Source organism: Phycicoccus avicenniae (assembly GCF_050496545.1).
In the GTDB taxonomy this organism is placed as follows: domain Bacteria; phylum Actinomycetota; class Actinomycetes; order Actinomycetales; family Dermatophilaceae; genus Phycicoccus; species Phycicoccus avicenniae_A.
In genome coordinates this window covers 163,752-221,021 of sequence record NZ_JBNVZV010000002.1, presented here as the reverse complement: position 1 = coordinate 221,021, position 57,270 = coordinate 163,752, and the positions used below count along the sequence as shown (strand labels likewise).

Here is a 57,270-nt window from a genome sequence, read left to right as displayed (position 1 = left end):
ATCACGTCGATCAGCGGCTCGCTGGACATGATGACGCCGGCGGCGTGCACGCCCCACTGGCGCTTGAGGCCCTCGAGGCCCTTGGCGGTCTCGACGACCTCCTGGAGGTGCTGCTCCTGGGCGACGAGGTCGCGGAACTCCTTGCCCTCGCCGTAGCGCGGGTGGTTCGGGTCGTAGATGCCCGAGAGCGGCACGCCCTTGCCCATGACGTCCGGGGGCATCGCCTTGGTCAGCTGCTCACCGACGGCGAAGGGGTGGCCCATCACGCGGGCGGAGTCCTTGACGGCCTGCTTGGCCTTGATCGTGCCGTAGGTGACGATCTGGGCGACCCGCTCGCTGCCGTACTTCTCGGTGACGTAGCGGATGACCTCACCGCGCCGGCGCTCGTCGAAGTCGACGTCGAAGTCGGGCATCGAGGCGCGCTCGGGGTTGAGGAAGCGCTCGAAGATCAGGCCGTGCGGCACGGGGTCGAGGTCGGTGATCTTCATCGCGTAGGCGCACATCGAGCCGGCACCCGAGCCACGGCCCGGACCGACGCGGATGCCGTTCTCCTTGGCCCAGGTGATGAAGTCGGCGACGACGAGGAAGTATCCCGGGTACCCCTTCGAGACGATGACCTCGGCCTCGTAGTCGGCCTGCTTCTGGGCGTACTCGGGGATGCCGCCGGGGAAGCGCTCGTGCAGGCCCTTCTGGACCTCCTTGACGAACCAGCTCGTCTCGTTCTCGCCGGGCGGGCAGGGAAAGCGCGGCATGAACCGGCCCTCGCCCTCGGTGAACGAGATGTCGCACATCTCGGCGATGAGGAGGGTGTTGTCGCAGGCCTCGGGCAGCTCGCGCCAGGTGTGGCGCATCTCGGCGGGGCTCTTGAGGTAGAAGTCGTCGGCGTCGAACTTGAAGCGGCCCGGGTCCATCATCGTCGAGCCGGACTGGACGCAGAGGAGCGCGCCGTGGGCCTTAGCGTCCTCGGGGCTCGTGTAGTGCAGGTCGTTGGTGGCCACGAGCGGCAGCCCGAGCTCGCGGGCGATGCGCAGGAGGTCCTGCTGGACGCGGCGCTCGATGTCGAGGCCGTGGTCCATCAGCTCGCAGAAGTAGTTCTCGGCGCCGAAGATGTCGCGGAAGTCCGAGGCCGCCTGCTTGGCGAGGTCGTACTGGCCGAGCCGGATGCGGGTCTGGATCTCGCCCGACGGGCACCCGGTGGTGGCGATCAGGCCCTGGCCGTACTGGTCGAGCAGCTCGCGGTCGACGCGCGGCCACTTGGCGTAGACCTGGTCGAGGGAGGCCTGGCTGTCCATCCGGAAGAGGTTGTGCAGGCCGGTGTTGTCGCGGGCCAGCAGCGTCATGTGCGTGTAGGCGCCCGAGCCCGAGACGTCGTCGCCGGGGCGGGTGCGCTCGTCGCCCCACTTGACGCGGGTCTTGTCGGTGCGGTGGGTGCCCGGCGTGACGTAGGCCTCGACGCCGATGATGGGCTTGACGCCCGTGCCCTGGGCCTTCTTCCAGAACTCGTAGGCGCCGAAGACGTAGCCGTGGTCGGTGGTCGCGAGGGCCGGCATCCCCATCTCGGCGGCGCGGGTGAAGAGGTCGCCGATGCGGGCCGCGCCGTCGAGCATCGAGTACTCGGTGTGCACGTGCAGGTGCACGAACGAGTCGCCCTTCGGGGAGGACGCGGGGCTCGGGGTCGGGGCGGCGGGGGTGGACATCGCGGACCATCCTAGGTCGCCCCGGGGACACCCTCGGCGTGTCGCCCGCCGTGTCGCGCGAGCGGCGCGAACGGGTCGCTCAGAGGCGGTCGAGGGCGTCCTGGAGGTCCTGCGGGTAGCCGCTCTCGAAGGTGACCCACTCCCCCGAGCCGGGGTGCTCGAAGCCGAGCCCGACGGCGTGCAGCCACTGCCGCTCCAGGCCCAGCCGCTTCGCGAGCGTGGGGTCGGCGCCATAGGTCGGGTCGCCGACGCAGGGGTGGCGCACGGCGGCCATGTGGACGCGGATCTGGTGGGTGCGACCGGTCTCGAGGTGGATCTCGAGCAGGCTCGCGTGCCGGAAGGCCTCGAGCAGCTCGTAGTGGGTGACGGCGTGCTTGCCGGAGTCCATCACCGCGAACTTGTAGTCGTGGCCGGGGTGGCGGCCGATGGGCGCGTCGATGGTGCCGACGAGCGGGTCCGGGAGGCCCTGGACGAGCGTGTGGTAGGTCTTCTCGACCCGGCGCTCCTTGAACGCGCGCTTCAGGACGCTGTAGCCGCGCTCGCTCTTGCAGACGACCATCAGGCCGCTGGTGCCGACGTCGAGGCGCGAGACGATGCCCTGCCGCTCGCTGGCCCCGCTGGTGGAGATGCGGTAGCCGGCGGCCTTGAGCCCGGCGAGCACGTTGGGACCGGTCCACCCGACGCTCGGGTGGGCCGCGACGCCGACCGGCTTGTCGACCACCACGATGTCGTCGTCGTCGTGGACGACCTTCATGCCCGGCACGGGCTCGGCCACGACCTCGAGGGTCGGGCTGGCCGGGCCGCTGGGGATGGCCACCTCGAGCATGTCGCCGGCGCTGACCCGGTGGCTCTTGCCGACGGTGCTGGCGTTGACGGCGACGTCGCCGGCGGCGGCGAGGTCGGCGGCGCGGGTGCGGGAGAGCCCGAAGAGACGGGCGATCGCGGCGTCGACCCGCTCGCCCTCGAGGCCGTCGGGCACGAGGACCGTGCGCTGCTCAGTCATCGGCGTGCTCCGCCCGGTGCCGCGACCCCAGGGGCACGCCCCGGTACGCGAGGACCATGATGATGCCCGCCGCGACGACGATCGCGATGTCCGCGACGTTGCCGATGAACCAGCCGAAGTAGTCGATGAAGTCGACGACGTGGCCGCGGCCCGGGCCGGGCTCGCGCACCAGGCGGTCGACGAGGTTGCCGACGGCCCCGCCGAGCAGCAGCCCGAGCGGCACCGCCCAGGCCCGGTTGTCGACCCGGCGGGCCCCGACGACGACCCACCCGAGGATGACGAGCGAGACGAGGGTGAGCACCCACGTCGAGCCGTCGCCCAGGGAGAAGGCGGCACCCGGGTTGCGGATGAGGTTGAGGCGGATCGCCGAGCCCACGAGGTCGACCGGCTGCCCGGGCGTCAGGCCCGCGAGGGCCCAGGCCTTGGTGCCCTGGTCGAGGACGAGGGTGACCACCGCGAGGGTGAGCAGCAGGGCGCGGAGGCGTCCGCGTCCCTGCGGCGAGGGGTCGGGGGTGGGCGTCGGGGTGGGGTCGGCGCCCGTCAGCGGCGCTCCTGCTTCGTCTTGCATGGCATGCACAGGGTCGCACGAGGAGCGGCCTGGAGCCGCATCTTGCCGATCGGGTTGCCGCAGGACTCGCAGGTGCCGTAGCTGCCGTCGTCGAGGCGGGCGAGGGCGTGCTCGGTCTGCTCGAGCATCTCGCGGGCGTTGTTGGCCAGCGAGATCTCCTGCTCGCGCTCGTAGGTCTTGGCGCCGGCGTCGGCCTGGTCGTCGCCCGCGCCGTCTCCGGAGTCGCGCATCAGGTCGACGAGGTCGGAGCGGGCGTGCTCGAGCTCGTCGCGCAGCTGGGCGACGTCGCGCTCGAGCTCGCCGCGCACCTCGCGCAGCTCGGCCGCGGTCCACGGCGACTCGTCCTCGCGCACCGGGAGGGAGCGCGCGGTGGTCTTCTTGGCGGGAGCGGCCTTCGTGGCGGGAGCGGTCTTCTTGGCCGGTGCCGCCTTCGTGGCCGCCTTCTTGGCCGGCGCGGCCCTGGTGGCGGCCTTCTTCGCGGGTGCGGCCTTCGTAGCGGCCTTCTTGGCCGGTGCGGCCTTCTTCGCGGGCGCCGCCTGGGTGGCCGCCTTCTTCGCGGGCGCCGCCTTCTTGGCCGGCGCCGCCTTGGTGGCCACCTTCTTGGCCGGTGCAGCCTTCGTGGCGGGAGCGGCCTTGGTGGCCGCCTTCTTCGCCGGAGCCGCCTTCTTGGCCGGCGCGGCCTTGGTGGCCGCCTTCTTCGCCGGAGCCGCCTTCTTGGCCGGCGCGGCCTTGGTGGCCGCCTTCTTCGCAGGAGCCGCCTTCTTGGCCGGAGCCGCCTTGGTGGCCGCCTTCGTGGCGGGGGCCTTCGTGGCCGGCGCGGCCTTCGTCGCGCCCCCCGTGCCCGACCCGCCACGCCCGACCGCGGCGCGGGCCTTGGCCGCGGCGCTCGAGGTGGTCTTCTTCGCGGCCGACAGCGCCCGCTTCACAACCATGTCGGGGACCCTTTCCGGGGCTGGTCGGACCCGTGCGGCCCGGCCGGTGCGAGTGAGGATACGGCCAGCGGATGCGGTGGCGCCCGCGCGAAACGCCGCGGGGACCTGTGCTCTTGCCCTGAGCACGACCGAGGGGCCCGGAACGTTCCCGGGCCCCTCGATGTGCTGCAGGTCAGCTCTGCGGCTCGCGCTGCGGCTGCGCCGCCTCCGCGGGTGCCGCCTCACCGTCGCCGCCGCCCATGTTCTTCAGGTCGGCGAGCTGGCCCTGGATCCACTCGTGCAGGCGGGCCCGGTAGTCCCGCTCGTACCCGCGCAGCTCCTCGATCTTGCGCTCGAGCAGGCTGCGCTCGCGGCCCAGCTCCTCGAGGATCGAGGCCTTCTTCTGCTGCGCCTCGGCCACCATCCCGGTGGAGCGCTCGCGGGCCTCGGTGAGCATCTCGTCGCGCTGGGTCGTCGCGGTGCCGATCATCTCGTCCCGCTGCGCCGTCGCCGTCGAGACCAGCTCGTCGTGCTGCGCCTGGCCGGTGGACACGAGCTCGTCGTGGCGCGACTGGCCGGAGGTGACGAGCTCCTCGTGCTTGCGCTGGGCGGTGCCGAGCAGCTCGTCGTGCTTGCGCTGGCCCTCGGAGACCAGCTCGTCGCGCTTGGACTCACCCGCGGCGACGTGCTCGTCGTGCAGGCGCTGCGCGAGGGCGATGACGCCCGCGGCGCTCGCACCGCCACCGGCGCCGGCCAGGGCCGCGGCACCGAGGCCGCCGTCGCCCTGCGCCTGCGCCTGGGCGGCCGACGCGTGCTGCTCGGCCTCCTGGAGCTTGCCCTCGAGCTCGCGGACCCGCTGCTCGGCGGCGCTCACGCGCTCGTCGGCGTCGCGGCGCGCCTCCTCGAGACGGGTCTCGAGGAGGGAGACCTGCTCGTCGACGGCCGCTCCCTGCTGGGCGCGGGCGTCGGCCAGGTCCGCGGCGTGCTGGTCGCGCTCGCCGGTCGCGGCGGCCACCTGCTGGCGCGCCTCCTCGGCCTGGGCCTCCAGCTCGCGGATGCGGTCCTCGAGGCCGGCGGCGTGCCGCTCGACCTGCGAGGCGTGGTTCTCGAACTCCCCGGCGCGACGCTCGGCGTCGGCGACGCGCGCGTCGACGTCGCCGCTGGCCCCGCGCAGGGCCTCGATCTCGGTGTCGCGCTGCTGGAGCAGCTGCTCGAGCTCGGCGGTGCGGTTCTGGAGCTGGGTCACGCTGCCCTGGAGCTCGGCCGCGCGGGCCTCGCCGTCACCGCTGCGGTTCTCGAACTCGCCGAGCTTGGCGGTGAGCTCGCTGCGCGAGCCCTCGAGCTCGGAGACGCGCGCGGCGAGGGTGGCGTTCTTGGAGCGCAGCTCCTCGAGCTCGCGGGCGGCGCCGGCGTCCGGGCGGGCCAGCGCCGCGGTCGGCGCCATCCCCTTGCCCTCGCGCGCGGAGGAGAGCTCGCCGCGCAGGTCGTCGCTCTCCTTGGTGATCCGGCGCATCTCGGCGACGATGTCGTCGAGGAAGTCGTCGACCTCGCGCTCGTCGTAGCCACGACGGAACTGGGTCTGGGTGAACGTCTTGTTCAGGACGTCCTCGGGCGAGAGAGCCATCTGCAACTCCTGGTGGCCGGTCGGGTCACGGGACCGGATCCGGGCTCGCGTCACCGCGAACCGGAGGATCCGTCCGGCCAGACTAGACGATGACGGGGCTGGCGTGACAGGTGTGGTCGGAAGTGACGGCTCAGCGGGCCGGCGGGGCGGGCCTCAGCGGGCCAGGCCGGAGAGCACCGACTCGAGGATGATCACGCCGATGAAGAGGACCATGAAGGACAGGTCCACCGACACCGCGCCGAGGCGCAGCGGGGGGATCACCTTGCGCAGCGCGCGCAGCGGCGGCTCGGTGAGGGTGTAGACGGGCTCGGCGACGAGCAGCACCGGGCCGCGGGGCCGCCACTCGCGCGCGAAGATGCGGATCCAGTCGAAGACCACGCGCCCGATCAGCACGACGAGGTACAGGAAGACCACGAAGGCGAGGACGGCGAAGACGGCGCGCATGGGGACGAGTGTGACCCATCGACCTCGGAGGACTTCGTGCGGGGTCCGGCGTCAGCTCTGGTTGAAGACGCCTCGTCCGGTGAGGGCCGCCGGGCCCTCCTCCGCGTGGACCTCGACGGTCTCCGGGGAGAGGAGGAAGACCTTGGAGGTGACCCGCTCGATGGAGCCGTGCAGGCCGAAGACCAGGCCGGCCGCGAAGTCGACGAGCCGCTTGGCGTCGGCGTCGTTCATGTCGGTGAGGTTCATGATGACCGGGACGCCGTCGCGGAAGTTCTCGCCGATCGTCTTGGCCTCGTTGTACGTGCGCGGGTGGATCGTCGTGATCCGCGAGACGCTCGCGGCGTCGTGGGTGCGGACCACCTCGGCGACCGGGCGGCGCGTCGGGAGCGGGGTGACCTCGGCGCCCCGGTGCTCGGTGCGCTCGCGCTCCTCGACCTCGGGCTCGTCGTAGCCGTCGTAGTACTCGTCGTAGTGGCCCTGGTCCTCGGCGAGGCCCAGGTAGACCATCGTCTTGCGCAGCGCGCCAGCCATCACGTGCTCCTCGGTCGTCGACCCCTCCGGTCAGGATCGTTCGTCGTGAGTGAAGTTACCGGTGTGACTCACGAGAACCGAGGATTGCCGACCCGACACGCAGGTGTGTCGCCCCCTCGGCGACCGCGTCCTCGAGGTCACCGCTCATCCCGGCCGAGATCCACCCGGCGTCCGGGTGCTCGGCCCGCAGCGTCCCGGAGAGCTCGCGGAGGCGGGCGAAGGCCGGCCGGGCCGGCCGCCCGAGGGGGGCGACGGCCATCAGCCCGCGCAGCCGGAGGTGCCCGGCGGCGGCGACGGCCTCGGCGAGGGCGGGCAGGTCGCCCGGTGCCGCTCCCCCACGTCCTTCGCCGTCGTCGAGGGCGACCTGGACGAGGACGTCGAGGGTGCGGTCGTGCCGCTCGGCACCCCGGTCCAGCGCCCCGACGAGCTTGGCGCGGTCGAGGGAGTGGACGACGTCGGCGTAGGCGGCGACCGAGGAGGCCTTGTTGCTCTGGAGCTGACCGACGAAGTGCACGGTGAGCGCCTCGCGCTGCGCGATGGCCGCCATCTTCTCGGAGGCCTCCTGGTCCCGGTTCTCGCCGACGTCGGTGACCCCGAGGTCGGCGAGCAGGTCGACGTCGCTCGCGGGGAAGAACTTCGTCACGGCCACGAGCGTGGGGAGGTCGGTGCGACCGGCGGCGGCGCACGCGGCGGTGACGCGCTCCCGGACCGCGTCGAGCCGCTCGGCGAGCTCGTCTCGCCGGTCGGTCACGATGCCCTCGCGACGACGCCGGCGAAGCGCCCGGTAATGCCCGAGCCGCGGTACGAGTAGAGGTCCGGCCGCTCCCGCGTGCATCCGGCCACCCAGGTGACCGGCACGTCGAGGGCGCGCAGCTGGGCGACGACCCCGGCCGCGACGTCGATCGCCGGGGTGCCGGTCCACGACACCGTGGCGCTTACCGGCTGCACCGCGGCGGCGCCCTCGCGCATCGCTGCCGGTACCTCGTAGCAGCGGCCGCACACCGACGGCCCGACGACGGCGTCGATCTCGCGCGCCCCGAGCTCGCGCATCGCCGTGACGGCGGCCGGCACCACCCCGGCGACCATCCCTGGGCGCCCGGCGTGCACCGCGGCGACGACACCGGACGGGCTGGCCAGGAGCACGGGGACGCAGTCCGCGACGAGCACCGCGAGGGCGAGGTCGGGGGCGGTCGTCACGACGGCGTCGCAGCGCGGCGCGACCTCGGGGACGGCGTCGACCACGGCCACCTCGGCGCCGTGGCACTGGTCCATCCAGACGACGGGGTGCCCGACGGCGGCCCCGAGCCGGCGGCGGTTCTCGGCGACGTCGGCCGGGTCGTCCTCGACGTGCAGGCCGAGGTTGAGGCCCTCCCAGGGCCCGCGGCTGACGCCGCCGGGCCGACCGGTGAGGACCCGACGGGCGCCGCCGGCGGTCTCGTCCCAGATGAACACCGGACCACCGTAGACGCGGGGAGGGGCGGACCGGTGACCGGCCCGCCCCTCCCGCTCCCCGCGACTGCTACTTGAGGAAGTCCGGGACGTCGAGGTCGTCGTTCTCGTCGAAGGTCACCGTGCGCGGCGGCTGGGTGCGCGCCGGCTCGGTGGGGGTGGACTCGCGCTCGGTGCGCACGGCCGGCTCCTCGCTGACCTGCTCCTCGCGCCGCGGCGCCGGGGTGGGCTCGTGGGACGGGGCGGGCGCCGGCGGGACCGGTGCCGGGGACGCGGCCGGCGCGTAGGACGGGGCCAGGCCCGGGCTCGGCGGGGCCGCCGGGGTGGACGGGGCCGCCGGCGGCGCGGAGGGCGGCGGGGTCGCGGGACGGCCCTGGATGGTGCCGAGCGCCCGGTCGTCGGCGCGCCGGATGGGGGCGCCGCCGTCGAAGCCGGCCGCGATGACGGTGACCCGCACCTCGTCGCCGAGGGCGTCGTCGATGACCGCACCGAAGATGATGTTGGCCTCCGGGTGCGCGGCCTCCTGGACCAGGCGCGCGGCCTCGTTGATCTCGAAGAGGCCGAGGTCGCTGCCGCCCTGGATGGAGAGCAGCACGCCGTGGGCGCCGTCGATGCTGGCCTCGAGGAGCGGGCTGGAGATGGCGAGCTCGGCGGCCTGGACGGCGCGGTCCTCGCCGCGGGCCGACCCGATGCCCATCAGGGCCGAGCCGGCGCCCTGCATGACCGACTTCACGTCGGCGAAGTCGAGGTTGATCAGGCCCGGGGTGGTGATGAGGTCGGTGATGCCCTGGACACCGGAGAGCAGGACCTGGTCGGCGCTGCGGAAGGCGTCGAGCATCGAGACGCCGCGGTCGCTGATCGAGAGCAGGCGGTCGTTCGGGATGACGATGAGGGTGTCGACCTCCTCGCGCAGCGCGGCGATGCCGGACTCGGCCTGGTTCGCGCGCCGGCGACCCTCGAACGTGAAGGGGCGGGTGACGACACCGATGGTCAGGGCGCCGAGGCCCTTGGCGATGCGAGCCACGACCGGCGCACCGCCGGTGCCGGTGCCGCCGCCCTCGCCGGCGGTGACGAAGACCATGTCGGCCCCCTTTAGGACCTCCTCGATCTCCTCGGCGTGGTCCTCGGCGGCCTTCTTGCCGACCTCGGGGTCGGCGCCGGCACCGAGGCCACGGGTCAGCTCGCGGCCGACGTCGAGCTTGACGTCGGCGTCGCTCATGAGCAGGGCCTGCGCATCGGTGTTGACCGCGATGAACTCGACGCCCTTGAGGCCGACCTCGATCATCCGGTTGATGGCGTTGACGCCGCCGCCGCCGATGCCGACGACCTTGATCACGGCGAGGTAGTTCTGGGGTGCTGCCACGGGATTGGGCCTTCCACTGTCGGTCACGGCGTGCAGGAGACCGGGGCAACCCTCGACGTGAGGTACAGGGTTACGGTTCGGTCACGGTTCTCGATGGGGTGACGCTACGTCCCGCTGGGGGCTCCTGCACCCTCCCGCGTGGCGTGTCGCGACATCCCGCGCGGCAAATCCTGTCACGTCCCTCAGGGACGGTCACACCCGCCCCGGCAGCCCCACCCGTCCCACGGGTCCGGGGGCTCTCAGCGGGTGACCGGGGTGTCCGGGGCGCTGACGTCGATGACCTTGCCCTTGGTCGTCAGGAGGGCACGCAGGACGCGGATCTTCAGCTCGGCCTCGTCCTCCCCGCCCCAGACGACGCTGTGGCCGCGCATCGTGAAGGTCACGAGGTTGGCGCTGCTCACGGTGACCGCCGAGACGTCGGCAGCGAGGTCCTGGGGCAGGTCCCGCAGCAGCGCGAGGGCGGCCTGCCGGGCCTCCGGGGTGGTGGCCCGGCTGCCCGTCGCGGTGACGACCGGCACGCCCGCGGGCGCCTTCTTCACCCGGCCGAAGGGGACCCCCGTGGCGTCGACCAGGTCGAGCCGCCCACCCGGTCCCTTGACGACGATGGCCGCCACCCGCGGGACGACGTCGACGACGAGCGTGCGCGGCCACGACCGCTGCACCGAGACCTCGGCGACGGTGACCCGGCTGCGGACCGAGCGCTCGACCGCCGCGGTGTCCACGAGCACGAGCGGTGTCCCCTCGTCGACGCCGACGAGCGACTCGACCGCCGCGGCCTCGGCGCCCGTGACGCCGACGACCTCGACCCGGTGGACGCCGAGCAGCGGCGTCCACCCGACCACCCAGCCGACGCCGGCCAGCAGGGCGAGCACGACGAGGCCGGAGAGGGCACGGCGCCACGGACGGCGGCGGCGGGCGATCGCCCGCTCCCGGAAGCGGGTGGCCGAGGACTCCAGGCCGCGGGGTCGGGGGCCGCGGGTTGCGGTGTGGCTCATCGGGTCTCCTCCTCGCGGGCGGCCAGGGCACGCAGGATCGGCTCGCCGAGGGCGGTGACGTCGCCGGCTCCGACGGTGAGCACGACGTCGCCGGGGGCGGCGACCGCGACGAGCGTGGCCACGGCGGCGTCCCGGCCGAGGCCGACGTCGACGCGCCGGCGCCCGGGCAGCAGGGCGAGCGGGTCGCCGACGAGCACGGAGCTCACGCCGGGGACCGGGGCCTCCCGCGCGCCGTAGACGTCGAGGAGGACGACGTGGTCGGCCGGGGCGAGGGCCGCGGCGAACTCGTCGGCGAAGTCGCGGGTGCGGCTGTACAGGTGCGGCTGGAAGACCACGAGCACCCGGCCCCGGCCGGCGCGCTGCACCACCCCCGCGGCGGTGCCGACGACGGCCGCCACCTTGGCCGGGTTGTGGGCGTAGTCGTCGACGACGATGACACCGCCGACCTCGCCGCGGACCTCGAACCGGCGGCGGGCGCCGGTGAACCCGGCGAGCCCGCGCAGCACCGCACCGGGGTCGGCACCCAGGCCGTCGACGGCGGCGAGGAAGGCGGCTGCGGCGTTCGCGACGTTGTGGGCGCCCGGAACGGCGAGGACGAGCTCGTGGCGCGTGCCGTGGTGCTCGACCGTGGTCCGCGTGCCCAGGCCCTCGGCGGTGCCGTCGAGGATCCGCAGGTCGCAGCCCTCGGCGGTCCCGAAGGTCACGACCCGTCGCCCGCGGGCGGTCTCGGCCTCGGCGAGGGCCCGGGCGCCGGGGTCGTCGTGGCTGACGACGAGCAGGCCGCCGACGGTGGCGGCGAACTCGGTGTAGGCCTCGGCCACCGCGTCGGCGGTGCCGTAGAAGTCGAGGTGGTCGGGCTGGACGGTGGTGACGACGCCGACCTCGGGCCGGTAGACGACGAAGGTGCCGTCGCTCTCGTCGGCCTCGACGACGAACGCCTCGCCCTCTCCGAGAGCGGCGTTGGTGCCGAGCTGGGCCACTTCTCCCCCGCACGCGTAGGAGGGGTCGGCGCCGGCCTCGGTGAGCGCGACGACGAGCATGGCGGTGGTCGACGTCTTGCCGTTGGCGCCCGCGACGGCGACCGCGCGCGATCCGGCGAGGAGGGCCGCCAGCGCCTGGGAGCGGTGCAGCACACGCAGGCCGGCGGCCCAGGCGGCCGCGAGCTCGGGGTTGTCCTCGCGGACGGCCGAGGAGACGACGACGGTGTCGACGCCCTCGAGGTGGGCGGCGTCGTGGCCGACCCACACCGTGGCCCCGGCCTCGCGCAGCGACGCGAGGACCGGGCCGTCGGCGGCGTCGGACCCGCTGACCCGCACGCCGCGGGCGAGCAGCAGCCGGGCGACGGCGGACATCCCCGCGCCGCCGATGGCGACGAGGTGGACGGCGCCGAGCTCGGACCACGCCGGGACCGGCGCGGCGAGGTCGAAGCGCGGGTTGGTGACGGCCACGGCTCAGCGCCCCCCGGCCGCGCGGGCCACGAGGTCGGCGAGCTTCTCGTCGCCGTCGCGCTCCCCCACCGAGGCCGCGGCGGCGGACATCGCCCCGAGCCGCGTGGCGTCGAGGGCGAGGGGGACGACGGCGTCGCGCACCCAGGCCGCGTCGACGGCGGCGTCGTCGACGAGCACGCCACCGCCGGCCTCGACCACGTGGGCGGCGTTCAGCCGCTGCTCGCCGTTCCCGACGGGCAGCGGGACGTACACGGCCGGCAGGCCCACGGCCGAGAGCTCGCACACCGTGCCCGCCCCCGCGCGGCAGACGACGAGGTCGGCGGCGGCGTAGGCGAGGTCCATCCGGTCGCAGTAGGGCAGGACGACGTAGGGCGCGCCGGGGACCGGGCCCGGGTCGAACTCCTTGCCGGTACCCGCGACGTGCAGCACCTGCACCCCGGCGGCCGAGAGGTCGGCGACCGCCGCGGCGAAGGCGCCGTTGAGCCGGGCCGCGCCGAGCGAGCCGCCGGTGACGAGCAGCGTCGGGGCGTCGGTGAGCCCAAACCGTTCCCGCGCCTCCGCCCGGTGCGCGGCGCGGTCGAGGGTGGCGATCTCGTGGCGCAGCGGCATGCCCGTGACGGTGCCGCCCCGCAGCGGGGTGCCGGGGAAGGTGACGGCCACCTCGGCCGCGAAGCGCGCGCCGAGCCGGTTGGCCAGGCCCGGGCGGGCGTTCTGCTCGTGGACGACGACGGGCACGCGGCGGCGGCGGGCGGCGAGGTAGGCCGGCGAGGAGACGAAGCCGCCGAAGCCCACGACGACCTCGGCGCCCGTGGTCTCGAGGGCCGACTCGGCCGCGGCGACCGCGCGCCGCAGGTTGCCGGGCAGCCGCAGTGCGGCGGCGGACGGCCTGCGCGGGAACGGTACTCGCGGCACGTCGAGCAACGGGTACCCGCGCTCGGGCACGAGCCGGGACTCGAGGCCCTCGACGGTCCCGAGCGCGGCGACGGCCACGGACGGGTCGCGGCGGCGCAGGCAGTCGGCGAGCGCGAGCAGGGGCGAGACGTGCCCGGCCGTGCCCCCACCCGCGAGCAGGACCGACCTCGGGGCGGCTGGGCTCACGAGCCGCTCCGGCGGCCACGCACCGCGCCGGAGACCACCGCCAGCGAGCGCCGCAGCGACGACGGGCGCGCGGACAGCGCCTCGCGACACCCCGGTTCGTTGCGGGCGAAGGACAGCAGGATGCCGAGCGCGCCCAGCGTCGTGATGAGCGAGGAGCCACCCGAGGAGACGAGCGGAAGCGGGACGCCGATGACCGGCAGCAGCCCGATGACCGCCCCGATGTTGATCAGGGCCTGCGCGACGATCCAGGTCATGACGCCGGCGGTGACGACCCGGACGAAGAAGTCGTCGGAGCGGCTGACGAGGCGGTAGCAGGCGAAGGCGAACGCGGCGAAGAGGAGGAGGACCGCGAGCGTGCCGGGCAGCCCGAGCTCCTCGCCGATGATCGCGAAGATGAAGTCGTTGTGGGCCTCCGAGAGCCGCCCCCACTTCTCCCGGCTCTGCCCGAGCCCGAGACCCAGCCACCCGCCGTCGGCGAGGGCGTACCGGCCGTGGATGGACTGGCGCGCCGCGCCGTAGGGGTCGGTGTCGCGCCCGAGCCAGACGTCGAAGCGGCCGAGGCGGTTCGAGCTCGTGAGGACGAAGGCGAGGACGGCCCCGACGAACGGCACACCGGCGATGGCGAACCAGCGCAGCGGGATCCCTGCGGCGAAGAGCACCCCGGCCACGATCGCGCCGAGGATGAGCACGGTCCCGAGGTCGTGGCCGAGGGCGACGGTGCCGACACTGACGGCCACGAGGGGGACGAGGTAGGGCACGACGACGTGCCCCAGCGAGCGCAGGTGGCGACGCTTCTTGGCGAGCACGGCGCCGCCGGCCAGCGCCAGCCCGACCTTGATCGCCTCCGAGGGCTGCACGCTGACCGGCCCGAGGTACAGCCAGTTGCGGTTGCCCTGGAACCCGTCTTTGCCCAGGGGCGTGAAGACGAGCAGCTGGAGGAGGGTGCCCATGACCAGGACCGGCACCCCGAGCCGCTTCCAGGCGCCGGGTCGCACGCGTGAGGTGACCGCGAGGGCCAGGGCGCCGATCACCGCGTAGACGGCCTGCGTCGTGAAGATCGTGTACGCGGAGCGGCTGCGGTCGAGGGAGGTGATCGCGCTGGCCGACAGCACCATGATGAGGCCGAAGACGACGAGCGCGACGGTGAGCGCGAGCAGGACGTAGTACGTGGTCACCGGCGAGTCGAAGCGGGCGGCCCACGCGTGCAGGCGCGAGGCCTCGCGGCCGGTCCTGCGGGCCGGGGCGGTCGTGGACGTCACGCCTACCCCTGCCCGGTGAGCCGCCGCACCGCCGCAGAGAAGGCGTCGCCGCGCGCACCGTAGTTCGCGAACATGTCCATCGACGCGGCGGCGGGAGCCAGCAGCACGACGTCACCCTCGTGGGCGAGGTCGAGGGCGTGCGCCACCACAGCGTCCATGGCCCCAGTGTCCGTTCGGGCGACGTCGACGACGGGGACATCCGGCGCGTGTCGGGCCAGCGCCTCGGAAATGGCCGAACGGTCACGTCCGAGGAGGACGACGCCCCGGAGCCGGTCCGCCGCACCGGCCACGAGCTCGTCGACGTCGGCGCCCTTGAGCAGGCCGCCCGCGACCCACACGACACGCTCGAACGCGGCCAGGCTGGCCTGTGCCGCATGCGGGTTCGTGGCCTTGGAGTCGTCGACCCAGCGCAGACCGCGCACGGTGCCGAGGTCGGTGATGCGGTGCGGCTCGGGGACGAAGTCGCGCATCCCCTGCCGCACGGCGGCCGGCGGCACGCCGTGCGCCCGGGCGAGCGCCGCGGCCGCGAGGGCGTTGGCCACGAGGTGCGGAGCGGGCGCCGGCGCGTCGGGGCCGCTGCGCAGGTCCTCGAGGGTGCCGAGCTCGGCGGCCGAGGTGCGTCGCTCGGGCACGAAGGCGCGGTCGGCGAGGACGTCCTCGACGAGCCCGAGCTCGGAGAGCCCCGGCACGCCGAGGGTGAACCCGACGGCGCGGCAGCCCTCCTGCACGTCGGCGTCCTCGACGAGGCGCAGCGTCCGCTCGTCCTGCACGTTGTAGACGCAGGCCACCTCGGTGTTCTCGTAGACACGGCCCTTGGCGCGGGCGTACTCGTCGAGGGACCCGTGCCAGTCGACGTGGTCGGGAGCGATGTTGAGGCACACCGATGCCCGCGGCGCGAGCGAGTGCGACCAGTGCAGCTGGAAGCTCGAGAGCTCGACGGCGATGACGTCGAAGGGCTGGGGGTCCATCACGGCCTCGAGGATGGGCGTGCCGACGTTGCCGGCGCTGCAGGCCCGCAGACCGGCGGCGCGCAGCATGGCGGTGAGCAGCTGCACGGTGGTCGTCTTGCCGTTGGTGCCGGTGACCGCGAGCCACGGCGCGGCGCCCTCGCGCGGGCGCATCCGCCAGGCGAGCTCGACCTCGCCCCAGACCGGGATGCCGGCCGCCGCGGCCGCCGCCAGCAGCGGCTGGTCCGGGCGCCAGCCGGGCGAGGTGACGACGAGGTCGAGCGGCTCGTCCGGCAGCGCCGCGACGGCGTCCTCGCCGTACCGCAGCACCGCCCCGAGGATGTCGAGGATGCGCGCGCGCTCGGACATCGGCGAGCCGTCGGCCGGCTCGGCACCGTCGACGACGACCACCTGCGCCCCGCGCTCGAGCAGCGCGTCGGCGGCGGCGAACCCGGAGACCCCGAGCCCGGCGACGAGCACGCGCAGCCCGGCCCATTCGGCGTCGCGGTGGGTCAGCGCGTCGGTGCGGGCGGACCCGGCGCTCATCCGGCGCCCACCACCCACTCGGCGTAGAACAGCCCGAGACCGAGGGCGACGAACAGGCCCGCGACGATCCAGAACCGGATGACGATGGTGACCTCCTGCCACCCCAGCAGCTCGAAGTGGTGCTGCAGGGGCGCCATCTTGAACACCCGTTTCCCGGTGGTCTTGAACGAGGCGACCTGGATGATCACCGAGAGGGTGATCGTGACGAACAGGCCGCCGAGGACGACCACGAGCAGCTCGGTGCGGGTGAGGATGGCCAGCCCGGCGAGCCCGCCTCCGAGGGCGAGCGAGCCGGTGTCGCCCATGAAGATCTTGGCCGGCGAGGCGTTCCACCAGAGGAAGCCGAAGCAGGCCCCCATCCCGCAGGCGGCGACGATGGCCAGGTCGTGCGGGTCGCGGACCTCGTAGCACTTGGTGCCGGGGTTCCACTGGCAGTTCTGGTTGAACTGCCAGATCCCGATGAGCACGTAGGACGCGAAGACCATCACCGAGGCGCCGGTGGCCAGGCCGTCGAGGCCGTCGGTGAGGTTCACGCCGTTCGAGGTCCCGGCCACGATGATGTTGGCCCAGAGGACGAACAGGATGACCCCGAGGACCGTGCCGGCGAAGGCCAGGTTCACGGGGGTGTCGCGCACGAACGAGATGGCGGTCGAGGCCGGCGTGCGGAACGAGTCGTTGGGGAACTGCAGGGCCGCGATCGCGAAGATCACCGCGACGGCCGTCTGCCCGGCGAGCTTCTGGCCCGAGCGCAGGCCGAGGCTGCGCTGCTTGCTGATCTTGATGTAGTCGTCGAGGAACCCGACGAGCCCCATCCCGGCCATGAGGAACAGGACGAGCAGGCCGCTGACGGACGGCAGCTGGCCGGTCACGAGGTGCGCCACGGCGTACGCGGCGAGCGAGGACAGGACGATGACCGCCCCGCCCATCGTCGGCGTGCCGCGCTTCGTGTGGTGCGACGTGGGCCCGTCGTCGCGGATGAACTGGCCGTAGCCCTTCTTCACGAGGAAGCGGATGAAGGTGGGGGTACCGAAGAGCGCCAGGACGAGCGAGACGACGGCGGCGATGAGCACGGCCTTCACGTCTGCTGCTCCTCGGGGGTCGTCGCCAGTCGGTCTCCGAGCAACCGTAGTCCGGCGTCGCGGCTGGACTTGAACAGGACCACGTCGCCGCGCCGCAGCTCCTCGCGCAGCAGCGCCTCCGCGGCGTCGGCGTCGGTGACCGACCTCACGTGCGTGGCGCCGTCCCCCGCCCCGGTGGCGATCGGCGCGGCGGCCGGTCCGACGACGACGAGCTCGTCGACCCCCCGGGCCTCGACCTCGGCGCCGACCTCGGCGTGCAGGGCGTGGGACTCCTCGCCGAGCTCGAGCATCGTGCCGAGGACGGCCCAGGTGCGCCGGCCCTCCCCCATCCGCTCCAGCGCCGAGAGCGCGGCGCGCATCGAGTCGGGGTTGGCGTTGTAGGCGTCGTTGACCAGCGTGACGCCGTCGGCGCGCTCGGTGACCTCCATCCGCCAGCGGCTCACCGGTCGGGCCTCGGCCAGCGCGGCCGCGACGGCCGGCAGCTCGAGGCCGAGCTCGAGCGCCACGGCCGCCGTGGCCAGCGCGTTGCCGACGTGGTGCCGACCGACGAGCCCGAGGGTCACCGGGACCGCGCCGACCGGGGTGGTCATCGTGAACGACGGACGCCCCTGCCGGTCGAGCACGACGTCGGTGGCGCGCACCTGCGCGTCCTCGGCCTCCCCGACGAGCACGACGCGGGCGGCGGTGACGGCGGCCATCGCCCGCACCGCGGGGTCGTCGGCGTTGAGGACGGCGACACCGCTCTCCGGGACCGCGGCCGGCAGCTCGGACTTGGCCCGGGCGATCGCCTCGCGGGACCCGAACTCGCCGACGTGCGCGGTGCCGACGTTGAGCACCACCCCGATCCGCGGCGGCGCCATGGAGGCGAGGTAGGCGATGTGCCCGATGCCGCGCGCGCCCATCTCGACGACGAGGAACCGCGTGTCCGGGGTGACGCGGCAGACCGTGAGCGGCACACCGACCTCGGAGTTGTACGAGCCGACCGGCGCCACCGTGGGCCCGGCCGTGGCCAGCACCGACCCCAGGAGGTCCTTGGTGCTCGTCTTGCCCGAGGACCCGGTGATGCCCACCACCGCGAGGTCCGGCAGGGCGTCGACCACCGCGCGGGTGAGGCGGGCGAAGCCCTCCTGCGTGTCGTTGACGACGACGCAGGGCAGGCCGTCCAGCGGGCGCGAGGTCAGCGCGGCGACACAGCCCGCGGCCACGGCCGAGGCGGCGAAGTCGTGGCCGTCGGCGTGCTCGCCGACCCGCGCCACGTAGAGCCCGCCGGGGCCGGCCTCGCGGGAGTCGGTGACGACCGGCCCGTCGACCACGACGCGCGTGGCGCCGTCGCCGCCCACACCGGCGAGCGTGCCGCCGGTGGCCGCGGCCACCTCGGCGAGGGTCATCGGGATCACCGGGCCACCGCCCCGGCGAGGCGCAGCGCCTCGAGCAGCTCGTCGCGGTCGTCGAAGGGGTGCACCACTCCCCCGACGTCCTGCCCGCGCTCGTGGCCCTTGCCGACGACGGCGACGGTGGCGTCGGCACCCTCGGCCACGACGGCGGCCACGGCCTCGCGGATGGCGCGGCGGCGGTCGCCGACCTCGACGACCCGCAGCTCGCGGCCCGCGCTCCGGACCTGCTCGACGCCCTCGAGCACGGCGGCCCGGATGGCGGCGGGGTCCTCGGAGCGCGGGTTGTCGTCGGTGACGACGACGAGGTCGGCGACCTGCGCGGCCGCGGCGCCCATCGCGTGGCGCTTGTCGCGGTCGCGGTCGCCGCCGGCCCCGGTGACGCAGACGAGCGTGCCGGGCGTCGTGGGCCGCAGGGCGCGCAGCGCGGCGGCGATGGCGTCCGGGGTGTGGGCGTAGTCGACGACCGCCAGCGGATGGGCGCCGCCGTCCTCGAGCGCGACCCGCTCCATCCGGCCGGGGACGTGCGGGTCGGCGAGCACCGCCGCCCCCGTGCGTGCGGGGTCCTCGCCGGCGAGGACGAGAGCGGCGGCGGCCATCGCCGTGTTCGTGACGTTGAAGTCGCCCGGCAGGCTCGACCTCAGGTGGAGGTCGACCCCTGCGGGGCCGGTGAGCCGGAAGGCCGCGGGGTCGCTGCCGTCGGCAGCCACCCGCCAGTCGGCCTCCTCGGCGTGGCCGATCGACTCGACGGGGACCCCGGCCTCCCCGACCAGCCGGCGCCCCCACGCGTCGTCGACGCAGACGAGGCCGCGCCGGGCGCGCTCCGGGGTGAACAACGAGGCCTTGGCGGCGAAGTAGTCGTCCATGTCGGCGTGGAAGTCGAGGTGGTCCTGGCTGAGGTTGGTGAAGAGCGCGACGTCGTAGACGACGCCGTCGACCCGGTGCTGGGCCAGGGCGTGGCTCGAGACCTCCATGACGCAGGTGTCCAGGCCGCGCTCGGCCATCACCGCGAGGAGGGCGTGCAGCTCGGGGGCCTCCGGCGTCGTGCGCACGCTGCCGACCCGCTCGTCGCCGATCCGGGTCTCGACGGTGCCGATGAGGCCGACGTCGTGGCCGAGGGCCGTGAGCGCGGAGTGCACGAGGTAGGCGGTGGTCGTCTTGCCGTTGGTGCCCGTGATGCCGACCATCCGCACCGGCAGGTCCTCGGTGCCGTAGACGCGCGCCGCGACGGCCCCGAGCACGGTGCGCGGTGCCTCGACGACGACGGCCGGGAGGTCCACCCCGGCGGCGGCCATCCGCTCGGCCCCCGCCGCGTCGGTGAGGACGGCGACGGCCCCGGCCTGCACGACCTGGGCGGCGAAGTCGGCGCCGTGCGCGCGGGCCCCGGGCAGGGCCGCGTAGAGGTCGCCGGGGCGCACCGCGCGCGAGTCGAGGGTGACACCGGTGAGGTCGACGTCGGTGCCCGGGTCGGGGGCGCCGAGGAGGGTCGCGACCTCACGCAGCGGGGTGCGCCGGGGGGTGGTGGGCCGGGGGGAGAGCATCCGGCCGAGCCTATCGCCTGGGCTGCTTCTTGCCGTCACGCAGCACGTCGGGGTCGGCCAGCGCCTCCTTCGGGTCGACCTCGAGGGTGAGGTGCTGCGCCTTCTTGCCCGTCGGCGGGATCTTCAGCTCCTGGAGCGCGTAGGTCATGACGTCCTTGAACACCGGGCCCGCGACGTAGCCGCCGAAGAACGGGTAGGTCGGCTTCTGCACGATGACGGCGACGACGACCTGCGGGTCGTCGGCCGGCGCGTAGCCGATGAAGCTCGCCGTCTTGCCGCGGTACTTGCCGACCTTGTCGTCGTAGAACTCGGCGGTGCCGGTCTTGCCGGCGATGCGGTAGCCGGGGATCTGCGCCTCCTCGGCCGTGCCGTCGGGGCTCACGACGCCCTCGAGCATCTTCCCCACGTCGGCCGCCGTCTGCTCCGAGACGATGCGGGTGCCCTTGGAGGCCGGCATGACCTTCTCGGTGCCGTCGGCCTCGGTGGTGCTGTCGACCAGCCGGGGCGCCACGCGCACACCGCCGTTGGCGATGGTCTGGAAGACCGACGCGGCCTGGATGGCCGTGACCGAGATGCCCTGGCCGAAGGCGACCGTGGCGCGCTGGGTGCCGCTCCACGTCGACGACTTCGGCAGCAGGCCGCCGGACTCGCCGGGGTACCCGACGCCGGACTTGCTGCCGAGCCCGAACTTGCGGAAGTAGCGCTCGAGGGTGGCCGGCTTGAGCGTCTCGGAGACGAGGATCGTCCCGATGTTGCTGGACTCGGCGAGCGTGCCCGCGACCGTGCGGTACTGCGTCGGGTGCTCGTGGCTGTCCTTGAAGCGCTGGTCGTAGCGCGGCAGGCGGTTGGGGATGACCACGGGCGTCGACGGCGTGACCGTCTTCTCCTCGAGGGCGGCGGCCATCGTCATGATCTTGGCCGTCGAGCCCGGCTCGAAGACGTCCGAGAACGCCTTGTTGTCCAGCTGGGCGCCCTTCTTGCCCACGTCGGTGTCGGGGTCGAAGGTCGGGTAGGACGCCACGCTCAGGAGGTCGCCGGTCTTGGCGTTCATGATGACGACGGTGCCCGCCGTGGCCTTGGTCTCCTTGATCCGCTGCGCGAGGGCGTTCTGCGCGTACCACTGGAGCGAGGAGTTGACCGTCAGGTGCACGTCCCGGCCGTCGACGGCCGGGGTGGTCGTGCTCTGCCCGGACGGGATGGCGGTGCCGTCCTGGCCCTGCTCGAAGGTCAGCTTGCCGGGCGTGCCCTGCAGCTGCTTGTCCACCATCAGCTCGACCCCACCGCCGGGCCGCCCGTCGTCGGTGACGTACCCGACGAGCGCGGCCGACGTCGTGCCCTGCGGGTAGGTGCGCTCGGAGCGGGTCTCGCGGCGGTCGCGGTCGATCCCCGGGATGCCGAGCTTGGCGATCTTGTTCCAGGTCAGCGGTGTGACGTCCTTGCTGAGGATGCGGTACTTCGAGGTGCCGGTCAGCTGCGTCACCAGCTGGTCCTCGGGCGTGCCGAGCAGGGGCGAGAGCTTCTCGGCGGCCTGCCGGACGGCCGCGGCCGAGGTCTCGGGCGCGCAGGTGGACTTCTTCGTGCGGAAGGTGCAGACCGCCTGCTGGTTCGCGACGACGACCTCGCGCACCACGCTCGAGGCGAGGACGGTGCCGTCGGCCGAGACGATCTGGCCCCGCATCGCCGGGAGGATCTGGGCGGTCACCCGGTCGCTCTCGGCCTCGGCGGCCACCGCGCTGGCGTCGAAGCCCTGGATGCGCACCAGCTGGGCACCGAAGATGCTGAGGACGAAGACCGTGGCGACGGTGAGGGCCCGCATCCGGCGCCGCGGGCTGGGCCCGGGTTGGTCACGGGCGGTGCGCGCGGCCGGGCGGCGGGGACCGCCGGAGCCGGTGGCCCGGGTGGTGCTCGGGCGACGACGGGGCGCGGGCCCCTGGCCGGAGCGCGGGGTCGGACGGGCGGATGCCTTCTGCGCCACCGGCTTCCGCTGCGGCGCGCCGGCACCGGCGGGGCGTCGGGACGCCGCCGGACGCTCGGCGGGACGGGCAGGACGCGCGCGGGTGCCCTGCGGGGGCTTCTTCGGTGCGGTCACGGGTGCGGCGTCCTCGCGGGTCGTCAGCGGCTGGTGGCGGTCGGCGGCGTCGACGGGGTGGCGCGCGCGGTGGACGAGGACTCGGTGACCACGCTAAACGTCTCGTCCTTGCGGGCCTTCTTCGCCACGCCGACGACCTTGCCGTCGGAGAGGCGCAGGAAGGCCGGCGTCTCGGCGGGCACCATCCCGAGCGAGCGCGCCTCGCTGGCGAGCGGGCCGGGGCCGGAGACGGCGTCGAGGGCGTGGCGCAGGTCGTCCTGGGTGTCGGAGAGCTCGTCGGACCGGTGCTGGAGGTCGCGCATCGTGAACGACCCCTTGGCCATCGCGGTGTTGAGCAGCAGCACCCCGACGAACCCGGCGAGGACGAGGGCGACGCACAGCGCGAGGAACCACCCGTTCCCCTGGGCGGGGGCGGGGGCGACCACGCGCAGCGAGCGCGGCGTGGGGGCGGTGGCGCGGCGCGAGGACGGGCGGACCTGGGGCCGTGCCGTCGCGTGCTGGCTCATGCGGGGACTCCGTTCGGCGAGAGGCGTTCTGCGGCCCGCAGGCGGACCGAGGCGGATCGGGGGTTGGTGTGCTGCTCGGACTCGGAGGGGACCTCCGCGCCGCGGGTCAGGAGCCGCAGGTACGCGGCGTGCTCGGGCAGCTCGACGGGCATGCCCGCCGGGGTGCGGCTGCGCGCGCCCTCGGCGAGCGCGTGCTTGGTGATGCGGTCCTCGAGCGAGTGGTAGGACTCGACGACGATGCGGCCGCCCGGCGCGAGGCAGCCGATCGCCGCGTGCACGGCCCGCTCCCACACCTCCAGCTCGGCGTTGACCTCGATGCGCAGCGCCTGGAAGGTGCGCTTGGCGGGGTGTCCCCCGCTGCGCTGCGAGGCCGCGGGGACGGTGGCGCGGAGCAGCTCGACGAGCCGGGCCGAGGTGGTGAACGGCTCCTTCTCGCGCTCGCGCAGGACCGCCGAGGCGATGCGGCCGGCGAACCGCTCCTCGCCGTAGGTCTTCAGCACCCGGGCCAGGTCGCCGTGGGAGTAGGTGTTGAGGACGTCGGCGGCGGTCATCCCCCGCGTCTGGTCCATCCGCATGTCCAGCGGGGCGTCCTGGGCGTAGGCGAAGCCGCGGTCGGCCTCGTCGAGCTGGAAGGAGGAGACGCCCAGGTCGAAGAGGATGCCCGCCGCGGTGCCGTCGGCCTGCTCGCGCAGCACGTCGGCGACCTCGTCGTAGACGGCGTGCACGGCGGTGAACCGGTCGCCGAAGCGGGTGAGGCGCTCCTGCGCGAGGGCGATCGCCTCGGGGTCGCGGTCGAGGCCGACGACGCGCGCCTGCGGGCAGCGCTCGAGGATCGCCTCGGTGTGGCCGCCCATCCCGAGGGTGGCGTCGACGCAGACGCTGCCCGGGGCCTGCAGCGCGGGCTCGAGGAGGTCGACGCAGCGCTCGAGGAGCACCGGGACGTGGCGGGAGCCGGCGTCGCCTCGGCTGCTGGTCATCTCACTCCTTCGCGGGTCTCGGGTGGTGCGCGGTGGTGCGGGTGCGGGTCGACCCGGCGGCTGGTCCCCATCCGATCCGCGCCCGGCGCGGGGGAAGACGCGTCGGGTGTCGGGTCGGCTGGAGGCCGGCGGTCGGGTCGGTCGTGCTCGGTGGGCTGCTGGGACGGCGGTGTGGGTCAGAGGCCGGGGACCACCTCCTCGGTGCCGGCCGAGTAGGCGGAGTAGGCGGGCATGACGGCGTCGAGGTACTCGCTCCAGCGCGCGGTGTCCCACACCTCGAGGCGCGAGCCGTTGCCGATGACCGTGCAGTCCTTGTCGAGGCCGGCGTAGGCGCGCAGCGCGGCGGGGACGGTGACCCGGCCCTGCTTGTCCGGGGAGTCCGGGTGGGCGCTGGCGCGGAAGACGCGGATGAAGTCGCGCACGCCCTTGGTCGAGCCGGAGACGGACTGCATCTCCTGGGAGATGCGGTGGAACTCCGAGGTGGGGAAGACGTAGAGGCAGCCCTCCTGGCCGCGGGTGACGACGAGGCCGTCGGCGAGCGCGCCCCGGAAGCGGGCCGGGAGGAAGAGGCGGCCCTTGTCGTCGAGCCGGGGCGTGTGGGTGCCGAGGAACTCGTCCACGACGCCACCTCCTCGACCCGTCCGGCGGCTCCCTCTGCCTCCGGTCTTCCCCACTTTACTCCACCAGCGCCCCTCTTCGGGAGCGTTCGGGTCGATCGGCTCGTCCGAACGGCTGAATCTGCAGGTCAGCGCCGGTGGAGCGAAGTGGGGCGGATTCTCGGCACCCGGGCCACGAGGCGCCCGTCGGCCGCGCAGTGCCGGACGACGAGGAGGCTGAGGGCCACCCGTCGGGCCGGGTGGGGCGCGGTGGAGGGCCCCGGTGGAGCGGGGTGGGGAGCCATCCCGCGTGCGCGAAGCCGTTCCGCGGGGCCCGAGGCTGATGCACGATGAGGGCACCACCTCGCCCCCTCGCTCGTTGGGGGGGGACGAGCCGACGAAGGGACCCCCGTGAGCGACCTCGAGCACGACCCCCGCACGACGACCGACCCGAGCCTGCGCGGCTCCTCCCTCGACCAGGTGCTGCAGGTGTCCAGCCGGCTGGCCACGGCGATGAACTCGGTCATCGAGGGCAAGCAGCCGGTCGTGCGCACGGCCATCACCGTGCTGCTCGCCGAGGGCCACCTCCTCCTCGAGGACGTCCCCGGGGTCGGCAAGACGCTCCTCGCCAAGACCCTGGCGCGGTGCGTCGACGCCTCGGTGCGCCGGGTGCAGTTCACCCCCGACCTGCTGCCCAGCGACATCACCGGCGTGTCCGTGTTCAACCAGGACGTGCGCGACTTCGAGTTCCGCCCCGGCGCGATCTTCGCCAACGTCGTCGTCGGTGACGAGATCAACCGGGCCTCGCCGAAGACCCAGTCCGCGCTCCTGGAGTCGATGGAGGAGGGTCAGGTCACCGTCGACGGCACCACCTACACGCTGCCCCGGCCGTTCATCGTCATGGCGACGCAGAACCCCATCGAGATGGAGGGCACCTACCCCCTCCCGGAGGCCCAGCGCGACCGGTTCATGGCGCGGATCTCGATGGGCTACCCCTCGGCGCGCTCCGAGCTCGACATGCTCGAGCTGCACGGCGGCGGCTCGCCCCTGGAGTCGCTGCAGCCGGTCACCGACGCCGCCACGGTGCAGGCGATGGTCGAGGCGGTGCGGACCGTCCACGCCTCGCAGGCGGTGCGGCAGTACATCGTCGACCTCGTCGGCTCGACCCGTTCCAGCTCGGCGCTCCGGCTCGGCGCCTCCCCCCGCGCAACCCTGCACCTGTTGCGTGCGGCGCGGGCGCACGCCGCCCTCGCCGGTCGCGACCACGTCCTGCCCGACGACGTCCAGCAGATCGCGGTCCCGGTCCTGGCCCACCGCCTCATCCCGACCGGCGAGACGCAGATGGCCCGGCGCAGCACCGCCGACGTGCTGACCGACCTGCTCCAGCGGGTCCGCGTCCCGGCCCCCACGCGCTGAGCCGCTCGTGCACGCACTGCGCCGCACGCTGACCACCCGCGGAGCCTCGTTCGCGGGGAGCGGTCTGGTGCTCGTGCTCGCCGGGATCCTCCTCGGGCAGCACGACGTCACCCGCATCGGCGTGCTGCTGCTCGCCCTCACCGGGGTCTCGCTGCTCCTCGTGCGGCGCCACGGCCTGCACCTCGAGGTGACCCGCGAGGTGCGCCCGGGACGGGTCGCCATCGACCAGCGGTCGGTGGTCACCGTGCGGGTCCGCAACTCCGAGGGGATGCCCACCCCGGTCCTCATGGCCGAGGACGCCATCGACTACGCGCTCGGCGACCGGCCCCGCTTCGTCCTCCCCGCGCTGCGCGGTGGGCTCACCCAGGAGGTCCAGTACACGGTGCGCTCGCACACCCGCGGCGTGCACCACGTGGGGCCGCTGCAGGTCCGGGTCCGGGACCCGTTCGGCCTGACCCTGCGCACCGCGGCGGTCAGCGGCCGGTCCGAGGTGGTCGTCCTCCCCCGCGTCGTCCCGCTCTCCGCGGGCCGCTCGCTCGGGAGCGGCATCGGCAGCGAGGGCTCGATCCCGCACATGGTCGCGCTGCACGGCGAGGACGACCAGACGGTGCGCGAGTACCGCGACGGTGACGACCTGCGCCGCATCCACTGGCCGGCGACGGCCCGCACCGGCGACCTGATGGTCCGCCAGGAGGACCGGCCGGCCAAGCGCCGCGCCGTCGTGCTCCTCGACTCGCGCGCGGCGGGCCACGGCGGGTCCGGGCGCTCCGGCTCCTTCGAGTGGTGCGTCACGACGGCCGCCTCGGTCGTCGCGCACCTGGTGGCCGGCGCGCACGCCGTGCACCTGCTGAGCGCCGACGCCGCCGAGGACACCGGCACCCGGCACGACGACAGCCTCGAGAGGGCCCTGGACTCCCTCGCCCGGGTGCGCCTCGGGGGCGACGAGGCGATGAGCTCGGTGCTGCACGACGCGAGCGGCCTCACTGGCCAGGGTGGCCTCGTCGTCTACGTCGGCGGGCCGCTCGGCGACGACGACGCCCACACCCTGGCGGCGCTGCGCCAGCCCGGGTCCACGGGCGTCGCGCTCGTGGTCGAGCCCGGCACCTTCGGCGGGCGCGGGTCGCGCCGCCGGGACCCCGGAGCCACGGACGCCGCCGAGGCCAGCGCCGCGACGCTGCGCGCCTCCGGCTGGCTGGCCACGGTCGTCGACGCCGCCACCGAGCCGGCCCAGGCCTGGAGCACCGCCGTCTCGAGCACCCTGGCGGGTGCCCGGTGAGCCGCAGCCGGGGCGCCGACGCCGCCCTCGCCGCGCTCGCGACCGTCGCGGTGACGCTCCCTCTCACCGACCTCTTCACGCCGACCTCGGCCTGGGTGCGCCCGAGCCTCGTCCTCGTCATCGTCGTGGCCCTGGCCGGCGTGGGGCTGCGCGCGCTGACGACCGTGCGGCCGCTGGTCGTCGCGGGCCAGGCGGTGGTCCTCGCCGAGGGGGTCGCCCTCATCCACGGCGGCGGGCACCTCTGGGCCGGTGTGGTGCCGACGCCGGAGACCGCCCGGGCCCTCGGGGTGCTCCTCGGCGACGCCTACGCCACGGTGACGCAGTTCTCCGCCCCGGCGCCGGCCGACCGTGGCACGACGCTCGCGATCAGCCTCCTCGTCGCCGCGACGGCACTGGCCACCGACGCCATCGCCGTCACGTACCGCAGCCCGGCGCTGGCCGGCATCCCGCTGCTCGCCGCGTTCCTCGCGGCCGCCACGAACACCTACACCGGGCTGGCCGCCTGGCTCGTCGTGCCCCCCGCGGTGGTCTGGCTGGCGATGGTCGGCCGGCAGGGCGTGCGCTCGCTGCGCACCTGGGGTGGCACCGCCGCCCCCGGGGGCCGGCCCGCGGCCGACCCGTCCGCGGCCTTCGCCGGGCTCGGCCGGGTCGTCGGCGGCACGGCGCTGGCGGCGGCCGTGGTGCTGCCCGGCATCGTTCCGCACCTCTCCCCCACGTTCATCGCCGACGGCCTGGCCCGGGGCGACGGTGGTGGGGGTGGCGGCGGCACGGTGCGGCTCTCGACCAGCATCGACATCGCCCGCGACCTCGCCGACCGCTCCTCGGACCCGGTCCTCGTCTACCGGACGACGTCCAAGGACCCGGAGCCGCTGCGGGTCGGGCTGCTCGACAGCTACCGGCGCGGACGCTGGCAGGCCTCCTCCGACATCAGCTTCGTCCCGCTCGACGGCCGGCTGCCCGGCGCCTCGGCGCTGCCGTCGGTGAAGCGCACCACGGAGAAGATCACCGTCTCCTCCTCCTCGATCGGGGTGCCGCAGGTGGCGATGCCCGCCAACCCGCTCGGCGCGCCGTTCCCGGTCAACAGCTGGCAGGTCACCGGTGACGGGCTCGTCGAGCTGACCCAGCCGGTCGGTGAGTACACGGTCGAGTACGAGCAGCTGGCCCCGACCGCCGACCAGTTCGGCGCCACCCCCGAGGGGAACGCACCCAACCCCGAGGACCTCGCCCTCGAGCCGCGCTCCGAGGAGCGCGTGCGCACCTTGCTCGACGAGATCACCGACGACGGCGACACCCCGCTCGAGACCGCCGTCGCCATCCAGGACTACCTGCGCAGTCCCACCTTCACCTACTCCGAGGACCTCGCCGACCAGACCGCGCAGGGCGCGCGCCGCGAGGAGCCGCTCGTCAGCTTCCTCGACAACCGCCGCGGCTACTGCGTGCAGTTCTCCAGCGCGATGATCATGCTCGCGCGGGCCGGCGGCATCCCCGCCCGGATGGCCGTCGGCTTCCTCCCCGGCGCCATCGACGGCGACGACCGGGTGGTGCGGGTCAGCGACGCCCACGCCTGGCCCGAGCTCTGGTTCCCCGACCTCGGGTGGATGCGCTTCGAGCCGACCCCCGGAGTCCGCAGCGGCGTCGCCCCCGGGTACACGCGGGAGGCCAGCTCCCCCGGGAGCAGCGCGGCCCCCTCCGCCTCGGCCTCCACGTCGCCCTCGGCCTCGGCCGCGCCGCGACCGACCGGCGACGTCACCGCCGAGGACCCCACCGACCCCGGGTCGACCACCACCGACACCGGTGTCCTCGACGTCGTGCGCGACAACGCCACGAGCATCGGGGTGGGGCTGCTCGTCCTCCTGGTCCTCGCGCTGACCCCGGTCGGGGCCTGGCTGGCGCGGCGCCGCGCCCGGGCCCGGGCCCGCGACGACGCCGAGCGCACCGAGGCCGAGTGGCAGTCGCTGCTCTCGCGGCTCGGGGACATCGGCCTCGTGCCGCACGACGGCGCGACACCCCGGCGGGCCTCCCAGGAGCTGGGCCGGGCCGCCTACCTCACCCCGGACGAGGACGCCGCCCTCGGGCGGGTGGTCGCCACCCTCGAACGGGCCCGCTACGCCCGGCCGGGCACCGAGCTGCCCGACGTCCAGGACGACGTGCGCACCGTGTGGCGGGCCGCGCTCGGGCGGCGCCAGCGGCTCGACCGCGTGCGCGCCCTGCTGCTCCCCGAGGAGGGGCGCCGGCACTGGCTCTCGATGCTCCGGTTGCCGGCCCGGTTCCGGCGCGGCGGCGCCCCGGCCCCCGACGACGAGGACTGAGCCTGCGGCAATCGGGCACGACGAGGGGCCCCGGGCGGTTCGCCCGGGGCCCCTCGTCGTGTGCTCGCGACCTCAGTCGAGGTAGTCGCGCAGCGCCTGGCTGCGGCTGGGGTGGCGCAGCTTGGACATCGTCTTGGACTCGATCTGGCGGATCCGCTCACGGGTGACCCCGTAGACCTTGCCGATCTCGTCGAGGGTCTTCGGCTGGCCGTCGGTGAGCCCGAAGCGCATCGAGACCACGCCGGCCTCGCGCTCGGACAGCGTGTCGAGGACGCTGTGCAGCTGCTCCTGGAGGAGCGTGAAGCTCACGGCGTCGGCCGGGACGACGGCCTCGGAGTCCTCGATGAGGTCACCGAACTCGCTGTCGCCGTCCTCGCCGAGCGGGGTGTGCAGCGAGATGGGCTCGCGGCCGTACTTCTGGACCTCGACGACCTTCTCGGGCGTCATGTCCAGCTCCTTGGCCAGCTCCTCCGGGGTGGGCTCGCGGCCCAGGTCCTGGAGCATCTGGCGCTGGACGCGGGCCAGCTTGTTGATGACCTCGACCATGTGCACCGGGATGCGGATGGTGCGCGCCTGGTCGGCCATCGCGCGGGTGATGGCCTGGCGGATCCACCACGTGGCGTACGTCGAGAACTTGTAGCCCTTGGTGTAGTCGAACTTCTCGACCGCACGGATGAGGCCGAGGTTGCCCTCCTGGATCAGGTCGAGGAAGAGCATGCCGCGCCCGGTGTAGCGCTTGGCGAGGCTGACGACGAGGCGCAGGTTGGCCTCGAGGAGGTGGTTCTTGGCCTTCTTGCCGTCCTGGGCGATCCACCAGAGCTCGCGCTTTAGCTTCATGTCGAGCTTGTCGCCGGAGTTGAGCTTCTCCTCGGCGAACAGGCCGGCCTCGATGCGCTTGGCGAGCTCGACCTCCTGCTCGGCGTTGAGGAGGGCGACCTTGCCGATCTGCTTGAGGTAGTCCTTGACCGGGTCGGCGGTGGCGCCGGCGGTGACGACCTGCTGGGCGGGTGCGTCCTCGTCGTCGTTGCTCATGACGAAGCCGGTGTCCTCGCCCTCGCCCTCCTTGCCGGTCTTGGCCGGGGTGGCCTCGTCCTCGCCGGCGTCCTCGAGCTCGACGTCCTCGACGGTCTCGGCGGCGTCCTCGTCGGTCGCGGCCTTGGCGGCGGCCTTCTTGGCGGCGGCCTTGGTCGGGGCGGCCTTCTGGGGGGCCGCGGGAGCGGCGGCGGCCGAGGCGGCCTTCTTCGTCGTGGTGGCCTTCTTCACCGGGGCCGCGCTCTTGGCGGCCGCCTTCTTGGCCGGGGCCTTCTTCGCCGTCGCCGAGGCGGTGGCCGCGCTCTTCTTCGCCGTCCGGGTGGCGGCGGCGGCGACACCGGCGTGCTCGTCGTGCCGGACCTCGATGCCCTGGTCCCCGAGGGCGCGCAGGACGATGCGGCCGCGGCTGGGCCGCACGTCGGCGGCCAGCAGTGCAGCGGCGACCTGCTCGCCGGTCACCGACCCGGTGGTCCGCCCCTGGCGCACGAGCGTCTGGAGGGCCTGGTGGGCGAACTCCGGGGGGAGAGCGCTCGGATCGGGGGAGGTCGTGGACACAGGCGACACGGCTACCTTTCGTCGCGGAGGACCGCGGCGCCGGGGACACGGGGGTCCGACGACGTGCGGTGAGGAGGGTCCGGGGTGGCGCTCCGGCTGATCGGTTCGACCCCGTCCGGCCAGGTGCGCTCTACCATTATAACTTTCCCCGGCGCGAAGCGGCACATCCTGGGGCCCGGCCGCCCACCGGACAGGCCGGAGGACGCCGTCCCGTGCCGGTGTGGCAGAGCCCGGTCGGCCGGGTCAGCCCTTGACGGCGAGCACGGCGCAGGGCGCGTCGAGCAGGATCCGCTGCGCGTTCGAGCCGAGGATCAGCTTCCCGACCGGTGTGCGGCGCCGCAGCCCGATGACGATGAGGTCGGCGTCGGTCTCGTTCGCGACGGCGATGAGGTCCTCGGCGGGCTCGTTGCCCCGGACCAGCTGGCGGACCTCGACCTCGGTCCCGCTCGCGTTCATCTCGTCGGTGACGCGCTGCAGCTCCTCCTCGCCGGCCCGGGCCTGCTCGTCGTCGAGCCCGCCTCGGTGGGAGTTGATGACGACGAGCCGGCTGCCCCGCCCCTTCGCCTCCTCGACGGCGCGGGCGAGCGCTGCCCGCCCCTCCTTCGTCGGGACGAAGCCAACGACGATCGTCACGGTGTCCTCCTCGGCCGGGGTCTCGGTCTGCTCGACCGTACCGCAGAGAGGCGCCTCGTCACGGCGCGGCGAGCACCTCGGCGATCACGCCCCCGACCTGCCCGGTCTCGACGAGGAAGCCGTCGTGCCCGTGGGTGGACCCGATGACGGTCAGCGCGGTGCCGGGACGGGCCCGCACGACCTCCTCGGAGAGGCGCAGCGGGTACAGCCGGTCGGTCGTCACCCCGGCGACGTGCAGGTGCCCGCGGTAGGCCTGCAGGGCGGCGGCCACACCACCGCGGTCGCGGCCGACGTCGTGGCTGTTCATCGCCTCGGAGAGGACGACGTAGCTGTTGGGGTCGAAGCGCCGGGCCAGCTTGGTCGCGTGGTGGTCGAGGTAGCTCTCGACGTCGTAGCGGCCCCCGCCGCCCAGCGGGTCCTCCCCCGCGCGCGGCCGGCGTCCGAAGCGGTCGTCGAGCTCGCCCTCGTGCCGGTAGGTGGTGTGCGCGATGCGCCGGGCGATCCCCAGCCCGGTCAGCGGGGAACGCCCGGTGTCGTAGTAGTCGCCGCCCTGGAAGTCGGGGTCGTGCCGGATGGCGAGCAGCTGCGGCTGGCACCACGCCACCTGGTCGGCGGTGGCCGCGGCCGTGGAGGCCAGGACGAGCGCGCGCTCCACCCGGTCCGGGTGCGTGGCGGCCCACTCGAGGGCCCGCATCCCGCCCATCGACCCCCCGAGGACCAGCGCCCACCGGTCGATGCCGAGCGCGTCGGCGAGCGCGGCCTCGACGGCCACCTGGTCGCGGATCGTGACGAAGGGGAAGCGCGAGCCCCACGGCCGGCCGTCCGGAGCCGGTGACGCCGGCCCGGTGCTCCCCTGGCAGCCACCGAGCACGTTGGCCGCGACGACGAACAGCCGGTCGGTGTCGAGCGGCGCCCCGGGCCCGACCAGCCCCGGCCACCAGCCGCCGGTGGGGTGCCCGGAGCCGGCGTCGCCGACCACGTGGCTGTCCCCCGTCAGGGCGTGCTCGACGAGCACGGCGTTCTCGCCGCCCGGCGAGAGCGTCCCCCAGGTCTCGTAGGCCACCGTGACCGCGGGCAGCACACCGCCCCGCTCGAGCCGGACCTCCCCGACCTCGACGAAGCGACGGTCGCCGACGGGGTCGCCCGGGCGCCAGACGGCTCCGGTGGACCGGGTCGGGGTGGCAGTCATCGCAGATGGCTCCTCGGAACTCGCGCTTGCCGCGAGCGTTCGCCGCGGCCGGGTCATCACCCGGGGCACCCCACCGCGAGGAGGGTTGCCGCCCAGCAAACCGGGGTTTGGCGCTGGGACTCATGACCTGCATCGATCGTACCGGCGCGCGCGCCGGCCGCGGTGGCCGTCCGCGGGACGGACCACCCTGCGGACCACCCTCGATCCTTCCTCCTCCACCCCCGCCGATCACCCGGCCCGCCCGAGCTGCCGGCCGCCGGGGAGCCGGCGGTCGAGGCGGATGCCGTGCTCGACGAGCCGCGCGAGCAGGCGGGCCAACCGGTACCCCGGGTCCAGGCGCAGCGCCCGGTCGAGGGCGGCGCGGGTCTGGGCTCCCTCGCCGAGCGCCCAGGCGACGTGCGCCGCCAGCGTGCACACGGCGGCCGCGTCCTCCGGCCGGTCGTCGGGGACCGAGCGGCACAGCACCAGGACGCGCTGCAGGACCGCGTCGCGCTCCGCCGGGTCGCCCCGCTCCCCCGGGTTCCCCCGGTCCGCCGTGGCCGACGGGTGCGGGGGCCAGGACCCCATCCCGGCCCAGCGCGGCATCGTGCGCTCCAGCAGCGCCAGCACCACGGGGTCCAGGCTCGCGCGCGGCAGCACCGTGGGTGAGAGCCAGGCGATGACGGCGTCCCGCAGCGCGATGTCTCGCAACCCGGCGACCGCCGCGGCCACCACGGCGTCGGGAACCGCGGGCGGCTCGCGCCCTCCCGGCGACCTCCCCGGCGCCAGGACCGCTCCCCAGGCGGCCACCGCCTCGCGACGACGCCGACGGGCGGAGGTGCGTGGCCGGTCGGCGAGGGCGACCGCGACGCCCGCGGACCGGACGGCTTCCGGTTCGACGAGCCGGTCGACGGCCGCCCGGTCGGCGAGCGGCGCGCGCCCCAGCGCGACGAGCTCGGCGACCGCCGGCACGGCATCGGCGGCGGGCACCGGCTCCCCCTCGACCGGGCAGCACGACTGGCTGCAGACCGGCGAGTAGCGGCGGCCGGCGCGCACGACGTCGACCTCGAGCACCGTGACGCGCTCGGCCTCGAGGCACTCCACGAGGCGCATCAGGAGGGGCCGGCACTCGTCCTCGGTGTCCTCGTACCCGACGAGCAGCACCCGCCGGACCTCGTTGCGCAGCAGGGGGTCGACCACGGCGCGGACCACCGGCTCGACGTGGTCCTCGGGCGGGAGGTCGACCCGCAGGACGAGGCCGACGCGCCGGCCCTCGAGGGCCAGGGCCACGACGCTGCGCCGGGGGTGGTAGCCGAGCTGGTAGGGCAGGACGGCGAGCACGTCGCCGGGGCCACGCAGGCCGATGTGGGTCGTCATGGGGACCACGTTCGTGGCCCGCCGGCACCGCGGCCAGGGGGTCCGGGCGATCTGTGGACGACGGGGCGCCGCGGGGCGCCCTGTGGACGACGGGGCCCGCTCAGCCCACGACGTCGGAGGGCACGGTCGGCCCGCGCCCGGGCCCACGGCCCTGCTGCTTCTCCCACTCGAGGAACTTCTCGGTCTCCTCGACGAGGGTGGTCGCGACCCAACCGAGCACCATCGCGTCGTCTGCGACGCCGAGCACCCCGAGGACCGACTCGGGGAGCAGGTCGACCGGCGAGACGACGTAGGCGGCGCCGGCCGCGACGAGGCCGAGCTTGCCGAGGCTGGTGCCGGTGTACTCCCCGGAGCGGACCGCGGCCACGAGGCGGGGGACGGCCACGGCACGCTCGCCGAGGGTGGGTCCACCCGGCTTCGTGGCGAGGCGCACCGCCCTGCCGAGGGCGCCGACGTAGGCGAGGGTTCGGGCTCGGGCCACGGGGTCCTCCTGGGCTCGCGGGTGGGTTCGCTGGTGGTGACGGTCGGGGAGCGCGGGAGGTTCCCGCGCCGCGCTCAGGCGGGGCCGATCTGACCCGTGACGGCGGGGAACTCGCGCTTGGCGTCGACGGCGACCCGGCGCAGCAGCACGGCGTCGACACCGGCGCCGACGACCCCGCCGACCACCGGCACGCCCCGACCGAAGCGGGCGAGCACGCCCTTGCCGCTGCTCGCGACGAGCTTGAAGAAGACGCCCTTCTTGACGACCATCGACGCCGGGCCGGGCAGGCGCTGGGCCGCGAGGTTGGCGAACGTGCCACCCATCGGCGCGGCGAGCTTCGCCTTCTCGATGAGGTCGTCGGCGTCGGCTCCCACGAGGGTGAGCAGGACGGCGGCGCGGATCTGCGGCTGGTCGATGTCGTGGCCCCGCACGCGGGCGATGGCGGCGGTCATCCGCGTCGCGAGCGCGTAGAACGCGACGACGTTGGCGGGCAGGGCGATCGGCAGGGTGACGAACCCTCCGAGCCCCGTCACGAAGCCCTCGGCGCCGGCGAGCGCGGTGTGCGAGCGGATGATGGCGTCGACCGCCTTCTCACGGTCCCCGCCGCTGGCGCGCAGGGCCTTGTCGGCGACCTGCGACGCGGGGTCGAACGGTCCCTTGCCGTCGATGCCGATGTCGAGGATCTGGTCGACGACCCGGACCGCCTGGCGGCCGAGCACGCCGTCGTCCTGGGGGGCATCGCCGGCCCGCTCGAGCGCGGAGCGGGTGTCCTGCACGGCGTCCTTGCCGGTACGGCCTCGGTCGAGCAGTCCCACGTCGTCCTCCTGGGTCGGCCGGGGCGGCGCAGGGTCGTCCGCTCGGGCTCCGGCTCCGTCATCCTGCCACGCAGCGCGGCTGACCTGCGGCGGGGTGCCCGACCACCCGTGACGGTGGGCGGCCGTACGCTGCGGCCATGCTGTCGGGCGAGGTGGCGGTGCTCGTCGCGGGCACCGGGGGTGCGGGCTGCGCCGTCCTCCACGCGGGCCGCCTCGTCGCCGTCCCGGCCACCGAGGTGGCCGCGGTCGTCGCCGACCTCGAGGCACGTCACCACCCGCGCTGGGTGTGGTGGTCGGCCGGCGAGGCCGCCCGGGCGGTGGTCGCCGCCCGCGTGCACCTCGCGCGGGCCTGGGACGTCGCGGAGGCGCACCGGCTCCTGAACGGTGGATGGGACGCCGCCCCGGCGCTCTGCTGGGCCGCGGCCCACGACCTGCCCGCCGACACCGTCCCGGCGCCCCCGGGCGGTGACCTCTTCGACCTCGTCGGCGCCGACGACCTGCCCCCGCCCGACGTGCTCGTCGACGCCGCCGGCCACCTGCGCGGCGACCACGCCCGGTGGCTCGAGGACCCCGCGCACCTCGGCGCCTGGGCCGAGGCCGCCCTCACCGTCGCCCGGCTCCAGCTGGCCCGCGCGCAGGCGGTCTCGCCGCGGTTGGCCTCCACCGTCGCCTCGGAGTCCGCGGCCGCCCTGCTCTGCCTCGAGCTCGAGCGCGACGGCCTCCCCCTCGACCGCGCCCGCACCGAGCAGCTCGTCGCCGAGGCCGCCGGGCCCCGCACGGTCGGTGACGCCGAGACGGTCGCGGCCCGGCGCGCCCGCGACGAGACCGTGCTGCGACACGTGCCGGGCCGCGAGTCCACCGACCTGCGGAACCCGGTGCAGGTCAAGGAGATGCTCGCCGCCGTCGGGGTCGAGGTCCCGAGCACGCGCAAGTGGGTGCTCGAGGCCTACCGCGAGGTCCATCCCGTCGTCGACGCCCTCCTCACCTGGCGGCGCGACGAGCGCATCGCCACCACCTACGGGTACCGCTGGCTCGACAGCCACGTCGGTGCCGACGACCGGCTGCGCGGCCGGTGGACGGCCTGCGACGGCGCCGCGGGCCGGATGACCGCCGAGAACGGGTTGCACAACCTGCCGGCCGCGCTGCGTCCGGGGGTGGCGGCCCATCCCGGGTTCGTCTTCGTGCGCGCCGACCTCGGGCAGGTCGAGCCACGGGTGCTCGCGGTCGTCAGCGGTGACACCGCCTTCGCGGCCGCCACGCGAGCAGACGACCTCTACGCCCCCGTGGCGCAGCGGTTGGGATCGGACCGCGCGGTGGCCAAGATCGCCGTGCTCGCGGCGATGTACGGGCAGCGCAGCGGGGCGGCCGGCGAGGCCCTCAAGGGGCTGGAGGCCGCCTACCCCGTCGCGATGGGGCTGCTGGAGCGGGCGGCGGCATCGGGGCGGCGCGGCGAGCCGCTGCGCACCTTCGGTGGCCGGCTGGTGCCCACCGGGCGCTTCCTCGCGTCCAGGCCACCCGGTGCCGACCCGCAGCTCGACGCCGCGCGCGGGCGCTTCGCGCGCAACGCGGTCATCCAGGGCTCGGCCGCCGAGCTCTTCAAGGCGTGGGCGGCCACGGTGCGGGCGTCGGTGCGCGACCTCGGTGCATCGGTGGTGCTGTGCCTGCACGACGAGCTGCTGCTCCACGTGCCCGAGGAGCACGCCGCCGAGGCGGTGCGGCGGGTGGACGCCTCGCTCGACCGCGCCGCCCACCACTGGTCCGGCGGCGCGCCGGTGCGCTTCGTCGCCGACACCTCGGTCGTGCGGCGCTGGTCCGAGGCCAAGGACTGACGCGGAACGTCAGGCCCCGGCGCTGCGGGGCGCCCCTCTCACGACATCACCTCTGCTGGGACGTCCATGTGCTCCGGTTCTCGGACCACAGCTCGGCCCAGATGCCGGAGCAACCACCCATGTGCTCCCGTCCGTGGGCCACAACGGCCCACATCTTGGAGCAACCGTCCATGTGCTCCGGTTCTCGGACCATTTCGGCCCGGATGCCGGAGCAACCGTCCATGTGCTCCCGTCCTTGGGCCACAACGGCCCACATCTCGGAGCAACTGTCCACGTGCTCCCGTCCTCGGGCCACAACGGCTCACATCTCGGAGCAACCGTCCATGTGCTCCGGTTCTCGGACCACAGCTTGGCCCGGATGCCGGAGCAACCGTCCAGGTGCTCCGAGGGTCGGGCCGGCCCAGCATCGGGAGCACATGGACGTCTCCGGTAGGACAGATGTCGGGCGGGGCCTCGGCGTGGTCACGGTGACCGCTGCGGTGGGCTTGGTCCACCGAGGAGGACGGTCAGCTCCGGTCGTCGTCCTCGTCGTCGGAGACCGAGCGCAGGAAGTCCTCGAACTCGGCGCCCAGCTCGTCGGCCGACGGGATCTGCGAGGTCTCGGTGGCGAGCAGGCTCGGCCGCTCCTGACCCTCGACGAACGCGTCGTACTGCTGCTCCAGGGCCGTGATGACCTGCCGCGCCTCGTCGCTGCCGGCGACCTCGGCCGCGATGGCCTGCTGGTTGACGCGCGCCCGCTCGACGAGCTCGTCGTTCGGGAGGTTGAGCCCGGTGGCGTCGGTGATGGCGGTGAGCGAGGCGAGCGCGCCCTCGGCCCACTCGGCGCCGGCCAGGTAGTGCGGGACGTGGATCGCGAAGCCGAGGGCCTGACGGCCCAGCTCACCGAGGCGGAGCTCGAGGAGGGCGCCGATCGAGGCCGGCACCTGCACCCGGCCGAACGGCGAGCGCGCCTCACCGATCAGCGAGTCGTCCGTGGCGTGCGCGGTCATCCCGACCGGGCGGGTGTGCGGCACGCCCATCGGGATGCCGTGCGTCGTGACGACGAGGGTGACGCCGAGCCGGTCGGCGAGCTCGCGGACGGCCTCGACGGTGCGCTCCCACTGGTAGTCGGGCTCGGGACCGGTGAGGACGTAGTACGTCTGCCCGTCACGGTCGGTGAGCCGCTGGAGGAGCATCGCCGGGTCGTCGTACTCGACCCAGCGGGTCGTGTCGAAGACCATCGCCGGCCGACGGCCGCGGTAGTCGAGGAGCTGGTCGACGTCGAAGGACGCGACGACCTCGGGGTCGCCGGTCTCGAGGAGGTGCGACCCGAGCGTCTCCTGGATCTGCCCGGCGTCGATGAAACCCCCGAGCAGCACGAGGAGCACGCCGGGGCGCGAGGCATCGACGTCGGTCTCGAGGCGGTAGAGGTCTGAGGGGTTCTGCACGGGACAAGCCTTTCACGCTGGTGCTCGTAGGGGATGAACGTCCGGGGCCCGGCACGGATTCCCGTCGCCCGTCGCGAGGTCAGCCCGCGGCCACCTCGGCGATGGCCCGCCGCACCCGCTTCTCCGACACCGAGCCCTTGGTGCCGAGCGTCTGCGCGAAGAGGCTGACCCGCAGCTCCTCGACCATCCACCCGATCTCGGTGACCTCCGCCGCCGAACGGCGCACCGTTGGCAGGCCCTCGAGCAGGTCGGCGTAGGCCCCCTCGACGGTGTCCACCTGCTCCTGGAGCACGGGCTCGCGGGGGTTGGTGGCGGCCCGCTCCAGGCGGTGCTGCATCGCCCGCAGGTACCGCTCGAGGTCCGACAACCGGGCCACCCCGGTGGCGGCGACGAACCCGGGGCGCACGAGCCCGTCGAGCTGGGCGCGCACGTCGGCCCGGGCGGTGGCGGTGGACCCGGCGGCGGCACCACCGGCCAGGGCGTCCAGGGTGCGGCGCACCTGCGCGGCGAGGACGAGCACCGGCTCGACGGCCTCGACGACCCGCAGGACCCGTGTCGCGGCGTGGGTGCGCACGGCGGCGAGTGCCGCCTCGTAGGCCGTCCCGGTGCGCACCGGCCCCGTGACGTGCTCGGCCACGATGTCGTCGACGGCGGCGTCGAGGCAGTCCTGGAGCAGCGCGGGCACCGAGCCGTGCGGGTTGTCGGCGAGGGCGAGCTTCTGGGTGTTGGTCAGCCGGGCCAGCACCCGCTTCCACGGCGCGGTGGTGTTGAGCAGCAGCAGCCGTCGCACCCCGGCGCGGTGGGCGGCCAGCGCCGACCCACGGTCGGGGAGCACGCGCAGCGCGACCGACTCGCGCTCGTCGACGAGCGCCGGGAACCCGAGCACCACCTGCCCGCCGGCCCGGCCCTCGAAGGTCTCGGGCACCGTGCCGACGTCCCACGTGGTGAGGCCGGTGCGCTCGAGCGAGCGCCCGGCGCGCGCCACACCCTCGCGCACCGCCCCGCCGGCCTGCTCGCGCAGGGCATCGAGGTCCTTCCCCGTGGCGACCACCTGGGGTCCGCGGCGCCCCGGCCGCTCGACCGAGAACGTGATGCGGAGGTGGTCGGGCACGCGGGAGAGGTCCCACTCCCCCGGCTCGATGCGGACACCGGTGCGCGCGAACAGGACCCGCGCCAGCTCGTCGGTCAGCGACCCGCGGGAGGGGTCGGCCTCGCGCAGGGCGGAGACAGCGTGGTCGGGGGCCGGGACGAAGTGCCGGCGGGTGGCCTTGGGCAGCGAGCGCAGCAGCGCCACCGCCAGCTCCTCGCGCTGCCCGGGCACCTGCCAGTCGAAGCCGTCGGTGCGCAGCCGGTTGAGGACGGCGACGGGCACGTGGACGGTCACGCCGTCCGCGGCCTGTCCGGGGGCGAACTGGTAGGTGACGTCGAGCTCGAGGTCGCCCTGGCGCCAGGTGCGGGGGTAGTCCTCCGCCGACACTGACCCGCCGGCGGCCGAGGTGAGGTCGTCCTCGGTGAGGGTGAGCAGGTCCGGGGTGCGCCGGTGCTCGCCGCGCCACCAGCGGTCGAAGTGCCGCTCGGTGACGACGTCGGCGGGGATCCGCTGGTCGTAGAAGGCGAACACGACGTCGTCGTCGACGACGATGTCGCGCCGGCGGGCCCGCTCCTCGAGCTCGGCGACCCGCTCGAGGGTGCGCAGGTTGTCCTTCCAGAACCGGTGCCGCGGGTCCCAGTCGCCCTCGACGAGGGCCGAGCGGATGAAGATCTCGCGCGCCGCGGCGGGGTCGGTGCGCGCGTACTGCACGGTGCGGTCGGTGACCAGCGGAACGCCGTAGAGCGTCACGCGCTCGGTGGCCACCGCCGCCCCGGCGCTCCGGCTCCACCGGGGTTCGCTGAGGGTGCGGGCCACGACGTGCGCGCCGGCCTCCTCGGCCCACTCCGGCTGGATCGCCGCGACGGTGCGTGCCCAGAGCCGGGAGGTCTCGACGAGCGCGCCGGCCATGACGAGGTCCGGGCGACGGCGGAAGAGGGTCGACCCGGGGTTGACCGCGAAGCGCGCGCCGCGGGCACCGAGGTACTCCCGCGTGGCCTCGTCGCGTGCACCCACGTGCGAGAGCAGCCCCGCCAGCAGCGCCCGGTGCACGGTGTCCCAGTCCGGGTCGGCGTCCCGCGCGGCCGTCGCGAGGTCGGGGTCCAGCCGGGCCTGGCGCGCGGCGCGTCGGAGCTGGGCGTGCAGGTCCTGCCACTCGCGGATGCGCAGGTAGTGCAGGTACTCGTTCTTGCACATGCGCCGGAAAGCGCTGTGCGACAGCTCTTTCTGCTGCGTCTTGAGGTAGGTCCAGAGGTTGAGCAGGGCCGCGAAGTCGGAGTGCTCGTCCTTGAAGCGGGCGTGGCTCTGGGCGGCCTGCGCCTCCTTGTCGACCGGCCGCTCGCGCGGGTCCTGGATGGAGAGCGCCGCCACGAGCACCAGCACCTCGCGCGTGCAGCCCAGCCGGCCGGCCTCCACGACCATCCGGGCCAGCCGGGGGTCCAGCGGCATCCGGGCCAGGGTCCGGCCGGTGCGGGTCAGCCGGCGCTCCCTCCCCCGGTGGCGGCCGGGCCCGCGCTCGTCGGTCGAGAACGCGCCGAGCTCCTCGAGCAGGCGCACGCCGTCGGCGACCTGGCGCGCGTCCGGCGGGTCGACGAACGGGAAGCGCGCGACGTCGCCGAGGCCGAGTGAGGTCATCTGGAGGATGACCGAGGCCAGCGAGGTGCGCTGGATCTCGGGCTCGGTGAACTCGTCGCGGCTCTCGAAGTCGGCCTCGGAGTAGAGGCGGATGCACACGCCCGGCGCGACGCGGCCGCAGCGCCCGGCGCGCTGGCTGGCGCTGGCCCGGCTCACGGGCTCGATGGGCAGGCGCTGGACCTTGGTGCGCTGGCTGTAGCGCGAGATGCGCGCGGTGCCGGTGTCGACGACGTAGCCGATGCCCGGCACGGTGAGCGAGGTCTCGGCGACGTTGGTGGCCAGCACGATGCGCCGTCCGCCGGCGCGCCGGAAGACCCGGTGCTGCTCCGCGGCCGAGAGCCGCGCGTAGAGCGGCAGCACCTCGGTGCCCGGCAGCTTGCGCGCCGTCAGCGCCTCGGCGGCATCGCGGATCTCGCGCTCGCCGGAGAAGAACACGAGGATGTCGGTGGCGTCGGGGCTCGGTGGCGCCTCGGTCCACAGCTCCTCGACCGCCTCGACGACGCCGGTGACCTGGTCGCGCTCCTCGACGACGTGCTTGCCCTCGGGGTCGAGCTCGACGAGCGGTCGGTAGCGGACCTCGACGGGGTAGGTGCGCCCGGACACCTCGATGACCGGGACCTCGCGAACCACCTCGCCCCGCTCGTCGGTGCCGAAGTGGCGGGCGAAGCGGTCGGGATCGATGGTCGCCGACGTGACGATGACCTTGAGGTCCGGCCGCCGCGGCAGGAGCTGCTTGAGGTAGCCGAGGATGAAGTCGATGTTCAGCGACCGCTCGTGCGCCTCGTCGATGATGATCGTGTCGTAGCGGCGCAGCTCGCGATCACGCTGCATCTCGTTGAGCAGGATGCCGTCGGTCATCACCTTGACCCGGGTGCTGTCGCTGCTGTGGTCCGAGAACCGCACCTGGTACCCGACGAGTCCCCCGAGCTCGACCTGCACCTCCTCGGCGATCCGCTCGGCGACCGAGCGCGCGGCGATCCGGCGCGGCTGGGTGTGCCCCACCTGGCCGGCGACACCGCGGCCCAGCTCGAGGCACATCTTCGGCAGCTGCGTGGTCTTCCCCGACCCCGTCTCGCCGGCGATCACGACGACCTGATGGTCCCGGATCGCCGCGAGGATGTCCTCACGCCGCTCGACCACCGGCAGGTGCTCGGGGTAGTGCAGCTCCGCCGCGTCGATCGCGTCGAGGGGGCGGGCGGGCATGTCCCACAGGATAGGTCGCGCTCACCGGGTGCTCCTCCGAGTTCCCTCGGCGTCCGTGGGACGCAGCGTCGTCGGGGAGGTGGGCGCCGGCGGCTGCTCCGACGGGACCACGTGCGGCACCGCCCTCGAGGCCGTCCCCAGCGTCACCCCGGCCGCGTAGAGCCGCACCGTCCGGGGGCCGCCCGCCGTCACCAGGCGCAGCTCGGTGATACCGCGCCCGACCTGCCGGTGCACCGCCTCCCGCGCCGAGGCCCGCAGCCGCGGCACGAGCGGGCCGGCGGGCGGCGCAGGGGGTCCCCCGACGAGGTGGCTGGGTGTGCCGCGCTCAGGGACCGCCGAGAACCGCGCCCGGGCATCGGTCAGCCGCTTGCGTGCCGTGATCAGCGCGCCCTCGACCAGCCGACGGTCGGTGGTGGCCGCCCAGTACGCGACGGTGCCGTCGGCACGCAGGACGGTGTTCGCCTTGGCCCCGGCCCGGGCGCTGTGCCCGGCGAACCCGAGGGCGAACGTGCCGGTTCCGACCCCCACGTCTCGCCAGCTGCCCTCGTCGTACCCGACGAGCAGGGCGCCGCCGGCCAGCGTGCCGATGCCCTCGCCGACCGCCCCGACGGCCGCGGCCTGCGGGTAGAGGCGGGACGGGGCCGAGGCGAGGTACCCGACCCCGTGGCCCACCCCGCTCGTGGTCCGCAGGGCCCGGTAGACGGCGGTGTCCGCGATGTCGTCGTCGGCCAGGGCCGTAAGCAGGGCGGCGCACCGGGCGTCGGCCGCGGCCAGCGCGTCGAGCGCCGCACGGTGCTCGGCCTCGGCCCGCCAGGCGGACGCGACCTCGTCCTGCTGGGCCCGCCGGACCACCTGGACCGCCGGGCTGGACTCGTCGAGCCCCGACGCCAGGAGGGTGACACCCCGGTCCTCGAGGTGGCCGTACACCTCCCACGCCTCGCGGTGGACCAGCACCGCCCGCTGGGCCACGGCCTGCTCGTGCTCGAACACCGTCGCGTAGGCGCGCATCGGCCCCGCGGCTCCGAGGAAGCGCTGTGCCGCCCGGTCGAGCACGGCCGGGGCGAGCCCGACGCGGGCCGAGAACGCGTCACCGGCCGGCCCGTCCCAGACGGCGCCGTCCCGCATCCGCCCGAGGGTCTGCGCGGCGTCCGCGAGCCGCCGGCCGGTGGCCTCGACCGCGTCGGCGACGGCGCGCATCCCGTCGGCCGAGCCGGAGACCGGCGCGAGGAGCACGGGCGGCATCACGTCGGACCCCCGCCGATCCGGCGTGAGACCCCGGCCTCGGTGTCGAGGTAGGCGCCGCCGGCGTCGGCCGCGGCCTCACCCAGCCCGGCGAGGGCCTCGGCCAGCTGCAGCCGCGCGTGCCGCCAGCCGCCGAGCAGCTCCTCGACCGCCGGGCCGCTGCGCCCGGTGCCGAAGGCCCAGCGGTCGAGGTGGGGGTCTCCCATCCCGGCCAGGCCGTCGGCGAGCTCGACGAGCGCCGCCCCCACCTCGTGGACGGTCTCGGCATCGACCCGGAACGACGTCATGCCATCACGCTAGGTCGGGTCGGAGAACGGGCCGCGGAGTTTTCCACAGGCCCCGGTCCGGGGGCGGGTGCTGCCGCACCCGCCCCCAACGGGGTCAGGCGTCGGCGCCGACCAGCTCGGGCGCGGCGTCGCCCGCGCCCGGGCCCTGCGCCGCGGCGAACCCGGCGTCGAGGTCGGCGAGGATGTCCTCGACCGTCTCGATGCCGACCGCGAGCCGCACGAGCCCCGGGGTGACGCCGGCCGCTGCGCGGTCCTCGTCGCCGCCCTGGCTGTGGGTGGTCGAGGCGGGGTGGATGGCCAGCGAGCGCACGTCACCGATGTTCGCCACGTGGCTGTGCAGCGAGAGACCCTCGACGAAGCGCCGACCGGCCTCGATGCCGCCCGCGATCTCGAACGCGAGCACCGCCCCCGCACCACCCGGCGCGTACTTGTCGGCGAGCGCCTTGCCGGGGCTGCCGTCGAGCGAGGCCCAGCGCACCGACTCGACCTGCGGGTGCGACTCCAGATAGGCCGCGACCTTCCGCGCGTTCGCGACGTGTCGCTCGACCCGCAGGCTGAGCGTCTCGAGGCCCTGGGCGATGAGGAAGGCGTTGAACGGGCTGATCGCGGCGCCGACGTCGCGCAGCAGCTGCACCCGCGCCTTGAGGATGTAGGACAGGTTGGCGCCGAACGGGCTGCCGACGCCGAGGTCGGGGCCGTACCGCAGCCCGTGGTAGCTCTCGTCGGGGGTGTTGTAGTTCGGCCAGCGCTCGGCGTCCTGCGCGAAGTCGAAGCGCCCGCCGTCGACGATGACGCCGGCGATGGACGTGCCGTGCCCGCCGAGGTACTTCGTCGCCGAGTGGATGACGACGTCGGCGCCCCACTCCAGCGGCCGGATGAGGTACGGCGTCGCGATGGTGTTGTCGACGACGAGCGGCACCCCCACTTCGTGGGCGACCGACGCCACGCCCTCGATGTCGAGCACCTCGGCCTTGGGGTTGGCGATCGTCTCGCCGAAGAAGGCCTTGGTGTTCGGGCGCACCGCGGCGCGCCAGGCATCGAGGTCGGTGTGGTCCTCGACGAAGGTGACGTCGATGCCCAGCTTCCTGAACGTGTACTTCAGGAGGTTCACGGTGCCGCCGTACAGCGCCGCGCTGCAGACGATGTGGTCACCGGACTCGGCGAGGTTGAGCAGGCCGAGGGTGGTGGCGGCCTGGCCGGACGCGACGAGCAGCGCCCCCACACCGCCCTCGAGGGCCGCGATGCGCTGCTCGACGGCGTCCTGCGTCGGGTTCATGATGCGCGTGTAGATGTTGCCGAACTCCCTGAGCGCGAACAGGTTCTCGGCGTGCGCGGTGTCGTTGAAGACGTAGGACGTCGTCTGGTAGATCGGCAGGGCCCGGGCGCCGGTGGCGCTGTCGGGCTGCTGGCCGGCGTGGACCTGGCGGGTCTCGAATCCCCACTGGGACGGGTCGGTCATCTCGGTCGCTCCTGGCTCGTGAGGTGCGCCGGCCGGGTGGGCCGAACGCACACGGACGTGTGGTCGGCGGGGGTACCGGGAGGTCTCCCGCGCTTGCGCACGGCGGGTGCCGTGCGCCAGGTCCTCACCCGGGGCACCCCACCGCGGAGGAGGGTTGCCGGCCAGCGAGCCGGGGCTTGGCGCTGGCACTCATGACCTGCGCTCAGGATACGCACGGCAGGTCGGGCGGTCAGCCCCCTCCCCCGCCCCGTCTCACCCCGCGAACGCGGCAGGATGACCCCATGACCTTCCACGCCGACGAGTACAAGGCCGCCGCGAACCGCTACCGCGCCGGCATGCCCTACCGCCGCACCGGCCGCTCCGGCCTCGACCTGCCCGCGATCTCCCTGGGCCTGTGGCACAACTTCGGTGACGACGTGCCCCTCGAGCGCCAGCAGGCCGTGCTGCGCCGCGCCTTCGACCGCGGCGTCACGCACTTCGACCTCGCCAACAACTACGGCCCGCCGTACGGCAGCGCCGAGCGCAACTTCGGCACGATCTTCGCCCGCGACTTCCGGCCCTACCGCGACGAGCTCGTCATCAGCTCCAAGGCCGGCTACGACATGTGGCCGGGCCCGTACGGCCAGGGCGGCGGCTCGCGGAAGTACATCACCGCCTCGGCCGACCAGTCCCTGCAGCGGATGGGCCTGGACTACGTCGACATCTTCTACAGCCACCGCTTCGACGAGACCACCCCGCTCGAGGAGACCTGCGGGGCACTGGACTCCCTCGTGCGCGCGGGCAAGGCGCTCTACGTCGGCATCTCGTCGTACTCGGCGCAGCGCACCCGCGAGGCGGTGCACATCCTCCGCACGATGGGCACGCCGCTGCTCATCCACCAGCCCTCGTACTCGATGCTCAACCGCTGGATCGAGGAGGACCTGCTCGACGCCGTCGGCGAGACCGGTCTCGGGCTCATCGCGTTCTCCCCGCTGGCCCAAGGCATGCTCACCAACAAGTACCTCAAGGGCATCCCCGCGGGTTCCCGCGCCGCGCAGGGCAAGTCGCTCGACCCGTCGCTCCTCACCGACAGCGCGCTCAAGCACGTCCGGGCCCTGGACCGGATGGCCAAGGCGCGCGGCCAGTCCCTCGCGCAGATGGCGCTGGCCTGGGCGCTGCGCGACGAGCGCGTCACCTCGGTGCTCATCGGCGCCAGCTCGGTCGAGCAGCTCGACGACAGCCTCGACGCGGTCAAGAAGCTGCGGTTCACGCGCGAGGAGCTGGCCAAGATCGACAAGCACGCGAAGGACGCCGGCATCAACCTGTGGAAGACCTCGAGCGACAAGTGAGTTGGACCCTGGCATGAGCGAGAACTACATCCCCTCCCCCTCCGACTGGGTGCGCGAGCAGGTCGAGAAGATCGACGCCACCGGCGACACCCGCGCGGTCAGCGTCATGGACCGCCCGGTCGTCATGCTGACGATGCGCGGCCGGAAGACCGGCGCCATCCGCAAGGTGCCGCTGATGCGCGTCGAGCACGACGGCACCTACGCGGCCGTCGCCAGCAAGGGCGGCGCGCCGGAGCACCCCGTCTGGTACGGCAACCTCCAGGCCGACCCGACCATCACGCTCCAGGACGGCACGGAGTCGTGGACTGCGGTGGCCCGGGAGATCGAGGGCCAGGAGCGTGAGCAGTGGTGGGACCGGTGCGTGGCCGCCTACCCGCCGTACGCCGAGTACCAGACGAAGACCGACCGGCTCATCCCCGTGCTCCTGCTCGAGCGCGCCGAGGACTGAGCCCGGCCCGCCCTCGCGGGGGTCAGTCGGCGGTCGGGGTGGCTCCCGGCTCGGCCGACTCCCCCGCGACGGGGGCCCGCTCGACGCGGCGGAACCACAGCAGGCCGAGGACGGGCAGGACCAGCGGCACGAAGCCGTAGCCCTGGCCGAAGTGCGACCAGACCGTCTTGTCGGGGAACGCCGACGGGACCACGAAGGACGCCAGCCCCACCACGACCACGCCCACCAGCTCGGTGGCGCAGGCCAGGATGCCGACCCGCACCCAGCGGCCCCCGCGCGCGAGGCACCACGTGGCGAGGACGTACACGACGGCCGCGAGCGCCGACAGCAGGTAGGCCAGCGGTGCCCGCGCGAAGTACTCGCTGATCTGGAGGACCGAGCGGCCGGTGGCGGCCAGGGCCAGCACGCCGTAGACGACGACGAGCAGCACGCCCGGCCCGCCGAGGGCCCGCCGCGAGCCGTCGGGTCGTCCCGCGATGGGTTCACTCATAGGACATCCAGATCTGCAGCAGCCGCGCGCTCATCACCGCGACGGCGAAGGCCCCGACCGCGAGCGAGCCCATGGCCCACCGCGACTTCTCCTTGATGGCGAGGAACGCCGTGCCGACGGGGATGACCGGCAGGCTGACGAGGTAGGCCACGAAGGTGGCGCGCTCGGTGGAGTCACGGATGTGGCCGAGGCCGACCAGCCCGACCACGAGGAGGACGACGAGCGCCACCTCGAGCAGCGCGGCGACGGCGAGCAGCCGGTCGTCGATGAGGCGGTCCCGGACGGCGTACCAGACCGCGACGACGCACAGGACCACGGACAGGCCCACGACGGCGTACGTCAGCGGAATCACGCCGCCATGCTAGACGGGGCGGATGGGTGCCCCGGGGTCGCCCCGCGGGTGCCAGACTGCGTCCATGGCAACGGTGCAGCTCGGTGACGTGGAGATCGCCTACGAGGTGGACGGGCCCGACGACGGCGTCCCGATGCTCCTCGTCATGGGCCTCGGGACCCAGCTCGTCGGCTGGCCCGCCGACCTCGTCGAGGGCCTCGTCGAGCGCGGCTTCCGGGTGGTCCGCCACGACAACCGCGACGTCGGGCTGTCGAGCTTCACCTCCGGTCCGGCGCCGGCCCGCGCGGCGGTGGTCCGCTCGTTCCTGCGGCCCGGGTCCGGCGGCGCCGACTACCTCCTCGCCGACATGGCCGAGGACGCCCGCGCCCTGCTCGACCACCTGGGCATCGCGGCGGCGCACGTCGTCGGCGCCTCGATGGGCGGGATGATCGCCCAGCAGCTGACCATCGACCACCCCGAGCGCGTCCTCAGCCTCACCTCGATCATGTCGAACACCGGCAGCCGTCGGCACGGTGGCGTCCACCCGAAGCTCCTGCCGACGATGGCCCTCTCGCTCACCGCTCCCCGCCCCTCCGACGAGGACGAGGCCGTGCGGCTCGGCGTCGAGGGCTGGCGCCGCATCGCCGGGCCGCTCTTCGACGAGGAGGAGATGACCGGGATGGTGCGGGCCGCGGTGCGCCGCAGCGTCAGCCCGATCGGTACAGTGCGCCAGCTGCTCGCCATCCTCGAGAGCCCCGACCGCACGCCGCGGCTGCGCGGGGTCACCGTGCCGACGCTCGTCGTGCACGGGCTCGCCGACCGCCTCGTCTCCCCGAGCGGGGGCATCGCGACGGCCAGGGCCGTGCCGGGCTCGCGGCTGCTGATGTTCCCCGACATGGGTCACGACCTACCGCGGTCGCGGCGCACCGAGATCGTCGAGGCCATCGCGCAGAACACCGCCCGCGCGGCCCGGGTACCGGCCGAGGGCTGAACCGCCTTCTCGCTCAGCCGATGGAGGCCGCGACCGCCTCGACCAGCATGCCGACCTCGGCGTCGGTGACCACGAGCGGCGGCGCGAGCCGGATCGTCGAGCCGTGGGTGTCCTTGGCGAGGATGCCGCGCGCGAGCAGGCGTTCGCAGAGCTCGCGGCCGGTGGGACCGCCCGGCGAGACGTCGAGCCCGGCCCACAGCCCTCGTACGCGGATGGCGTCGAGGCCGTGGCCGACCAGCGGGCGCAGCCCGTCCTCGAGCAGCGCGCCGAGCCGGGCTGCCTCGGCCTGGAAGGTGCCCTCCTCGAGCATCGCGACGACCTCGTGGCCGATCGCTGCGGCGAGCGGGTTGCCGCCGAACGTCGACCCGTGCGAGCCCGGGCTGATGACGTCGAGGACGGCGCGGTCGGTGGCGATGGCCGAGACGGGGTACAGGCCACCGCCGAGCGCCTTGCCGAGGACGTAGACGTCGGGGACGACGCCCTCGTGGTCGCAGGCGAAGGTGCGCCCGGTGCGGGCCAGGCCGGACTGGATCTCGTCGGCAACCATGAGCGCGCCGGCCTGGTCGCAGATGGCGCGGACCTCGCGCAGATAGCCCTCGGGCGGGATGACGACGCCGCCCTCGCCCTGCACCGGCTCGAGGAGCACCGCGACCGTGGAGTCGTCGACGGCCGCACGAAGCGCCTCGGCGTCGCCGTAGGTGATGGTGCGGAAACCCGGTGTGTAGGGGCCGTACTCGTCGCGCGCGACCTTGTCGTCGGAGAAGCTGACGATAGTGGTCGTGCGACCGTGGAAGTTGCCCTCCATCACGACGATGCTCGCGGTGTCCTCCGGCACGCCCTTGACGCGGTAGCCCCACTTGCGGGCGACCTTGATGGCCGTCTCGACCGCCTCGGCGCCGGTGTTCATCGGCAGGACCATGTCCTTGCCGGTGAGCCGGCACAGGGACTCGGCGAACGGGCCGAGCTGATCGTTGAGGAAGGCGCGGCTGGTGAGCGTCAGCCGGTCGAGCTGGGCGTGCGCCCGGGCGAGCAGCCGCGGGTGGCCGTGGCCGAAGTTGAGCGCCGAGTAGCCCGCGAGGCAGTCGAGGTAGCGCTGCCCGGCGACGTCGGTGACCCAGGCCCCCTCCCCGTGGCTAAGCACCACCGGCAGCGGGTGGTAGTTGTGGGCGGCGTAGCGCTCGGTCAGGGCGATGTGGGCGCCGGCGTCGAGCGTCGTGGGGTCGGTCATCCGTGGTGCCTCCTTGTGCTCCGACCCTACTGACCGCCGGGGCGGTGCCGTGGGAGGTCGGGGCTCAGGAGCCCGACGGGCCGAGGAGCAGGTAGGCCTGCGCGGCGAGCGCGATGACCACCGCCACGAGCTTGCCGGTGGGCAGCGTCGTCCCGAAGTGCAGCCGGTCGACGACGAGGATCCCGATCTGCAGCAGCACGATCCAGCCCATCGTCACGACGGCCAGCTCGGCGTAGCGCAGCGAGGACGCGTAGACCCAGAAGAGGACGACGAAGCAGGCCACACCGCCGGCGAGGGCCACGACGCTCCCCCGCTCGGCCCACTCCTTGGCCGCGACGGCGCCGAGCAGGTCGAGGCCGGCGAGCGCGGCCATCGCGAGGGCGGCGACGACGGGCAGCGGCCAGGAGTCGGGGACCGACAGCAACGGCAGCGAGCGGAGCGCGGACACGGGGGCCTCCCGGGGCGGGGCGGGGACGGCCGGGGCGTGCCGTCACCGGGGAGGAGCGCCCGGACGCCGCCGTGATACGCGGGAGCGCTCAGCCGGTCCAGACGTCGGCGACGCGCGGGGCGATGCGCCGGCCGTGCAGGCGGGCGGCCTCGAAGGTGTCGCCGCCGCGCGTCATGTCGAGGGGGTTGGCGCCCATCGCCCACAGGTCCTTGGCGTCGGGGACGACGAGGTGGGTGCGGCTCTGCGGGCGCAGGGCGCGCAGCTGCATCCGCGGCAGGTCGCGCAGGTGCGGACCGACCGGGTACGGCGAGAGGACGAGGACGCGGCGGTGGCCGGCGGCCAGGTCGGCGTTCGCGATGCTCCGCAGCCCACCGTCGACGTAGCGGCGGCCGGCGACCTCCACGGCCGGGAAGACGCCGGGCACCGCGCAGCTCGCGGCGACGGCCCGCTCGAGGGGGACCTCGCCGCTGCCGTCGAAGACGACGGAGGTGCCGGTCTCGGCGTCGACGGCCGTGACGAGCAGCCGCCCCGTGGGCCACTCCTTGCCGACGAGGCCGAGCCCGACGGTGTCGAGCCACTCCTCCTCGGTGGGGGTGCTGGCGGCGAGAGCGGCCCGCGACACCAGGGCCCGCCCGGCGCGGGGGTCGCGGGTGCGGGCCACCTGCGAGGCGACGTACCGGCCGGCGTCGGTGGCCCCGAGGCGTCCGTAGCTCGCGAGCGGAGCACCCTCGCGGATGCGGGCGAAGGCGTCACCCTCGTCGGTGCCGAGGCGCAGGTGGGCCGCCACCATCGAGCCGGCGGAGGTGCCGATCATCGTGTCGGCGTCGCGGACGTCCACCCCCTCGTCGCGCAGGCCGAGGATGATGCCGGCCTCCCACGCGATGCCGGTGGCCCCACCGCCGGCCAGCACGAGCGCCCGCTCGAGCCCCTCGACCGGGGGCTGCCACTCGCTGAACACGCCGCTCGTGGGGTCGGCGACCCGGCTGCTGCCCTCGATCTCGTGCTCGTGCTCGTCCACGGGGGACATTCTCGGGTGCGAAGGGCCTCGCGGTCACGTCGGTCCGCGGTGAGCGTGCTCACGGGGAGGTCAGCGACGGGCGCCGACGAGGGGCCGGGCGAGCTCCGGGTGGTCGGTGATGACGCCGTCGACGCTCCAGTCCAGGGCCCGTTGAATGTCCCGCGGGTCGTTGACGGTCCAGACGTTCGTCGCGAGACCGAGGCCGTGCATCCGGTCGACGAGCTCCCGGGTGATGTTGCCCAGCGCCGGGTTGAGCGCCGCGAGCCAGGTGCTGTCGGCGGTGAGCAGCTCGTCGTCGGGTACGCCTGGGTGGACGAGGGCCACCGGCACGTCGGGCGCGACCTCGTGGAAGCGGTGCAACCAGTCACGGTCGAAGGACTGGACGGCGAGCCGGCCGGCGGCCGACGCCTCGTGGAGGCCGGGCACCGCCCGCAGCTCGGCCGCGAGCTGGTGCTCGATCCCGGGGTACAGGTGGGGCTGCTTGGCCTCGACGAGCATGCCCGCGTCGCCGACGGCGTCCATCCACTCGCGCAGGGTCGGCACCCGCTCGCCCGCGAAGGCCGGGCCGAACCACGAGCCGGCGTCGAGGCGCCGGACCTCCTCGAGGGTCAGGTCGCGCACGCACCAGGGGCCGCGCTCGGGGAAGACCTCGCGCACGTCGGTGGTGCGGGCCAGCGACTCGTCGTGGAGCACGACCAGCACGCCGTCCCGCGTGCGCCGGACGTCGGTCTCGACGACGTCGGCGCCGTGCTCGAGCGCCAACCGCACGGCCGCGAGGGTGTTCTCGGGGGCGCCGGCGGCCGACCCCCGGTGCGCGACCACGGCCGCCGGCCGGCGACCCCCTCGTGCGCTCACGGTCCTCGACCCTGCCACGGACCGCCCCGTCCCGCGAACCCCCGGCGCCGGTGTGTCGCCGCTCACCCGTAGGCCTCCCCTCAGCCGGCCGTTCCCCTCGACCGGCCCTGCCCCTCTGCTCCTCCTCAGGCGGCGCTCCCCTCCCGCGCACGGCGCACCGCATCGAGCGGGAGGCTGAGCAGCTGGTCGGCCACCCGCACCTGGCAGCGCACCACCCCGACGAGCTCGACCTCGCCGGTGCGACCCGCCCACGGACCCGCGGTCACCTCGACGACGTCGCCGAGCCGTGGCGGCTCGCCCACCGCCGCCCGGGCCACCGCCTGCCGTCGTACCTCCGCGAGCTCGGCTGTGTACGAGGGCGGGAGCGAGGCCGAACCGCCCCGGTAGCTCCACGTGAAGAGGTGCGTGGTGTCGAAGGTGCTCGAGCAGCGGCCGCACGACATCAGCCGCGTCGGGGCGCGGTGCCGGTGCCGTTCGTGGCCGGCCGGGCAGCGGCCCACCCAGTCCCCCGGGACGCGCGGGGCGTCGGCCGGCACGCACCGCTCCCCGGAGCACCCGATGCGCACGGCCGTGGACCGCCACACCTCGTCGTGGCCGTGCTCGGGCCCGACGAGCGCGTGGGCGATCTCGTGCAGGAGCGTGTCGCGGACGTCGTCCTCGGAGTGCAGCAGCGTGAGCGGTGCGCTGATGCCGATCTGCCGACGGGCGAAGCGGCACACCCCCGCTCGCGTCTTGGCGCGGTCGGCGACGATGCTCCATCCGTCGAGCCCGTGCTCGCGCATCAGCCGTCGCCCCATGGCCAGGGCCTGCTGCACCTCCACCGTCGACCTCCTCACCGAGCGGCGTCGCGGACGCGCCTCCCGCACGTCCCGTCTGCCCAGAACACTAGGCAGGGCCACCGACAGACCGGGCGAGGCGCACCGCATCCGAGGTCCTCCTGTGGACGACGGCGCCCGGGACCCGGGCCTGTGGACGAGCGCCGCGACCCGGGCGAACTGGTCCGCCGCTCCGCGACCGAACGGGCTCTCCCGTGCCTACTGTCGGTCGAGGTGCGCGCCGGGGCGGTGCCCACCCGAGGCGCAACGGCGCGCCGGGACGAGTGGAAGGGGAACCCATGTCCGCCACCACCGACGAGCGCGGAGCACCGGCCGGAGGCCTGCTCTCGCTCCTCGACCGCCACCACACCGTGGCACCGCAGAACTACAACCGCTGGCTCATCCCGCCGGCGGCCCTGGCCATCCACCTCTGCATCGGGCAGGCCTACGCGACGAGCGTCTACAAGACCTCGATGGTCGCCCACTTCGACAGCTCGCTGACGGCGGTCGGCATCGTCTTCTCGATCGCCATCGTCATGCTCGGGCTCTCGGCGGCCGTCATGGGCACCTGGGTCGACCGCGTCGGCCCGCGCAAGGCGATGTTCACGGCGGCCTGCGCCTGGGCACTCGGGTTCTTCGTGGGCGCCCTCGGCATGGCGACCAGCCAGCTGTGGCTGGTCTACCTCGGCTACGGGGTGATCGGCGGCATCGGTCTCGGCATCGGGTACATCTCGCCGGTCTCGACGCTCATCAAGTGGTTCCCCGACCGTCCCGGCCTCGCGACCGGCATGGCCATCATGGGATTCGGCGGTGGCGCGATGGTCGCCTCGCCGCTGTCCCGCCAGCTGCTCGGCTTCTACGACCCCGAGTACGACCCGTCCGTCGCCAGCTCCCTGGCCAGCGGGCACGCCCTGACGATGCTCTTCGTCAGCCTCGGCGTCATCTACTTCCTCGTGATGATGATCGGCGTGACCAACGTCCGGGTCCCCCCGCCCGGGTGGGCGCCTCCGGGCTTCGACCCCTCGACGCTCTCGGAGAAGAGCGACCTCATCACCGACCGCAGCGTCTCGGCCGCCAACGCCATCAAGACGCCGCAGTTCTGGCTGCTCTGGGTCGTCCTGTTCTGCAACGTGACCGCCGGCATCGGCATCCTCGAGCAGGCCGCGCCGATGGTCCAGGACTTCTTCCGCGGCTCCGACGGGAAGTCGACCGTCGCAGTGGCGGCGGCCGGCGGGTTCGTCGGGCTGCTGTCGCTGTTCAACATGGCGGGGCGCTTCGTGTGGTCCTCGACCTCGGACAAGATCGGCCGCAAGCCGATCTACATGCTGTACCTCGGCGTCGGCATCGTGCTGTACCTGCTTCTCGCGCTGGCCGGTTCGACGTCCACCGCGATCTTCGTGCTGGTGGCGGCGATCATCATCAGCTTCTACGGCGGCGGGTTCGCGACCGTGCCCGCCTACCTGCGTGACCTCTTCGGCACCTTCCAGGTCGGGGCGATCCACGGGCGGCTGCTCACCGCGTGGTCGGCGGCCGGCGTGGTGGGCCCGCTCATCATCAACGGGTTCCTCGACGCCGCGGGCACGCCGGGCAAGCTGACCGCGGCCGACTACCGGCCGGCGCTGTTCACGATGGTGGGGGTGCTGGCGGTCGGCTTCGTGGCCAACCTGCTCGTCAAGAAGGTCGACTCGCGCTTCCACGAGCCGGAGGGCACGGCGGCCGCGGCGGCGGAGGACTTCGCCGGTGATGCGGGCGAGGGCTCGGTCGCGCGCGGTGGGTCACTGCGGGTGTGGCTGTCGTGGGGCGTGGTGCTCCTGCTGCTCGCCTACGGGGTCGTGCAGACGGTCATCACGGCGGCGAAGCTCTTCGCCTGAGAGCCGCCCGGGGTGGCGGTGGCGGGTCGTCCGCGCCATCGCCATCCCGGGTTCCCCGTCCCGCGCCGCCAGGGTTCCTGCTCGATGGCGCAGGTGTTCGCCCGCCACGACGCAACGACCACGGCGTGCACAGGCTGCGGATGGGTCCTTGGCGTCGCTCCTGGCGTCAGGTGTGGGGTGATCGCCCCACTTCTGACGCCACCACCCGCGCCACCGAGCACGGCCGTGCCGGCGCGACGTCAGTTCGTGTAGAGCCGGGACTTCGCCTCGCGCACGGTGAGGGCGACCGGGGTGCCCTGCAGGTCGACCTCTCCGGGGATGTCGATCCAGCCGCTGCCGCCGACCCGGAACTGCCCGGTGTACACGATGTCGACGCGCACCTGGTGCGTCCCGGGCTGCGTGTAGGTCTGCACGACCGAGCCGTCCGGGTAGGGGCCGCCGAGGTCCTGGGTCGGGCCGATCGTCCGCTCCCCCAGGTGGTACGTCACCGACTTCAGACGCGGCCGCACCTCGATGCGGTGCCCCAGCAGGCGGGCCGGATCCGGCCGGTCGACCTCGTCGGGACCGAAGCCGGACTCGGGGAACTGGACCTCGAAGAACGTCGGCAGGTTGACCAGCGTGACGTCACCCTCGGGCTGGATGTTCACCGTCGGCACCGTGAAGTCGGTGTCGTGGAACGCATCCCGGATCATGCCCATCGTCAACGCGTTCGCATTGCCAGGGACCCTCTCCGGCCAGCACGTCAAGTCCACCCTGCGCCATTGCCCGATGACTCCCGGGGATGGCACGCCGGCTCGGCTCACCTGGCGCTGGAAGACAACCACTGCGGGCCCGTCCCCACCCCCTGAGGCCACGCGACACAAGCCCCAGGATTGGGGGCACAGGTCGCCTTCGTTGTTACCGGGCCCCTCGTTGCTGCAGGCCGAGACAGCCGTGTAGTCGTAGAAAGGTCCCTTGGCGGCAGCATTCTTGAAGTAGGAACGCCCTAGCGCCTCTGTGTCCCTGGCACTCAGAGTCTTGACTACACTTCCGACATCCGACAGGTCGCCGACGATGTCCCCGTCGGGAGATCCGAGGGCAGCCACAGGCTGGCTCGCCCCGCCGGCGATGAGAGCACAGACGAGCCCGACCAGGGCAGCGCAGCGGGCTAGCAGTCTCATTAGCCCTTCTCGATCCCGCGGACGAACCACCGTCCGTCGCTCCACGTCAATGCAGCGTTTGCTCCCGCGTTCGCCTCAGCAACCTGGCTGACCTTTCGGCCACTCGAATCCACGATTGTCGCTGCGACCTGAGTGAACTCGATGTGCACGTACTGCTCGTTCTTGGGCGCACCACCGAAGCTCTTGGCTTCACCGAGACGCACAGGGGCTTGCGCGTATCGCTGCTTGCCCTCGACCAGTTCGACGGCTCGGACTTCCGACTTGGAGCAGAACTCACAAGCAGTGGTGCCCATTGACTTGATCAAGCCCGCTCGGGGCTCCGTGTAGGCAACATTGAACTGGTCGAAAAAGTACTTCATGTATGCCTCTGCTCCCGCGGGCGTCTGCGCCCGGGCGGCGGCGGGGATGTCGGGGCCCGACGCGGTCACCGACGGGGTCGGGGTGGGGCTCGGCGAGGCGGACGTGCTCGACACCGACGGGCTCGGCGTCGGGGCCGTGGTCGGGTCGTCGGAGGACGCGTCGCACCCCCCGAGCACGCCGGCGGCGAGCATCCCCACCACCGCCACCCACGAGCCGGAGCGCTGCATCGGTCCCTCTCCCGGGAACGCCCCCTCGGCGACCCCGCAGCATCAAGGTAACCAAATCCTCCGATTCCGCCAGCCCAGTTGTCCACAGGCCCGCCCCACGGGGCCGCTCCCGGAACAGCAACACCACGGGCACCACCGGACGGCAGCGGCGCGCACGAATCAGCCGCGCCGGGCGACCACCGCGTCCGCGTGCTCGGCGACCCATCGCAGGAGCGGTACCAAGTGCGCGGCCAGCTCCTCCCCCGAGCCGGTCAGCCGGTACTCGACCCGCGGCGGGATGACCGGGAACGCCTCCCGATGGACGAAGCCATCCGCCTCGAGGGTCTTCAGCGTCTGCGCGAGCATCTTCTCGCTGACGCCCTCGGCCCGCCGGCGCAGCTCGCTCCACCGCAGCGGCCCGTCGGTGA

51 protein-coding genes and 2 riboswitches (2 of these 53 running past the window's edge) are annotated in these 57,270 nt (G+C 74.1%); of the genes, 8 read left to right on the top strand and 43 right to left on the bottom strand.

What is annotated here, in order from left to right:
* From dnaE to mraZ, 22 genes are all read right to left on the bottom strand, one after another.
* Window positions 1-1,697: the 5' portion of a DNA polymerase III subunit alpha gene (gene dnaE, locus ACQZ2A_RS02865; protein WP_430206993.1), read on the bottom strand. Its footprint begins 1,924 nt before the window's first position; the window shows 1,697 of its 3,621 coding nt (coding positions 1-1,697); it begins with the start codon at window positions 1,695-1,697; its stop codon lies off the left edge, out of view.
* 79 nt (window positions 1,698-1,776) lie between these two features.
* Window positions 1,777-2,700, bottom strand: coding sequence for an RluA family pseudouridine synthase (locus ACQZ2A_RS02860; protein WP_430206992.1), 924 nt, complete (start codon window positions 2,698-2,700; stop codon window positions 1,777-1,779).
* Window positions 2,693-3,268, bottom strand: a complete 576-nt coding sequence (gene lspA, locus ACQZ2A_RS02855) for a signal peptidase II (RefSeq protein WP_430206991.1) — start codon at window positions 3,266-3,268, stop codon at window positions 2,693-2,695. The genes ACQZ2A_RS02860 and lspA overlap by 8 nt, the downstream gene beginning before the upstream one ends.
* Window positions 3,241-4,200, bottom strand: a complete 960-nt coding sequence (locus ACQZ2A_RS02850) for a TraR/DksA family transcriptional regulator (protein WP_430206990.1) — start codon at window positions 4,198-4,200, stop codon at window positions 3,241-3,243. Before ACQZ2A_RS02850 ends, lspA begins: the two co-directional genes overlap by 28 nt.
* Before the next feature lie 172 nt (window positions 4,201-4,372).
* The gene (locus tag ACQZ2A_RS02845) at window positions 4,373-5,803 is read right to left on the bottom strand and encodes a DivIVA domain-containing protein (protein ID WP_430206989.1); all 1,431 of its coding nucleotides are present in this window, start codon (window positions 5,801-5,803) and stop codon (window positions 4,373-4,375) included.
* A 153-nt stretch (window positions 5,804-5,956) separates the two neighbouring features.
* Window positions 5,957-6,247, bottom strand: a complete 291-nt coding sequence (locus tag ACQZ2A_RS02840) for a YggT family protein (RefSeq protein ID WP_430206988.1) — start codon at window positions 6,245-6,247, stop codon at window positions 5,957-5,959.
* A gap of 51 nt (window positions 6,248-6,298) precedes the next feature.
* A complete protein-coding gene (locus tag ACQZ2A_RS02835; RefSeq protein ID WP_430206987.1) occupies window positions 6,299-6,778 on the bottom strand; it encodes a cell division protein SepF in 480 nt (159 codons plus the stop codon).
* Between the two features lie 55 nt (window positions 6,779-6,833).
* A complete protein-coding gene (locus ACQZ2A_RS02830; protein ID WP_430206986.1) occupies window positions 6,834-7,529 on the bottom strand; it encodes a YggS family pyridoxal phosphate-dependent enzyme in 696 nt (231 codons plus the stop codon).
* The gene (locus ACQZ2A_RS02825) at window positions 7,526-8,230 is read right to left on the bottom strand and encodes a polyphenol oxidase family protein (protein WP_430206985.1); all 705 of its coding nucleotides are present in this window, start codon (window positions 8,228-8,230) and stop codon (window positions 7,526-7,528) included. Before ACQZ2A_RS02825 ends, ACQZ2A_RS02830 begins: the two co-directional genes overlap by 4 nt.
* 67 nt (window positions 8,231-8,297) lie before the next feature.
* Window positions 8,298-9,590 carry a cell division protein FtsZ gene (gene ftsZ / locus ACQZ2A_RS02820; protein ID WP_430206984.1) on the bottom strand — a complete coding sequence of 431 codons (1,293 nt, stop codon included), beginning with the start codon at window positions 9,588-9,590 and terminating at the stop codon, window positions 8,298-8,300.
* Window positions 9,591-9,829: 239 nt separating this feature from the next.
* On the bottom strand, window positions 9,830-10,585 hold the full coding sequence (locus tag ACQZ2A_RS02815; protein WP_430206983.1) for a cell division protein FtsQ/DivIB: 756 nt from the start codon (window positions 10,583-10,585) through the stop codon (window positions 9,830-9,832).
* Entirely contained in the window at window positions 10,582-12,033 is a 1,452-nt protein-coding gene (murC, locus tag ACQZ2A_RS02810; protein WP_430206982.1) for a UDP-N-acetylmuramate--L-alanine ligase, read from the bottom strand. The genes ACQZ2A_RS02815 and murC overlap by 4 nt, the downstream gene beginning before the upstream one ends.
* A 3-nt stretch (window positions 12,034-12,036) precedes the next feature.
* Window positions 12,037-13,131 carry an undecaprenyldiphospho-muramoylpentapeptide beta-N-acetylglucosaminyltransferase gene (murG, locus tag ACQZ2A_RS02805; protein ID WP_430206981.1) on the bottom strand — a complete coding sequence of 365 codons (1,095 nt, stop codon included), beginning with the start codon at window positions 13,129-13,131 and terminating at the stop codon, window positions 12,037-12,039.
* Window positions 13,128-14,390, bottom strand: coding sequence for a putative lipid II flippase FtsW (gene ftsW, locus ACQZ2A_RS02800; RefSeq protein WP_430206980.1), 1,263 nt, complete (start codon window positions 14,388-14,390; stop codon window positions 13,128-13,130). Before ftsW ends, murG begins: the two co-directional genes overlap by 4 nt.
* A gap of 2 nt (window positions 14,391-14,392) precedes the next feature.
* A complete protein-coding gene (gene murD / locus ACQZ2A_RS02795; protein WP_430206979.1) occupies window positions 14,393-15,883 on the bottom strand; it encodes a UDP-N-acetylmuramoyl-L-alanine--D-glutamate ligase in 1,491 nt (496 codons plus the stop codon).
* Complete coding sequence (gene mraY, locus ACQZ2A_RS02790; protein ID WP_430206978.1) at window positions 15,880-16,962, bottom strand: phospho-N-acetylmuramoyl-pentapeptide-transferase; 1,083 nt, start codon at window positions 16,960-16,962, stop codon at window positions 15,880-15,882. The genes murD and mraY overlap by 4 nt, the downstream gene beginning before the upstream one ends.
* Complete coding sequence (locus ACQZ2A_RS02785; protein ID WP_430206977.1) at window positions 16,959-18,359, bottom strand: UDP-N-acetylmuramoyl-tripeptide--D-alanyl-D-alanine ligase; 1,401 nt, start codon at window positions 18,357-18,359, stop codon at window positions 16,959-16,961. The genes mraY and ACQZ2A_RS02785 overlap by 4 nt, the downstream gene beginning before the upstream one ends.
* Entirely contained in the window at window positions 18,356-19,894 is a 1,539-nt protein-coding gene (locus tag ACQZ2A_RS02780) for a UDP-N-acetylmuramoyl-L-alanyl-D-glutamate--2,6-diaminopimelate ligase (RefSeq protein WP_430206976.1), read from the bottom strand. The genes ACQZ2A_RS02785 and ACQZ2A_RS02780 overlap by 4 nt, the downstream gene beginning before the upstream one ends.
* Before the next feature lie 10 nt (window positions 19,895-19,904).
* Entirely contained in the window at window positions 19,905-21,983 is a 2,079-nt protein-coding gene (locus ACQZ2A_RS02775; RefSeq protein WP_430206975.1) for a penicillin-binding transpeptidase domain-containing protein, read from the bottom strand.
* Between the two features lie 23 nt (window positions 21,984-22,006).
* The gene (locus ACQZ2A_RS02770; RefSeq protein WP_430206974.1) at window positions 22,007-22,489 is read right to left on the bottom strand and encodes a hypothetical protein; all 483 of its coding nucleotides are present in this window, start codon (window positions 22,487-22,489) and stop codon (window positions 22,007-22,009) included.
* A complete protein-coding gene (gene rsmH / locus ACQZ2A_RS02765) occupies window positions 22,486-23,466 on the bottom strand; it encodes a 16S rRNA (cytosine(1402)-N(4))-methyltransferase RsmH (protein ID WP_430206973.1) in 981 nt (326 codons plus the stop codon). The genes ACQZ2A_RS02770 and rsmH overlap by 4 nt, the downstream gene beginning before the upstream one ends.
* A 176-nt stretch (window positions 23,467-23,642) precedes the next feature.
* Entirely contained in the window at window positions 23,643-24,086 is a 444-nt protein-coding gene (mraZ, locus tag ACQZ2A_RS02760; protein WP_430206972.1) for a division/cell wall cluster transcriptional repressor MraZ, read from the bottom strand.
* Between the two features lie 387 nt (window positions 24,087-24,473).
* On the opposite strand from mraZ, the gene ACQZ2A_RS02755 reads away from it, so the two are divergent.
* The 3 genes from ACQZ2A_RS02755 to ACQZ2A_RS02745 are packed head-to-tail and all read left to right on the top strand — an operon-like array spanning window position 24,474 to window position 29,063.
* Window positions 24,474-25,478, top strand: coding sequence for an AAA family ATPase (locus tag ACQZ2A_RS02755; protein WP_430206971.1), 1,005 nt, complete (start codon window positions 24,474-24,476; stop codon window positions 25,476-25,478).
* A gap of 7 nt (window positions 25,479-25,485) precedes the next feature.
* Window positions 25,486-26,754, top strand: coding sequence for a DUF58 domain-containing protein (locus ACQZ2A_RS02750; RefSeq protein WP_430206970.1), 1,269 nt, complete (start codon window positions 25,486-25,488; stop codon window positions 26,752-26,754).
* A complete protein-coding gene (locus tag ACQZ2A_RS02745; protein ID WP_430206969.1) occupies window positions 26,751-29,063 on the top strand; it encodes a transglutaminase TgpA family protein in 2,313 nt (770 codons plus the stop codon). The genes ACQZ2A_RS02750 and ACQZ2A_RS02745 overlap by 4 nt, the downstream gene beginning before the upstream one ends.
* A gap of 72 nt (window positions 29,064-29,135) precedes the next feature.
* Here ACQZ2A_RS02745 and ACQZ2A_RS02740 read toward each other — a convergent pair whose 3' ends face one another.
* The 6 genes from ACQZ2A_RS02740 to ACQZ2A_RS02715 form a co-directional block, all read right to left on the bottom strand.
* On the bottom strand, window positions 29,136-30,650 hold the full coding sequence (locus ACQZ2A_RS02740; protein ID WP_430206968.1) for an RNA polymerase sigma factor: 1,515 nt from the start codon (window positions 30,648-30,650) through the stop codon (window positions 29,136-29,138).
* Window positions 30,651-30,893: 243 nt separating this feature from the next.
* The gene (locus ACQZ2A_RS02735; protein WP_430206967.1) at window positions 30,894-31,283 is read right to left on the bottom strand and encodes a universal stress protein; all 390 of its coding nucleotides are present in this window, start codon (window positions 31,281-31,283) and stop codon (window positions 30,894-30,896) included.
* A gap of 58 nt (window positions 31,284-31,341) precedes the next feature.
* Entirely contained in the window at window positions 31,342-32,472 is a 1,131-nt protein-coding gene (gene metX / locus ACQZ2A_RS02730) for a homoserine O-acetyltransferase MetX (protein WP_430206966.1), read from the bottom strand.
* Between the two features lie 17 nt (window positions 32,473-32,489).
* Window positions 32,490-32,600, bottom strand: a riboswitch (SAM riboswitch).
* Between the two features lie 100 nt (window positions 32,601-32,700).
* Window positions 32,701-33,828, bottom strand: coding sequence for a DUF4192 domain-containing protein (locus tag ACQZ2A_RS02725; protein WP_430206965.1), 1,128 nt, complete (start codon window positions 33,826-33,828; stop codon window positions 32,701-32,703).
* A gap of 100 nt (window positions 33,829-33,928) precedes the next feature.
* Complete coding sequence (locus ACQZ2A_RS02720) at window positions 33,929-34,309, bottom strand: YkvA family protein (RefSeq protein WP_430206964.1); 381 nt, start codon at window positions 34,307-34,309, stop codon at window positions 33,929-33,931.
* Between the two features lie 74 nt (window positions 34,310-34,383).
* On the bottom strand, window positions 34,384-35,124 hold the full coding sequence (locus ACQZ2A_RS02715) for an EcsC family protein (protein ID WP_430206963.1): 741 nt from the start codon (window positions 35,122-35,124) through the stop codon (window positions 34,384-34,386).
* A 137-nt stretch (window positions 35,125-35,261) separates the two neighbouring features.
* Here ACQZ2A_RS02715 and ACQZ2A_RS02710 point away from each other — a divergent pair, with 137 nt between their 5' ends.
* Window positions 35,262-36,953 (top strand): DNA polymerase, encoded by a 1,692-nt coding sequence (locus ACQZ2A_RS02710; protein WP_430206962.1) that lies wholly within the window; start codon window positions 35,262-35,264, stop codon window positions 36,951-36,953.
* Window positions 36,954-37,459: 506 nt separating this feature from the next.
* Here ACQZ2A_RS02710 and ACQZ2A_RS02705 read toward each other — a convergent pair.
* The 5 genes from ACQZ2A_RS02705 to ACQZ2A_RS02685 form a co-directional block, all read right to left on the bottom strand.
* Window positions 37,460-38,380, bottom strand: coding sequence for a PAC2 family protein (locus ACQZ2A_RS02705; RefSeq protein ID WP_430206961.1), 921 nt, complete (start codon window positions 38,378-38,380; stop codon window positions 37,460-37,462).
* 79 nt (window positions 38,381-38,459) lie between these two features.
* Window positions 38,460-42,305 carry an ATP-dependent RNA helicase HrpA gene (hrpA, locus tag ACQZ2A_RS02700; protein ID WP_430206960.1) on the bottom strand — a complete coding sequence of 1,282 codons (3,846 nt, stop codon included), beginning with the start codon at window positions 42,303-42,305 and terminating at the stop codon, window positions 38,460-38,462.
* Between the two features lie 21 nt (window positions 42,306-42,326).
* Window positions 42,327-43,547, bottom strand: coding sequence for a hypothetical protein (locus ACQZ2A_RS02695; protein ID WP_430206959.1), 1,221 nt, complete (start codon window positions 43,545-43,547; stop codon window positions 42,327-42,329).
* Entirely contained in the window at window positions 43,547-43,834 is a 288-nt protein-coding gene (locus ACQZ2A_RS02690; protein WP_430206958.1) for a hypothetical protein, read from the bottom strand. The genes ACQZ2A_RS02695 and ACQZ2A_RS02690 overlap by 1 nt, the downstream gene beginning before the upstream one ends.
* Window positions 43,835-43,928: 94 nt before the next feature.
* Window positions 43,929-45,293 (bottom strand): bifunctional o-acetylhomoserine/o-acetylserine sulfhydrylase, encoded by a 1,365-nt coding sequence (locus ACQZ2A_RS02685; RefSeq protein ID WP_430206957.1) that lies wholly within the window; start codon window positions 45,291-45,293, stop codon window positions 43,929-43,931.
* 84 nt (window positions 45,294-45,377) lie between these two features.
* Window positions 45,378-45,490, bottom strand: a riboswitch (SAM riboswitch).
* 84 nt (window positions 45,491-45,574) lie between these two features.
* Here ACQZ2A_RS02685 and mgrA point away from each other — a divergent pair.
* Together mgrA and ACQZ2A_RS02675 are read left to right on the top strand one after the other, a co-directional pair.
* Window positions 45,575-46,621 carry an L-glyceraldehyde 3-phosphate reductase gene (gene mgrA / locus ACQZ2A_RS02680; protein ID WP_430206956.1) on the top strand — a complete coding sequence of 349 codons (1,047 nt, stop codon included), beginning with the start codon at window positions 45,575-45,577 and terminating at the stop codon, window positions 46,619-46,621.
* 13 nt (window positions 46,622-46,634) lie between these two features.
* The gene (locus tag ACQZ2A_RS02675; RefSeq protein ID WP_430206955.1) at window positions 46,635-47,069 is read left to right on the top strand and encodes a nitroreductase family deazaflavin-dependent oxidoreductase; all 435 of its coding nucleotides are present in this window, start codon (window positions 46,635-46,637) and stop codon (window positions 47,067-47,069) included.
* 22 nt (window positions 47,070-47,091) lie between these two features.
* Here ACQZ2A_RS02675 and ACQZ2A_RS02670 read toward each other — a convergent pair whose 3' ends face one another.
* Window positions 47,092-47,559, bottom strand: a complete 468-nt coding sequence (locus tag ACQZ2A_RS02670; RefSeq protein WP_430206954.1) for a hypothetical protein — start codon at window positions 47,557-47,559, stop codon at window positions 47,092-47,094.
* Window positions 47,552-47,911, bottom strand: a complete 360-nt coding sequence (locus ACQZ2A_RS02665) for a hypothetical protein (protein WP_430206953.1) — start codon at window positions 47,909-47,911, stop codon at window positions 47,552-47,554. The genes ACQZ2A_RS02670 and ACQZ2A_RS02665 overlap by 8 nt, the downstream gene beginning before the upstream one ends.
* 64 nt (window positions 47,912-47,975) lie before the next feature.
* On the opposite strand from ACQZ2A_RS02665, the gene ACQZ2A_RS02660 reads away from it, so the two are divergent.
* Window positions 47,976-48,881, top strand: a complete 906-nt coding sequence (locus tag ACQZ2A_RS02660; protein WP_430206952.1) for an alpha/beta fold hydrolase — start codon at window positions 47,976-47,978, stop codon at window positions 48,879-48,881.
* A 13-nt stretch (window positions 48,882-48,894) separates the two neighbouring features.
* On the opposite strand, the gene rocD is transcribed toward ACQZ2A_RS02660, so the two are convergent.
* The 5 genes from rocD to ACQZ2A_RS02635 all read right to left on the bottom strand — a co-directional run bounded on the left by rocD (window position 48,895) and on the right by ACQZ2A_RS02635 (window position 53,251).
* Window positions 48,895-50,109: an ornithine--oxo-acid transaminase gene (gene rocD, locus ACQZ2A_RS02655; protein WP_430206951.1), complete on the bottom strand. Its 1,215-nt coding sequence runs from the start codon at window positions 50,107-50,109 to the stop codon at window positions 48,895-48,897.
* Between the two features lie 64 nt (window positions 50,110-50,173).
* Window positions 50,174-50,557 (bottom strand): hypothetical protein, encoded by a 384-nt coding sequence (locus ACQZ2A_RS02650; protein WP_430206950.1) that lies wholly within the window; start codon window positions 50,555-50,557, stop codon window positions 50,174-50,176.
* Between the two features lie 88 nt (window positions 50,558-50,645).
* Window positions 50,646-51,575 carry a patatin-like phospholipase family protein gene (locus ACQZ2A_RS02645; protein ID WP_430206949.1) on the bottom strand — a complete coding sequence of 310 codons (930 nt, stop codon included), beginning with the start codon at window positions 51,573-51,575 and terminating at the stop codon, window positions 50,646-50,648.
* A gap of 69 nt (window positions 51,576-51,644) precedes the next feature.
* Window positions 51,645-52,430: a glycerophosphodiester phosphodiesterase gene (locus ACQZ2A_RS02640; protein ID WP_430206948.1), complete on the bottom strand. Its 786-nt coding sequence runs from the start codon at window positions 52,428-52,430 to the stop codon at window positions 51,645-51,647.
* A gap of 125 nt (window positions 52,431-52,555) precedes the next feature.
* Window positions 52,556-53,251, bottom strand: coding sequence for a SprT-like domain-containing protein (locus ACQZ2A_RS02635; protein WP_430206947.1), 696 nt, complete (start codon window positions 53,249-53,251; stop codon window positions 52,556-52,558).
* A gap of 293 nt (window positions 53,252-53,544) precedes the next feature.
* On the opposite strand from ACQZ2A_RS02635, the gene ACQZ2A_RS02630 reads away from it, so the two are divergent.
* Window positions 53,545-55,116 (top strand): OFA family MFS transporter, encoded by a 1,572-nt coding sequence (locus ACQZ2A_RS02630; RefSeq protein WP_430206946.1) that lies wholly within the window; start codon window positions 53,545-53,547, stop codon window positions 55,114-55,116.
* A 239-nt stretch (window positions 55,117-55,355) separates the two neighbouring features.
* Here ACQZ2A_RS02630 and ACQZ2A_RS02625 read toward each other — a convergent pair whose 3' ends face one another.
* The 3 genes from ACQZ2A_RS02625 to ACQZ2A_RS02615 all read right to left on the bottom strand — a co-directional run.
* Window positions 55,356-55,808 carry a hypothetical protein gene (locus ACQZ2A_RS02625; RefSeq protein WP_430206945.1) on the bottom strand — a complete coding sequence of 151 codons (453 nt, stop codon included), beginning with the start codon at window positions 55,806-55,808 and terminating at the stop codon, window positions 55,356-55,358.
* A 467-nt stretch (window positions 55,809-56,275) separates the two neighbouring features.
* Entirely contained in the window at window positions 56,276-56,863 is a 588-nt protein-coding gene (locus ACQZ2A_RS02620; RefSeq protein ID WP_430206944.1) for a DUF6318 family protein, read from the bottom strand.
* Between the two features lie 159 nt (window positions 56,864-57,022).
* Window positions 57,023-57,270: the 3' portion of a winged helix-turn-helix transcriptional regulator gene (locus ACQZ2A_RS02615; protein WP_430206943.1), read on the bottom strand. It continues 130 nt past the right edge of the window; 248 of the gene's 378 nt are visible here — the last part of the coding sequence; its start codon lies beyond the right edge, outside the window; the stop codon is at window positions 57,023-57,025.

Coding starts and splice junctions, on each gene's coding strand:
- murD (WP_430206979.1), bottom strand. CDS start 15,883: ATGAGCGCCGGGTCCGCCCGCACCGACGCGCTGACCCACCGCGACGCC.
- rocD (WP_430206951.1), bottom strand. CDS start 50,109: ATGACCGACCCCACGACGCTCGACGCCGGCGCCCACATCGCCCTGACC.
- ACQZ2A_RS02725 (WP_430206965.1), bottom strand. CDS start 33,828: ATGACGACCCACATCGGCCTGCGTGGCCCCGGCGACGTGCTCGCCGTC.
- ACQZ2A_RS02620 (WP_430206944.1), bottom strand. CDS start 56,863: ATGCAGCGCTCCGGCTCGTGGGTGGCGGTGGTGGGGATGCTCGCCGCC.
- ACQZ2A_RS02695 (WP_430206959.1), bottom strand. CDS start 43,547: ATGCCGCCCGTGCTCCTCGCGCCGGTCTCCGGCTCGGCCGACGGGATG.
- ACQZ2A_RS02630 (WP_430206946.1), top strand. CDS start 53,545: ATGTCCGCCACCACCGACGAGCGCGGAGCACCGGCCGGAGGCCTGCTC.
- ACQZ2A_RS02675 (WP_430206955.1), top strand. CDS start 46,635: ATGAGCGAGAACTACATCCCCTCCCCCTCCGACTGGGTGCGCGAGCAG.
- hrpA (WP_430206960.1), bottom strand. CDS start 42,305: ATGCCCGCCCGCCCCCTCGACGCGATCGACGCGGCGGAGCTGCACTAC.
- ACQZ2A_RS02625 (WP_430206945.1), bottom strand. CDS start 55,808: ATGATCCGGGATGCGTTCCACGACACCGACTTCACGGTGCCGACGGTG.
- ACQZ2A_RS02780 (WP_430206976.1), bottom strand. CDS start 19,894: ATGCTCTCCCCCCGGCCCACCACCCCCCGGCGCACCCCGCTGCGTGAG.
- ACQZ2A_RS02845 (WP_430206989.1), bottom strand. CDS start 5,803: ATGGCTCTCTCGCCCGAGGACGTCCTGAACAAGACGTTCACCCAGACC.
- ACQZ2A_RS02685 (WP_430206957.1), bottom strand. CDS start 45,293: ATGACCGACCCGTCCCAGTGGGGATTCGAGACCCGCCAGGTCCACGCC.
- ACQZ2A_RS02850 (WP_430206990.1), bottom strand. CDS start 4,200: ATGGTTGTGAAGCGGGCGCTGTCGGCCGCGAAGAAGACCACCTCGAGC.
- ACQZ2A_RS02670 (WP_430206954.1), bottom strand. CDS start 47,559: ATGAGTGAACCCATCGCGGGACGACCCGACGGCTCGCGGCGGGCCCTC.
- ACQZ2A_RS02835 (WP_430206987.1), bottom strand. CDS start 6,778: ATGGCTGGCGCGCTGCGCAAGACGATGGTCTACCTGGGCCTCGCCGAG.
- mgrA (WP_430206956.1), top strand. CDS start 45,575: ATGACCTTCCACGCCGACGAGTACAAGGCCGCCGCGAACCGCTACCGC.
- lspA (WP_430206991.1), bottom strand. CDS start 3,268: ATGCAAGACGAAGCAGGAGCGCCGCTGACGGGCGCCGACCCCACCCCG.
- ACQZ2A_RS02860 (WP_430206992.1), bottom strand. CDS start 2,700: ATGACTGAGCAGCGCACGGTCCTCGTGCCCGACGGCCTCGAGGGCGAG.
- rsmH (WP_430206973.1), bottom strand. CDS start 23,466: ATGACCAGCAGCCGAGGCGACGCCGGCTCCCGCCACGTCCCGGTGCTC.
- ACQZ2A_RS02770 (WP_430206974.1), bottom strand. CDS start 22,489: ATGAGCCAGCACGCGACGGCACGGCCCCAGGTCCGCCCGTCCTCGCGC.
- ACQZ2A_RS02815 (WP_430206983.1), bottom strand. CDS start 10,585: ATGAGCCACACCGCAACCCGCGGCCCCCGACCCCGCGGCCTGGAGTCC.
- ACQZ2A_RS02710 (WP_430206962.1), top strand. CDS start 35,262: ATGCTGTCGGGCGAGGTGGCGGTGCTCGTCGCGGGCACCGGGGGTGCG.
- ACQZ2A_RS02840 (WP_430206988.1), bottom strand. CDS start 6,247: ATGCGCGCCGTCTTCGCCGTCCTCGCCTTCGTGGTCTTCCTGTACCTC.
- metX (WP_430206966.1), bottom strand. CDS start 32,472: ATGACTGCCACCCCGACCCGGTCCACCGGAGCCGTCTGGCGCCCGGGC.
- ACQZ2A_RS02660 (WP_430206952.1), top strand. CDS start 47,976: ATGGCAACGGTGCAGCTCGGTGACGTGGAGATCGCCTACGAGGTGGAC.
- ACQZ2A_RS02690 (WP_430206958.1), bottom strand. CDS start 43,834: ATGACGTCGTTCCGGGTCGATGCCGAGACCGTCCACGAGGTGGGGGCG.